General features: G+C 60.3%; 47 protein-coding genes and 10 pseudogenes (1 of these 57 only partly in view). 30 read left to right on the top strand and 27 right to left on the bottom strand.

Translation table 11 applies throughout. The features are described 5' to 3' along the window. Positions 1 to 967, top strand: partial view of a winged helix-turn-helix domain-containing tetratricopeptide repeat protein gene (locus NKJ26_RS20225; protein WP_352696676.1) — the 3' portion only. The gene continues 551 nt to the left of window position 1, outside the view; the window shows 967 of its 1,518 coding nt (coding positions 552-1,518); the start codon falls outside the window, past its left edge; the stop codon is at positions 965 to 967. 62 nt (positions 968 to 1,029) lie between these two features. Next, positions 1,030 to 1,362, top strand: a complete 333-nt coding sequence (locus tag NKJ26_RS20220) for a hypothetical protein (protein WP_352696675.1) — start codon at positions 1,030 to 1,032, stop codon at positions 1,360 to 1,362. Positions 1,363 to 1,624: 262 nt separating this feature from the next. On the opposite strand, the gene NKJ26_RS20215 is transcribed toward NKJ26_RS20220, so the two are convergent. Further along, complete coding sequence (locus tag NKJ26_RS20215) at positions 1,625 to 3,166, bottom strand: TPR end-of-group domain-containing protein (RefSeq protein WP_352696674.1); 1,542 nt, start codon at positions 3,164 to 3,166, stop codon at positions 1,625 to 1,627. A gap of 266 nt (positions 3,167 to 3,432) precedes the next feature. Between NKJ26_RS20215 and NKJ26_RS20210 the strand changes: the two genes are divergently transcribed. The 4 genes and pseudogenes from NKJ26_RS20210 to NKJ26_RS20195 all read left to right on the top strand — a co-directional run bounded on the left by NKJ26_RS20210 (position 3,433) and on the right by NKJ26_RS20195 (position 11,116). Next, positions 3,433 to 4,842 (top strand): pyridoxal phosphate-dependent decarboxylase family protein, encoded by a 1,410-nt coding sequence (locus NKJ26_RS20210; protein ID WP_352696673.1) that lies wholly within the window; start codon positions 3,433 to 3,435, stop codon positions 4,840 to 4,842. Between the two features lie 724 nt (positions 4,843 to 5,566). Next, positions 5,567 to 6,241, top strand: a pseudogene (locus NKJ26_RS20205) (protein-L-isoaspartate(D-aspartate) O-methyltransferase). 443 nt (positions 6,242 to 6,684) lie between these two features. Then, a complete protein-coding gene (locus tag NKJ26_RS20200) occupies positions 6,685 to 10,032 on the top strand; it encodes a cadherin-like domain-containing protein (protein WP_352696672.1) in 3,348 nt (1,115 codons plus the stop codon). Between the two features lie 604 nt (positions 10,033 to 10,636). Next, complete coding sequence (locus tag NKJ26_RS20195) at positions 10,637 to 11,116, top strand: hypothetical protein (protein WP_352696671.1); 480 nt, start codon at positions 10,637 to 10,639, stop codon at positions 11,114 to 11,116. A 30-nt stretch (positions 11,117 to 11,146) separates the two neighbouring features. Here the strand turns inward: NKJ26_RS20195 and NKJ26_RS33600 are convergent, their stop codons facing one another. From NKJ26_RS33600 to NKJ26_RS20185, 3 genes are all read right to left on the bottom strand, one after another. Further along, on the bottom strand, positions 11,147 to 11,335 hold the full coding sequence (locus NKJ26_RS33600) for a hypothetical protein (protein ID WP_502903155.1): 189 nt from the start codon (positions 11,333 to 11,335) through the stop codon (positions 11,147 to 11,149). Between the two features lie 253 nt (positions 11,336 to 11,588). Continuing rightward, positions 11,589 to 12,911: a polysaccharide biosynthesis/export family protein gene (locus NKJ26_RS20190; RefSeq protein ID WP_352696670.1), complete on the bottom strand. Its 1,323-nt coding sequence runs from the start codon at positions 12,909 to 12,911 to the stop codon at positions 11,589 to 11,591. 572 nt (positions 12,912 to 13,483) lie between these two features. Then, entirely contained in the window at positions 13,484 to 14,044 is a 561-nt protein-coding gene (locus NKJ26_RS20185; RefSeq protein WP_352696669.1) for a plasmid pRiA4b ORF-3 family protein, read from the bottom strand. A 15-nt stretch (positions 14,045 to 14,059) separates the two neighbouring features. Here NKJ26_RS20185 and NKJ26_RS20180 point away from each other — a divergent pair. Beyond that, positions 14,060 to 14,230: pseudogene (locus tag NKJ26_RS20180) on the top strand (IS66 family transposase); the annotation flags it as partial. A 198-nt stretch (positions 14,231 to 14,428) separates the two neighbouring features. Here the strand turns inward: NKJ26_RS20180 and NKJ26_RS20170 are convergent. The 3 genes from NKJ26_RS20170 to NKJ26_RS20160 form a co-directional block, all read right to left on the bottom strand. Beyond that, positions 14,429 to 15,457, bottom strand: a complete 1,029-nt coding sequence (locus NKJ26_RS20170; protein ID WP_352696719.1) for a hypothetical protein — start codon at positions 15,455 to 15,457, stop codon at positions 14,429 to 14,431. Between the two features lie 120 nt (positions 15,458 to 15,577). After that, on the bottom strand, positions 15,578 to 16,000 hold the full coding sequence (locus NKJ26_RS20165) for a serine integrase family protein (protein WP_352696668.1): 423 nt from the start codon (positions 15,998 to 16,000) through the stop codon (positions 15,578 to 15,580). A gap of 6 nt (positions 16,001 to 16,006) precedes the next feature. Next, on the bottom strand, positions 16,007 to 16,303 hold the full coding sequence (locus NKJ26_RS20160) for a recombinase family protein (protein ID WP_352696667.1): 297 nt from the start codon (positions 16,301 to 16,303) through the stop codon (positions 16,007 to 16,009). A gap of 471 nt (positions 16,304 to 16,774) precedes the next feature. Here NKJ26_RS20160 and NKJ26_RS20155 point away from each other — a divergent pair. After that, positions 16,775 to 16,959, top strand: a pseudogene (locus NKJ26_RS20155) (transposase domain-containing protein); the annotation flags it as partial. 80 nt (positions 16,960 to 17,039) lie between these two features. Here the strand turns inward: NKJ26_RS20155 and NKJ26_RS20150 are convergent. Further along, entirely contained in the window at positions 17,040 to 17,858 is an 819-nt protein-coding gene (locus NKJ26_RS20150) for a WecB/TagA/CpsF family glycosyltransferase (RefSeq protein ID WP_502903154.1), read from the bottom strand. 231 nt (positions 17,859 to 18,089) lie between these two features. Between NKJ26_RS20150 and NKJ26_RS20145 the strand changes: the two are divergent. From NKJ26_RS20145 to NKJ26_RS20110, 8 genes and pseudogenes are all read left to right on the top strand, one after another. Further along, positions 18,090 to 18,851: pseudogene (locus NKJ26_RS20145) on the top strand (transposase). Positions 18,852 to 18,936: 85 nt separating this feature from the next. Continuing rightward, positions 18,937 to 19,088 (top strand): annotated as a pseudogene (locus tag NKJ26_RS20140) (IS5/IS1182 family transposase); the annotation flags it as partial. Between the two features lie 403 nt (positions 19,089 to 19,491). Further along, on the top strand, positions 19,492 to 20,985 hold the full coding sequence (locus NKJ26_RS20135; RefSeq protein WP_352696665.1) for a nucleoside/nucleotide kinase family protein: 1,494 nt from the start codon (positions 19,492 to 19,494) through the stop codon (positions 20,983 to 20,985). A 126-nt stretch (positions 20,986 to 21,111) separates the two neighbouring features. Continuing rightward, positions 21,112 to 22,338: a hypothetical protein gene (locus tag NKJ26_RS20130; protein WP_352696664.1), complete on the top strand. Its 1,227-nt coding sequence runs from the start codon at positions 21,112 to 21,114 to the stop codon at positions 22,336 to 22,338. Further along, positions 22,335 to 24,488, top strand: coding sequence for a GumC family protein (locus NKJ26_RS20125; protein ID WP_352696663.1), 2,154 nt, complete (start codon positions 22,335 to 22,337; stop codon positions 24,486 to 24,488). Before NKJ26_RS20130 ends, NKJ26_RS20125 begins: the two co-directional genes overlap by 4 nt. Beyond that, on the top strand, positions 24,478 to 26,082 hold the full coding sequence (locus NKJ26_RS20120; protein ID WP_352696662.1) for a glycosyl hydrolase family 28-related protein: 1,605 nt from the start codon (positions 24,478 to 24,480) through the stop codon (positions 26,080 to 26,082). The genes NKJ26_RS20125 and NKJ26_RS20120 overlap by 11 nt, the downstream gene beginning before the upstream one ends. 2 nt (positions 26,083 to 26,084) lie before the next feature. After that, on the top strand, positions 26,085 to 27,470 hold the full coding sequence (locus tag NKJ26_RS20115) for a hypothetical protein (protein ID WP_352696661.1): 1,386 nt from the start codon (positions 26,085 to 26,087) through the stop codon (positions 27,468 to 27,470). Next, complete coding sequence (locus tag NKJ26_RS20110; protein ID WP_352696660.1) at positions 27,467 to 28,756, top strand: lipopolysaccharide biosynthesis protein; 1,290 nt, start codon at positions 27,467 to 27,469, stop codon at positions 28,754 to 28,756. Before NKJ26_RS20115 ends, NKJ26_RS20110 begins: the two co-directional genes overlap by 4 nt. An 862-nt stretch (positions 28,757 to 29,618) precedes the next feature. Here NKJ26_RS20110 and NKJ26_RS20105 read toward each other — a convergent pair. Continuing rightward, positions 29,619 to 30,269: a sugar transferase gene (locus NKJ26_RS20105; protein WP_352696659.1), complete on the bottom strand. Its 651-nt coding sequence runs from the start codon at positions 30,267 to 30,269 to the stop codon at positions 29,619 to 29,621. A 309-nt stretch (positions 30,270 to 30,578) separates the two neighbouring features. Beyond that, positions 30,579 to 31,145, bottom strand: a pseudogene (locus NKJ26_RS20100) (transposase family protein); the annotation flags it as partial. Between the two features lie 248 nt (positions 31,146 to 31,393). Here NKJ26_RS20100 and NKJ26_RS20095 point away from each other — a divergent pair. From NKJ26_RS20095 to NKJ26_RS20085, 3 genes and pseudogenes are all read left to right on the top strand, one after another. Continuing rightward, the gene (locus NKJ26_RS20095) at positions 31,394 to 32,413 is read left to right on the top strand and encodes an IS110 family RNA-guided transposase (RefSeq protein WP_352696658.1); all 1,020 of its coding nucleotides are present in this window, start codon (positions 31,394 to 31,396) and stop codon (positions 32,411 to 32,413) included. A gap of 189 nt (positions 32,414 to 32,602) precedes the next feature. Further along, a pseudogene (locus tag NKJ26_RS20090) lies at positions 32,603 to 33,793 on the top strand (IS3 family transposase). A 7-nt stretch (positions 33,794 to 33,800) separates the two neighbouring features. Next, a complete protein-coding gene (locus NKJ26_RS20085; RefSeq protein WP_352696657.1) occupies positions 33,801 to 34,112 on the top strand; it encodes a response regulator in 312 nt (103 codons plus the stop codon). Here NKJ26_RS20085 and NKJ26_RS20080 read toward each other — a convergent pair. Beyond that, a complete protein-coding gene (locus NKJ26_RS20080) occupies positions 34,054 to 34,506 on the bottom strand; it encodes an amidase family protein (protein WP_352696716.1) in 453 nt (150 codons plus the stop codon). The two genes, NKJ26_RS20085 and NKJ26_RS20080, sit on opposite strands and share 59 nt — an antisense overlap. Before the next feature lie 660 nt (positions 34,507 to 35,166). Here NKJ26_RS20080 and NKJ26_RS20075 point away from each other — a divergent pair. Further along, on the top strand, positions 35,167 to 35,739 hold the full coding sequence (locus NKJ26_RS20075) for an alcohol dehydrogenase catalytic domain-containing protein (protein WP_352696656.1): 573 nt from the start codon (positions 35,167 to 35,169) through the stop codon (positions 35,737 to 35,739). 163 nt (positions 35,740 to 35,902) lie between these two features. Here the strand turns inward: NKJ26_RS20075 and NKJ26_RS20070 are convergent, their stop codons facing one another. From NKJ26_RS20070 to NKJ26_RS20055, 4 genes are all read right to left on the bottom strand, one after another. After that, positions 35,903 to 36,361 carry a Ros/MucR family transcriptional regulator gene (locus tag NKJ26_RS20070; protein WP_352696655.1) on the bottom strand — a complete coding sequence of 153 codons (459 nt, stop codon included), beginning with the start codon at positions 36,359 to 36,361 and terminating at the stop codon, positions 35,903 to 35,905. Between the two features lie 551 nt (positions 36,362 to 36,912). Beyond that, positions 36,913 to 37,494, bottom strand: a complete 582-nt coding sequence (locus NKJ26_RS20065; protein ID WP_502903153.1) for an XRE family transcriptional regulator — start codon at positions 37,492 to 37,494, stop codon at positions 36,913 to 36,915. Between the two features lie 194 nt (positions 37,495 to 37,688). Further along, complete coding sequence (locus NKJ26_RS20060) at positions 37,689 to 38,816, bottom strand: RHE_PE00001 family protein (RefSeq protein WP_352696653.1); 1,128 nt, start codon at positions 38,814 to 38,816, stop codon at positions 37,689 to 37,691. 316 nt (positions 38,817 to 39,132) lie between these two features. Beyond that, positions 39,133 to 39,438: a type II toxin-antitoxin system Phd/YefM family antitoxin gene (locus NKJ26_RS20055; RefSeq protein WP_352696652.1), complete on the bottom strand. Its 306-nt coding sequence runs from the start codon at positions 39,436 to 39,438 to the stop codon at positions 39,133 to 39,135. A gap of 83 nt (positions 39,439 to 39,521) precedes the next feature. Between NKJ26_RS20055 and NKJ26_RS20050 the strand changes: the two genes are divergently transcribed. Then, positions 39,522 to 40,694, top strand: a complete 1,173-nt coding sequence (locus NKJ26_RS20050; protein ID WP_352696651.1) for a site-specific integrase — start codon at positions 39,522 to 39,524, stop codon at positions 40,692 to 40,694. Between the two features lie 298 nt (positions 40,695 to 40,992). Here NKJ26_RS20050 and NKJ26_RS20045 read toward each other — a convergent pair whose 3' ends face one another. From NKJ26_RS20045 to NKJ26_RS20020, 6 genes are all read right to left on the bottom strand, one after another. After that, positions 40,993 to 41,475, bottom strand: a complete 483-nt coding sequence (locus tag NKJ26_RS20045) for an RES family NAD+ phosphorylase (protein WP_352696650.1) — start codon at positions 41,473 to 41,475, stop codon at positions 40,993 to 40,995. Continuing rightward, entirely contained in the window at positions 41,472 to 41,903 is a 432-nt protein-coding gene (locus tag NKJ26_RS20040; RefSeq protein WP_352696649.1) for an antitoxin Xre-like helix-turn-helix domain-containing protein, read from the bottom strand. The genes NKJ26_RS20045 and NKJ26_RS20040 overlap by 4 nt, the downstream gene beginning before the upstream one ends. Before the next feature lie 91 nt (positions 41,904 to 41,994). Further along, positions 41,995 to 43,200: a plasmid replication protein RepC gene (gene repC / locus NKJ26_RS20035; protein WP_352696648.1), complete on the bottom strand. Its 1,206-nt coding sequence runs from the start codon at positions 43,198 to 43,200 to the stop codon at positions 41,995 to 41,997. Between the two features lie 155 nt (positions 43,201 to 43,355). Continuing rightward, positions 43,356 to 44,321 (bottom strand): plasmid partitioning protein RepB, encoded by a 966-nt coding sequence (gene repB, locus NKJ26_RS20030; protein ID WP_352696647.1) that lies wholly within the window; start codon positions 44,319 to 44,321, stop codon positions 43,356 to 43,358. An 80-nt stretch (positions 44,322 to 44,401) separates the two neighbouring features. Then, positions 44,402 to 45,604 (bottom strand): plasmid partitioning protein RepA, encoded by a 1,203-nt coding sequence (gene repA / locus NKJ26_RS20025; RefSeq protein ID WP_352696646.1) that lies wholly within the window; start codon positions 45,602 to 45,604, stop codon positions 44,402 to 44,404. 287 nt (positions 45,605 to 45,891) lie between these two features. Further along, entirely contained in the window at positions 45,892 to 46,215 is a 324-nt protein-coding gene (locus NKJ26_RS20020) for a winged helix-turn-helix domain-containing protein (protein WP_352696645.1), read from the bottom strand. Between the two features lie 245 nt (positions 46,216 to 46,460). On the opposite strand from NKJ26_RS20020, the gene NKJ26_RS20015 reads away from it, so the two are divergent. After that, positions 46,461 to 46,907 (top strand): hypothetical protein, encoded by a 447-nt coding sequence (locus NKJ26_RS20015; protein WP_352696644.1) that lies wholly within the window; start codon positions 46,461 to 46,463, stop codon positions 46,905 to 46,907. Positions 46,908 to 46,997: 90 nt separating this feature from the next. On the opposite strand, the gene NKJ26_RS20010 is transcribed toward NKJ26_RS20015, so the two are convergent. The 3 genes and pseudogenes from NKJ26_RS20010 to NKJ26_RS20000 form a co-directional block, all read right to left on the bottom strand. After that, complete coding sequence (locus NKJ26_RS20010; protein WP_352696643.1) at positions 46,998 to 47,615, bottom strand: class I SAM-dependent methyltransferase; 618 nt, start codon at positions 47,613 to 47,615, stop codon at positions 46,998 to 47,000. 195 nt (positions 47,616 to 47,810) lie between these two features. Next, positions 47,811 to 48,086 (bottom strand): annotated as a pseudogene (locus NKJ26_RS20005) (YMGG-like glycine zipper-containing protein); the annotation flags it as partial. Positions 48,087 to 48,149: 63 nt separating this feature from the next. Next, positions 48,150 to 48,437, bottom strand: a complete 288-nt coding sequence (locus NKJ26_RS20000; RefSeq protein ID WP_352696642.1) for a hypothetical protein — start codon at positions 48,435 to 48,437, stop codon at positions 48,150 to 48,152. A 451-nt stretch (positions 48,438 to 48,888) separates the two neighbouring features. On the opposite strand from NKJ26_RS20000, the gene NKJ26_RS19995 reads away from it, so the two are divergent. From NKJ26_RS19995 to NKJ26_RS33590, 5 genes and pseudogenes are all read left to right on the top strand, one after another. Further along, a complete protein-coding gene (locus NKJ26_RS19995) occupies positions 48,889 to 49,188 on the top strand; it encodes a hypothetical protein (RefSeq protein WP_352696641.1) in 300 nt (99 codons plus the stop codon). Between the two features lie 930 nt (positions 49,189 to 50,118). After that, a complete protein-coding gene (locus tag NKJ26_RS19990) occupies positions 50,119 to 50,490 on the top strand; it encodes a DUF982 domain-containing protein (RefSeq protein WP_352696640.1) in 372 nt (123 codons plus the stop codon). 137 nt (positions 50,491 to 50,627) lie between these two features. Then, positions 50,628 to 51,739: pseudogene (locus NKJ26_RS19985) on the top strand (glycosyltransferase family 4 protein). Between the two features lie 162 nt (positions 51,740 to 51,901). Then, positions 51,902 to 53,050 carry a glycogen debranching N-terminal domain-containing protein gene (locus tag NKJ26_RS33595; RefSeq protein WP_502903147.1) on the top strand — a complete coding sequence of 383 codons (1,149 nt, stop codon included), beginning with the start codon at positions 51,902 to 51,904 and terminating at the stop codon, positions 53,048 to 53,050. Next, on the top strand, positions 53,019 to 54,068 hold the full coding sequence (locus NKJ26_RS33590) for an amylo-alpha-1,6-glucosidase (protein ID WP_502903146.1): 1,050 nt from the start codon (positions 53,019 to 53,021) through the stop codon (positions 54,066 to 54,068). Before NKJ26_RS33595 ends, NKJ26_RS33590 begins: the two co-directional genes overlap by 32 nt. A 565-nt stretch (positions 54,069 to 54,633) precedes the next feature. Here NKJ26_RS33590 and NKJ26_RS19975 read toward each other — a convergent pair. Further along, positions 54,634 to 54,813, bottom strand: a complete 180-nt coding sequence (locus NKJ26_RS19975) for a hypothetical protein (protein ID WP_352696639.1) — start codon at positions 54,811 to 54,813, stop codon at positions 54,634 to 54,636. A 673-nt stretch (positions 54,814 to 55,486) separates the two neighbouring features. Next, positions 55,487 to 55,675: a DUF3606 domain-containing protein gene (locus NKJ26_RS19970; protein ID WP_352696638.1), complete on the bottom strand. Its 189-nt coding sequence runs from the start codon at positions 55,673 to 55,675 to the stop codon at positions 55,487 to 55,489. A gap of 54 nt (positions 55,676 to 55,729) precedes the next feature. Between NKJ26_RS19970 and NKJ26_RS19965 the strand changes: the two are divergent. After that, positions 55,730 to 55,939: pseudogene (locus NKJ26_RS19965) on the top strand (efflux RND transporter permease subunit); the annotation flags it as partial. Here the strand turns inward: NKJ26_RS19965 and NKJ26_RS19960 are convergent. Continuing rightward, a complete protein-coding gene (locus NKJ26_RS19960) occupies positions 55,902 to 56,204 on the bottom strand; it encodes a hypothetical protein (protein ID WP_352696637.1) in 303 nt (100 codons plus the stop codon). The pseudogene NKJ26_RS19965 and the gene NKJ26_RS19960 sit on opposite strands and share 38 nt — an antisense overlap. On the opposite strand from NKJ26_RS19960, the gene NKJ26_RS19955 reads away from it, so the two are divergent. Both NKJ26_RS19955 and NKJ26_RS19950 read left to right on the top strand, forming a co-directional pair. Then, positions 56,192 to 56,851, top strand: a complete 660-nt coding sequence (locus tag NKJ26_RS19955; RefSeq protein ID WP_352696636.1) for a L,D-transpeptidase — start codon at positions 56,192 to 56,194, stop codon at positions 56,849 to 56,851. The genes NKJ26_RS19960 and NKJ26_RS19955 overlap by 13 nt on opposite strands. 10 nt (positions 56,852 to 56,861) lie before the next feature. Then, positions 56,862 to 57,374, top strand: coding sequence for an OmpA family protein (locus tag NKJ26_RS19950; protein ID WP_352696635.1), 513 nt, complete (start codon positions 56,862 to 56,864; stop codon positions 57,372 to 57,374). The last annotated feature ends 157 nt before the right edge of the window (positions 57,375 to 57,531 follow it).

Raw genomic sequence — 57,531 nt, 5'->3', positions numbered from 1 at the left:
CTACGTCCTCAACGGAAAGCTGCAATACAGCGAAGGGATCGTGCGAGTGACCGTGACCCTGGTCGAGACTGCGACGTTCAAATCCGTCTGGGCAAATCGCTGGGATTGTCGGTTGACCGATATCTTCACGATCCAGAGCGAGATCGCCGAAGGCGTTGTCAATTCGCTCGCGGGCTTCGGCGTCATCCTCCATGCCGCGGCCGAACGCGCCGCGCGAAAGGCTCCTTCCGATCTGACAGCCTACGAACTCTATCTGATCGGCAGGGCGCACAATAATCGCTTCAACATCGAGGATAGCAAGCAGGCGCTGCATTGTTTCCAGTCGGCGGTCACAATCGACCCGCAACTGGCGCGGGCCTGGGTAGGTCTTGCTTGGTCCTATGATCAGCTGACCGCGTTCGGCGTGGACGTCACAGGCAATACTCAATCAATGCTCAGGGCCGCGCGGCGCGCTGTCGAACTCGATCCCATGGATGCCGAGGCGCATAGCGCTCTCGGTGAGGCCCTGGGATATACCGGCGAGCTTGGCGCCGCAGAGGAAGCCTTGGACAGGTCGATGCTGCTAGCGCCGGGGTCGGCCGACATTTGTGCGATGTTTTCGGGCTGGGCGCCTCGTTTCGGCAGGGCTGTCGAAGGCGCGCAGGCGGCGGATCGGGCGCAGCGGCTCAATCCGCATGGTCCCGTCTGGTACAGTTTCTACTTTCGCACGGCCTACTTCCTCTCAGGACGTTTTGAGGAAGCTTTGAGGACGGTGACACGCAAGCAGCCGCAGTCGCGAACGCTCACCGATTTCGTCTATGCAGCGGCTAGCGCCGTCGCTCTGGGACGGGATAGCCAAGCCCTCGGTCAGGCCAAGGAACATGCCTTCCCGGGCATCGCTGCCTTTCTCGACTATGCCGGGATTGCCATTCCGGATCAGAGAAACCTTTTTGCCACGCTGATGAAGCAAGCTGGCTTTGACGACTAATCAGCAATGTTTCAGCGCGTTTTCAGCGCTCTTTACGGACTTCGGATGCTTACGATGCGACCTTGGCGGCAGTGTTGATGGGGTCCAAGGAGAGAACGATGGCTATTTTCGAAACTAATGCGGCATCGCCGAAGCTCTGGATCGTCGAAACCGCCCGTCAAATCCTGCGGGAGGTCGGCGCGTGGCTTGATCGCTTTGTCGCCGAGCGGCAGCGCATAGCGGCGGAAGAAATGCTGCGCCACCACATATATCACCTGATTGACGCCCACCTCGATGATATCGGCGTGGAAAGGGTTATCCGGCGGTCATTGCGCCTCGACCTTGGCCGAGGCGTTCCTCCAGCCGAGATGCTTGAATTCGACTATCGCCGCCTAGACGAATCGACCGGAGATTAGGGCGTCACATAGTTCCTCAGGTTGGAACCACCCGCCACGGTCGTCTTTCACCCTGTTGTCGCCTTCAACGATTTGCGCACGGAGCTAGGAAGGCACGTCAAATGATTTCGGGCGCAGCGCGACTTCACCGGGCGCAACGCGCAGCAGACCGTTCTCTAGGTCGAGGGCGAACCCTCGAATGTGTATAGCTTCACCGTGGGTTCCATTGCCCGATTCTGTGTTGCTTTCATAACGCCTTGGGACCCTCCGAAGCAGCTGTACGTCACAAGCCGAGGGAACCAAGAAGCTGCACGAACCGCGCGTGATCGCGAATGGCATCGAAGTCGGCTTCGTGACGGATTCGTTCCAATACGTTCTGACTCACGCTTCCTCCGACTGCTCTTTCCAGGTACCGCACCGCTTCCTCCACATCCCCGAGCACGGAATACATGCAAGCGGCGTTGTACTGCGTCACGAAGTCGTCCGGATCGATCGCCAACGCTCTGGCCAGCCAGGAACGCGCCTTCTTCCGCTCACCGAGATACGCGAGCGCGAGGGCGCCGCCTGCCGCATTTTCAGGATGGAGGCCGGCCGCGCGCTCGGCGCGCTCGAAACAGATCCTTGCCCATCTTGGCCGTTCAGGGTCGTCCAGTGCCATAAAGCTCGCGACCTGCATCGGTGAAAAATAGTCATCCGGCCGCAGCCGCGTGGTCAGTTTGAATGTCGAGACCACTCTTTCCCGGTCTCCAAGCACACGCCCCAGGGTCTCGCCGGATAGGAAGTTGGCATCATACGAATTCGGATCGATGGAAAGGGCGCTCCGATAGGCCAGTTCGGCGTCCTCATATTTTCCGTCGCAAAAAAGGGCGAACCCCCGGGCCGCATGTGCCTCAGGAAGGGAGGCATCGAGACGAAGCGCCTCATCAGCGAGGCTCAGGATCGCGTCGGCGGCGCTATCTTCGCCGTGCCAGTCGCGCAGATAGCAGTCGCAGAGCACCATCCCGGCGTATGCACGGGCATAGCCTGGGTCGAGTTCTATCGCTTTGGTGAACATGCGCCGCGCCAGTATGAGGTACGGCTTCGTCAGATCGAGCGCCAACTGCCGCCCGCGAAGCTCGTAATGATAGGCTTCAATGCTGTCGGTACGAGTCTGCTGGATGGCGCGCCTTTCTTCGGGCAGCAGTTCCAGTTCCAGCTGCAAAACGACCGCTTCGGTGACCTCGTCCTGAATGGTGAAGATGTCAGCGATTTCCCGGTCGAACCGTTGCGCCCACAACAGCTGTCCAGTCCCGGCTTCAATCAGGCGTGTGGAGACGCGAACCCGTTCACCGGACAGGCGGATGCTGCCCTCAAGCAGGTATCTGACACCAAGCTCACGCGCGATCTCGTCGCCGCGCAGCGCGCGTCCCTTGAAGGCGAAACTGTAGCTCTTCGAGACAACGAGGAGGCTCCGGCTCTTCGCCAGGGCCGTGGTGATGTCTTCGGCGATCCCGCTTGAGAACCATTCCTGATCGGCATCCTCCGTCTCGAACGGCAACACGGCAATGGATGGCTTAGGGTTTGTGAAGCCTGGACCCCACGTCGCATCGAGCGCGCTCATCGGTGCGGATTCTGCCGAGAGCATGTAGCCACGGCGCGAAACTGTGCGTATCAGTTTCTGGTCGCCGTCGCCGAGCTTCCGCCTGATGTCGGAAATGCATTGGGTGAGTGAATCGTCAGTTACCGAGACGTTCTGCCAAGTCGCGTTTATCAATTCTTCTTTTGAGATCACCCGACCGGCATTGCGTGCCAGGTAGGCAAGGAGATCGAGGGACTTACGCCTCAATACAATCTCGCGATTGCTTGCGTCAAAGAGGCGGCCTCTACCGAGGTCGAGGGTGAAGCCTGAAAAGGTAATGCGATCCGGAGGCATAGTTCAAACGGACCCCAAACAGCCGATCATGTCGATCAGCAGAATATCAGCATTCTTTCGGACTGGCTTCACGACAAACTTCGCGAAGGCGGTATGCTCGGCAACAACATCGCATCAATTGGAACGACAAATCCCCGGCAACAGGAGCACCCGCTCTTGCCGGAGCGAGGGGCGGCGCCATGAACAAGGCACTGGAGCTGGCGTGGCATGGCGCGACCGAATGGATTGAGGGGCTCGAACATCGGTCCGTCGGCGCTACCGCAGGTCTCGCGGATTTGAGACTTTCCTTTACGGTCCCGCTTCCGGAGGAGGGAGCCAGTGCCGAATATGTCATCAGAAAGCTTATCGACGAAGCGAAAAGTGGGATGCATGGCAGCGCGAGCGGACGGTTCTATGCCTGGGTGATCGGCGGCGGACTGGAATCCGCGCTCGCGGCCGACTGGCTCGTTGCAACTTGGGATCAGAACGCGGCGCTCTATTCCGCCAGTCCTGCGTCCGCGGTGATCGAAGAAACGGCCGGCGAATGGATCAAGGAGTTGCTCGACCTGCCGCGCGATGCCTCCTTCGCCTTCACCAGCGGTTGCCAGATGGCGCACATGACGAGCCTTGCGGCTGCGCGCATGGCGCTGCTCAAGGGCGTCGGCTGGAATGTGGAAGAGGACGGGCTGTTTGGCGCGCCCGAAATCAGAGTGCTCACGAGCGACCAGCGGCACGTCACCATCGACCGCGCGGTGCGCTTTCTGGGAATCGGCCGCAACGCCATTGAACAGCTAAAAACCGACAAGGACGGGCGCGTCTCTCCTGCGGCGCTCGATAGCGCGCTTGCCGACAATTCCAGGCTGACCATGCTGGTGCTGAACGCCGCCGACTTGAACATCGGTGCTTGCGATCCCTTCAGGAAATTGATCCCGATGGCGCACGCCGCCGGCGCCTGGGTTCACATCGACGGCGCCTTCGGCCTGTTCGCCCGGGCCAGCCGAACACACCGTCACCTGCTCGATGGCGTGGAGCTCGCGGACAGCTGGGCGACTGACGGGCACAAATGGCTGAACGTGCCGTTTGATTGCGGCATCGCGATCGTCAGGAACCGCGAGGCGCATCGGGCGGCTATGACGTCAAGCGCGTCCTACGTCGCACCCGCAACTGCCGCGCGCGATCAGACCGACTGGAACCCCGAATACTCTCGCCGCGCGCGAGGCATTCCTGTTTACGCCGCGCTTAGGGAGCTTGGCCGAAGTGGTGTCGAGGCGCTGGTTGACCGCTGCTGCGCCTACTGCACTGAACTCGTCGAAGGGATCGGCGCACTACCGGGGGCCGAGATCGTGGCAAGGCCGACGCTCAATCAGGGGCTGCTTCGCTTTGGTAGATCCGGCGCGTCACCTGAACAAAACGATGCCTTCACGGATGCAACGATCCAAAGGATCAATGCCACCGGCGAAGCTTTCTTTTCGGGCACAACTTGGCGCGGTCGACGGGCCATGCGGGTCAGCGTGGTCAACTGGCGCACCACCGAACAGGATGTAAGGCGGGCCATTGCAGCCGCAGCTGCCGTGTTGGCGCAGGAATTTGCCGAAGACATCGCAATTTGATCGAAGGTGGCTTTGCTCCTACCGAAGTAGGACCCAGATGTCGCGACGTCGAATTCGGGACATCCGTTGTTGGCGCGACCAAAGCCGCTCCGGCAACCCGCGCCAGCAGCAAAGTTGCCTATCCGATGTCAGCAACCTGGGAGCGAGTCATGGATAGTCTCCAAGTTGGCGCGCGGGGGGCGGAAGCCTTTCGCGCACCTTGTTGCGCGCGCAATGTACATGTTGCCACCCGAACAAACAGCATGACCAACTGCAACGCCGCCCGTGATAGGCTCGGCTTTGTCAGGAACGATGACGTTGTATACCGTCCTACGAGTTCCAGGCTGCCATTTATGCGACTTTCGAAGCACAAATCATGAACTGTGATGACGGGTGTTTGGTTCGAATTCGCAGCCAGGTGTCAGCTTCGCGCCTCGTGTGTTTCCGTAGAGGTCGGCTTCACAACTTCCTGAAAGCCGACGACCTTACGACGATTCCGCGAGGGATCCCGGTTGCGCCGGTTGCAGACATTCCGCTCGGTGCCAGTTCTTGCCTCTGTGGGTCATGGCGACTTGGTGCCAAATGTCTAGGGTCGCGGCCGATAGCCTGCTAATATCCCGGCGGCCCCAACTCACCCGCGCTTGCCGCGGTGCCCCTCGCTGGAAATGATGGTGGGCCGTTACTGCGACAAGACGAACAGGATATAATGCTTGGGCCAGATTGGTCGGGTGAAAGTCCCACCGTCATGAAGCCGATGAACGAACAGCATCTCGCGGTTCTGCGCAGGCACATGGTCGAGATGATTGCGATCCATGCCGACCTTGCAAGCGAAGAACTCGGCAAGGCAACGCTCGATGAGCCGGTGATGGCAGAGATGCGGCGGGTCCCGCGGCATCTCTTCGTGCCAGCCGCTGTCGCGCCTTATGCCTACGAGGACATGCCGCTGCCGATCGGTTTCGACAAGACCGTCTCGCAGCCCTTCATTGTTGCTCTGATGACCGATCTCCTTGCTCCTCAACGCAACGAGGCAGTGCTCGAGATCGGCACCGGCCTGGGCTATCAAACCGCCATTCTCGCGGAACTCGCCGGACAAGTTTGGAGCGTCGAAATCATCGAGGAATTCGCAAGCCATGCCGAGTCGCTGCTGCAGGGCCTCGGCTTCTCCAATGTCGCCATTCGTGTCGGAGATGGGTCTCGCGGCTGGCCCGAGCACGCTCCATTCGACAAGATCTTGGTTAGCGTGGCGGCTGAGCGGACGCCGCCGGCTTTGCTGAAGCAGTTCAAACGAGCGGGACGTCTGGTTCTGCCTTGGTGTCTCAAGAAGTGCAGTTTCTGACTATCATCGACAAGGATGCGGCAGGGCAACTCAAGACGCGAAAACTCATCCCGGTTTCGGTTCAGCCGGCTCGAAACCGTCTAACGAGGTGCGCACAACTGGCGCGACCGCGCTTTTCCGACCGTCAACCGGATGCCAGCCTTCCGTGCTTCTTTGCCCATGGTGAAAAGGCCCGCCACCGTGAGGCAGCGGGCGCTAGTTCGGGAGGAGTCTGGGGCATCCCCTTTTGCCCCGTTGACGACGGTACGCCTCGCTTAGCGGATAATAAGCGCGCGCCAGTTGAAGCGCTGCATATTCGAGTTGCGTGACTTTTCTGCCACAGAGATAAGAATGCCCGGCCACCTGAGCAGCCGGGCCAAATTCCCTCAATTGCGGGATTTCAGCGACGTCACCAGAACGTAGCCAACGTCGTGCTCTATTTCGATGCTGCTATACCTCCTTTGGTGGATGTACGCCGCCTTTAAACCGGCTCGGATAAGGACTAAGCTTACCGACCGCGTGGCTTCAATCCCGAAGGCGAGGGTAAAATGACAATAAAAGCCAAGGCGGACACCGCAAATCTTCTCGAAGATATCACGGTCACTGGTAACTTGCTTGCCAACGACACGGAAACCTTCGCGTTAAAGTGGATCAAGTATGGCAACACCTCCAAGCTGGTGGGCTCGACGACTACCATTCAGGGCCTCTACGGGACCCTTGCGGTCTATGCCGATGGAAGCTACAGCTACACAGCCGACTTGGCGAAGGCTGAGGCCCTGGCCGCGGGAGCGGTCGTGACCGAGAAATTCGGCTATACGGCGAACGATCAACTCGGAAATACCAGCAGCAGCACGCTTACCTTTACCATCACTGGCGTTAACGATAATCCGGTGATCTCGATCGGCAGCGGCGACAGTGCAGGCGCCAACCTGACCGAAACCAATGCCACGCTTACGGCTGCCGGCAACTTTACGGTGACCGATGTCGATACCTCCGACACCGTCAGTTCAACTGTCACCAAGGCGGTTCTGACTGGCGCGACCGGCGGCCTCGTCGAAGCCGATGTCAAAGGACTGTTGAAGCTCACTCCGGCCACGGGGCTTGCTGCCGGCGACTCGCATAACCTCGGCTGGCAATTCGACTCCGGATCGCAAGCCTTTGACTTCCTGGAACAGGGCCAGGTCTTGACCATCGCCTACACGATTTCGGTGTCGGACGGTCATGGCGGGTCGGCCACCCAGCAAATCAATGTCGCCATCACCGGCACCAACGACGCGCCGGTTGCTAGCGCAGACGCCTATGCAGCCAAAGCCGGCGTGCAACTCAATGTGTCGGTGGCGCAAGGCGTCCTAGGCAATGATCACGACGCAGAGGGCAGCGCCCTCCATGCCGTGTTGATTTCAGGCCCGTCGCACGGGACGCTCCATCTGCTTGACGACGGGTCCTTCGACTACACTGCCGCCGCCGGTTACACTGGCCCGGACAGCTTTACTTATGAGGCTTTCGATGGGGCCGCGTACAGCGCCGCTACCGCCGTCACGCTCTCGGTTACCTCCGGCAACACGCCACCTGTTGCCGCCAATGACAGCTACAATGTCACGGCCGGGACGGATTTTAGCGTCGTCAGGGCGGGGGGCGTCCTCGCCAATGACAGCGACGCCGACAGCAACCCGCTCGAGGCCGTCCTGCAGACGGGGCCTGCCAATGGCAGCCTGACCCTCGATAGCGATGGTTCGTTCATCTACACGGCAGTTGCCGGCTTCACCGGAACCGACAGCTTTACTTACAAGGCCTTCGACGGGACAGCCTATAGCAACACGGCAACTGTCAGTCTGGTGGTCAGTTCGCCCAACGCCATTCCAGTAGCCACTGACGATGTCTACAGCTTGAATGCCGGCTCGACCCTGACGAAGAGCGCTGCCAATGGCGTCCTCGCCAATGACAGTGATGCCGATAACAACGTGCTGCAGGCGGTGCTGCTCATCGGCCCCAGCAAGGGTACGTTGGCGCTCAACGCGGACGGCTCATTCACCTACACGCCCATTGCCGGCTTCATCGGGACCGACAGCTTTACCTACCGGGCATTCGATGGCCACGACTACAGCGCAGCGGCATCGGCCGAACTGACGGTGAACGCCATTCCCGCCCCCACGACCGTAGCATTCCAGGATGGGTTGAACGGCTATGCGGCCACCCTGGACACCACCTTGGATCAGGCAAAGCCCACGACGTCGTTCGGCTCCGACGTCGCAGTGAGCGTCGACAAAGCCGATGCCGGCGTCGCCAATGCCAAGCAAGCGCTGCTCGGTTTCGACAATTTGTTTGGTTCGGGCCCGGGGCAGATCCCAGTGGGTGCCACCATCACCTCGGCAATCCTCACCTTACAGACGAACAACGAATCTGCGTCGGCGGCCAATGGTGCGTTCTATCGCATGCTGGTCGACTGGACCGAAAGCGCGACTTGGAACTCGATGGTTGGAGGCGTCCAGGCCAATGGCGTCGAGGCCCTGTCCGTGGCGGACGTGACTGTGGGGCAGACCGCTCTCGGACCAACCACGGTTGATGTCACCGCGAGCCTGCGCGCCTGGGCAACGGCGGGTACGACTGCTGCTGAACTCAATGCTGCAAACCAGGGCTGGCTGATCAGCACAGGTTCTACCGACGCCTGGAGGTTAGACTCCTCCGAGGGTTCAGTGCACCCGAAGCTCGCCGTAACCTACTTGATCGGCACCAGTTCCATGCCGGCCCTGGGCATTTCCGATGCCGCGCAAACCGAAGGCCCGGGCGCCAATATTACCTTCCACCTCAGCCTCGACCATGCTGCGCCTCAAGACATTCTGATCAGCTACTCGATCATTGACGGCACCGCCACCGCCGCCAATGACCTGCTCGGCCCGGCGACGGGTACAGTGACCATTTCTGCCGGCCAGAGTTCCTTGGACCTTGCGCTCACGCTCAAGGACGACACGTTCACCGAGAACACGGAATCCTTTAGCCTCAAGTTGAACTCCGCAAACGGTGCCTTCATCGCAGACAATACGGCGACTGGTACGATTTACGACAACGATCCAAACCCCGTCATTCAAGCCAGTGTCGTCGCCGTGACCGACCTCGCCACGGCCCCTTTCCGCGATGTCGATGCGGCAGGGGTTGGTATCGGCGATCCCTCCGGCCTGGCCTATGACCCGGTCTCTCACAAGCTGTTCATTGCCGACTCGGAACATGATGAGAGACCGTGGTTCAGCCAGACCAACCTGTTCTCGATCGGTCCCACCGGTGCTATTCAGGGATACAGCGTGGAGTCATTCACCTTCGAGCCCACCGGCCTCGGGATCAATCCGTCCAACGGCCATATGTATATCTCCGATGACGATCAGCTGGAGGTGTTCTGGGTCGACCCGGCCAATCCATCGGTCAAGCTTGGATCATTCGACACGGCATCCCTGGGGCAGGACGACAGCGAGGACTTGCGGTTCGATCCAACGACCGGCCACATCTTCGAGCTCGGTGGCCACCAGAAACTGATGTACGAACTGACTGGCGATGGGGCACTGGTGAGAACCATAAATCTCCCCTCGGTGATGCATGACGCGGAGGCGCTGGCCTACGATCCAACTCACGGCATCTTCTTCGTCGCCTCCGGATTGAGCCCGAATATCTGGGAGATGGATCACGACGGCGACATCATCTCGACAATCAGCGTCCTCAACTCGCCGGCCTACACAAACCCGATTACCGGGGTGGCGGTGAGGCCCAAGGGTCTGGAGCTGGCACCAAGTTCCGACCCGAACGACGGACAGCAAATGAGCCTCTACGTCGCCGACTACGGCGTCGACCAGGTCGCTGATGGCCGGTTGTTCGAAATCCATCTGGGCTCGGACTGGCTGCTGGCCTGACGGCTGGACTCAGGCACCCGAGAATGGTGGGGGTGAGTCGTGTACAAATGCAGCGCTCGATAGAGGGCGGTATGTCCTGGAGTTGGCACGCCGAGTTAGGGATCGGCACCGGCATCCTCATGAAGGCTCCCGGCGTTATTCTCATTCGATCGTGTCTTGCACCGGTACCCGCGACGCTTCTCAAGTACGAGTGCCATCCGCTCGATCTGAAGTAGTGCTCGTAGAAGTCTGTCCTCTCAGCAGCGAACCTGAAGACTCGGCGCGTGTAGATTAGGGAGATCGCGGAGGCGACGGCGAGGCACAATGAGTCATTGAAGGAGCTTGGCCTACCTTTACTGCCATCTAGCAGCCGTGCTGTGAACTGAGCGTGGTAGGGCGTGTTAGCATCTGCGCTGGCCCCCAAGAGATGGTCCGGTTTGAATGTCAGTGCATGATTAACCTGGGCGTCAGCGCTGCCATGGAGAGAAGATGAGACTAGGCTAGGGCACGAGCACAATTATTACCGGGAGAACCGGGACGACAATGGCGACGGCGTCTACCTTCCCTACACGACCACTGGCCTCGGCGGCGCCGGCAACTCCGTCCCAATGTCGGCGCCAACCTGGTGACGGTCACCGACCAGGGCCTGTTGATCGAGTTTTACAAGGTGAGCAGCTTCAACGGGACAACCGCAACTCCCGTTTTGGTGGATTCCTACTTTGTCCCGACGCCCGCCGGGCGCACGCCGACGATCGTCAACGGCGGTTATGTCCTGAACGGCACGACGGGCGCGGACTATCTGTGGGGCCTTGGCGGCAACGACACGCTGATCGGCGGCAAAGGCAACGATCTGCTCGTCCCCGGCAACCAGCAAAAGTTGTTCGTGTTCCACAAGGGAGACGGGCAGGACACCGTGATAAATTTCGTAGCGGGCACCGGCACCGGCAATGTCCTCGATCTCAGGATTTCGGCATCAACAACGCCAGCCAGTTCCAGCAGGTGGCCACGAACCAGGGCTCGAACGTCGTTGCTACGCTGGGCGGCGGCGACCAGATCACTTTCACCGGCGTCCAAGTCGATCAGTTCCAGGACGACAACTTCATGAGCAGTTTGCTGCTCGCCTAGGAGGGTTACTTCAGGCGTACCACGGCGACAGATCACCGCCGTCGACATGAAGGAGGCCAGTGGGCGTTGGCAAAAACGCCCGGACCGAGTTCAAGCTTGTGCCGAGCAGAAGTGTAATGGCTGGGGGCGTCACCGCCGCGAAGCGCCCTCCCTTCTTAAGAGAGTCTCGACGTGCCTGGGCTTGCGCCGTCCAGTCCAGACCGTCGCTTTCCGTGTCGCCGGGATTGGCAACGGCCACGGCCGCTCCGATCGTGCAATAGGGCGTCCCCTGGGCATCCGAGCAGTCGACCTGATTGTTGGCGTAAAGCGTAACACCCCTGGCAGCCTGTGCAGCCGCCGGAAATAGCCCGCCAGCAGGGGCAGGATACACACAGGCCTGCCAAGCTTCGGCTCTCGTGCTTTGATCATTCGAATGGCTCCAGTTCCCCAGTCGGTCACCTTGGTCTTCTCACTCATTGCACGCCAGCTGGGCTTTTCCCATCCGCCCGGACGATCCCGGTCTGTGCCGCCGACTGCGGGCCGCCGGCCGCCTGGCTGCCGGTCCGCTCGACTGTGACAATGTCACCCGGTTCGATTGGAGGATCGCGGCCGTCATCAAACGTGAGGATACTGTGCCTGCGTCTGATCGTGAATCGAATAGCGGTTGCCGCGTGCAATGGGTTAGCGGGTGAAAGAGTTCCAATAGTTGCCTGCGCTTGGCCCATAATGTCGCTGAGCGTCTGGATGCGGTTCACGGCGTCCTGCAGGCTTGCCTCTGTCGCCTGCATATCTGCGAGAACTTCCTGCTGCCGGGTGGATTGCAAGTCGAGCATGTCCTTCTCGGTTTTGGAGATCTGTTCGCGGACACTGAAGATGCGGCCATTGATATCAAGCTGCTGCGACTGCAAGTCAGAGTGTGCTTGCTGGAGAGTCAAGATCTGTGCCGTCGTGATCAGGCCGTTTTGGACCAAGCCCTTCGTGCGTTCGATTTGGGCCTCAATCCTTTGAGACTGATTTGCCTTCACGGCAATGCGCCCTTGAAGTGCCTCTACCTCCTCTTCGTTCAGCGCCTTCTGGTTGGCGAGTGAGTTCAGACCCTGGCGCAATGCGTTGCGCCGCACTTCAAAAAGCTGGCGCTCTCTTTCCACGAGAGATTTCGAGTTTGCACCAAGTTCGGGTGGAAAGGAGACTGCGGAGTCACCCGCAAGTTCAGCGCCAAGCCGCGCACGTTTTGCCTTGAGTTCGTCGATTCTTTGCGAAAGCGCACGCATATCGCCCGCCGCCGAAAGGAGGGCGTGCGCCGGCTGCCACGCCGTTGCCCCCTGTATCAACCGGAACCCGCCGGCGATAGTGTAGGCCTTCAATGCCGTGAGCCCCGGTTTGAACGCAAATTCACCGGGGTGATCGACATCGCCCATAACGTAATAGGGCCGGTACTCTGCAATATCGACGATGACACTGGGCTTGGCGATCAGGCCGACTTGGGCCTGCAGTCTGTTCGCAACGTCGTCGGCGATTTCCGGCGCACTGCGCGACGCCGCATCGACGAGCCCGATGAGCGGCAACTCCACCCGCCCATTGCTTCTGACAACGAACTGTCCATTGAATGCAGGCCACTCGCGCAATGTCCCATCCGCCTGCTGCCAGTCATAGACGCGAACGCTCAGCTTATCCTGCGGGCTTATCGTATAGTTGAGGCCATCCTCGGCCCGCGCCGTCGCCACAGTCAAAGCCACAGCAGCGGTCAGTGAAATATAAAGCGGAGCATTACGATGCATGAACTCATCCGTTTCCAACAGGGCAGCTCCAAACAATCAGAACGAACGACCAGCCACAGCGTCAATGCCTGATTGCGACGGCGAGATTACTTGAGGGTGAGTTTATCAACACCAGCTGCGGGTGAGGTAGTGCGCATCGGATTAAACGGGTCTACCTCTTTCGGAGTATTGTGAGGCACATAATCAGCCAATTGGACTAGGCCGAGCCGTGCGGCTCTAGGGCTGCACCGCTGTAGACGGCTTCAGTCTTTGCCGTCGTCCGGCTTAATCGGGATTTTTACGACTTGATCGGTCGCCTGATTGTGGGGGCGTATTACCTGAACCGTATTATCGCGGCTCAATATATGGAAATAGGCGTAAGCGATTCCCATCCATAATGGGATCGACAGCAAGAGCCCAATGGCTATCCCCTTGAATGCATGTGAGGAACTCATCTCTAACTCTCGTATCCCTGCCCCATGACGGAGTATACCAGATACCCATGACGGAGTATACCAGATACCATGACGGAGTAATGGCCCAAACGACTTTTACAAGAATTCACTGCCCGGAGTAATTACTCCCCTTCCGAGGTTTGGCGGCAGAGTGGCTTATCGGGCTGCGGCTATTTTCATCCTGAACCGGGAGGCAAGTGCGGCATTTGTGACGTCAAGGGCGAATTCGTCCGGATCGAACTCGTCGCCGAACTCTTCGACGCGTTCGGCGTATTGGGGATGGCTGGGATCGGCTAGGATGGCCAGCATTTCCTGATAACCCCAGACGCCGCCGCAATCTTCCGGCGGACAATTGCGCTTACCCGCGATACAGACCGGATAAGCTCCCCGCTCGACCGCCGGCTCGCTTTTTTCGAATGCGATCGCGTGCTGCCAGTTATCTCCGAAGTCATAAATGTAGGCGAAGCGAACGACAGGAGATCTCAGCAGGCCGTTCAGGCTCACTCGATTTTCGTCGGCGACGTCATCGACACTGTGCCGATCGCCAAATTGCTCGCCCTCGACGTCGAAGGCATGGAGGTGGCAATCGTGCCAGCCCATCGCCGCCTGGATTGCCTCGTGCAGGTCGCCGAGCGTCATCGTGCCGGGCATGACCAGCCGGCGCCAGACCGGCGGCTTCACGCCGCGCAGCGTCATCTTCAGAGTGATGATGTTCATGCTGGCGCCGGTCTACGGAAATCCAGAATCGCCGAGGCAATCCGCTATGCGCTCACCCGACGGGAGGCGCTAGAACGCTTTCTGACAGACGGTCGCATCGAGATCGACTCCAACATCGTCGAGCGCGCCATCAGGCCCCAGACAATTACTCGCAAAAACAGCTTATTTGCCGGCAGCGACGGCGGTGCGATATGCTGCTCATCTTCGATTGCCTTATAAACTAAGCGCATTTTGGGCCGGATCATAAGACGCCTGACGCTTGCCATGCTGTGATCGCAGCGCGTCGGCTTAACGCCGTACTGCGTTATCCTCAAGATCCCAAGAGGCGAATGATCCAAGGCGCCCCTGTGCATAGCTGATTCGCTGCCAACGTGCCGCGGTCGATCATGCGGCAGATAGTTGACGCGCTGACTTGGAGAATCGCGGCGGCTTCGTCGAGCGTAGCTTCGCCACGCTCCGCACGTTCGCCGTCGCGGTATGGCGCAATGCCATGGGTGTTGCGGAGAAACACCCTACTACGCGTCCAGCCATTGTCTTTCCCTGTCCTTTTACCGGCGCGATTGAGGATGGCGGCGATCGACAGATCTGACATCTGGCGGGCCAGTACTGCCTTCGGTCGTCCAGCGGGTTGGCCCGACCTTGTTCTTCTTCACGATGAGGGCGTGTGTGATCGCCGCCTTGCCAATGGATGATGGGCGCCAGACTGTCGTCCACGACATCGGCGATAATCTCCTTGACCAACAAGCGAATGATCTTCTTGCGCGTCTCGGTCGAAGCACCCGGGCTGTCCCATGCCTGGGCGAGATCCTTCCCGAGAGCCATCAGTCTTGCACGATCGCCGGCGGAGACTGTTGGCGCTTGCAGAGCGGCCACGCCGTCAAGCTCCTCCTCAAGCTCGCCCAGGTGGGTCAGCTTCTCGTTCCAGCGTCGCTCGAGTTCACCGGCGACAAGCCGGTTCTCGGGATCAACCGCATCGTATTGGCGGCGTGCACGCTCCACCTCGTACCGGGCCTGCCGGCAAGCATTCTCGACTTGCTGTCGCTTGTCACTATGCTCCTGGCCTTGCGCCTCCATGGCAGCCAGCGCCGCCTCGATGCCGAGCGGTTGCAGTTGACCGAGAACCTCTTGGGCAACGGCCCGGTCAACCCGCATACCGCTGAAGCGGATGCAGTTGTCGACGGCCTTGTCGCCTAAGGTCCCGCGACAGACGTAACGTTGGGTGTTTCCGCCTTTGCTGCTGTAAGCGACATGCAATCGACGTTCGCAGCGGAAAAGACCGGGCAGCAAGGCTTCGCCGCGGCGGATCGCCCCCCGCCCAAGGTAGCTCTTGCCGTTGGCATTGTCGGCAATCAGTTGCTGATTCCTCTCGAACTCCTCCCAGAAAATATATGCCTCATGGTGGCCGCGGATCAAAACCTCCCAGTCCTTTCAGTTGCGGCGCGTATGCTGTCGCGCATAACGCGCTTGCGGCCTTGGAATACAACGCGCGTTCCGCGCCGGCCAAAAGCATAGGCGCCGGCATAGACGGGTTGGTCAGCATGTGGTGCAGCGTGTGATAGACCGGCACCTTCCATTCAATCGCCTGCTTGCCGCGGCTCTGAACGACGGAACGAGAACTTGCTCCTGGCGGAACCAGAGCAGAACCTGCCGGATCGAATGCAACTCGGCGAACTTGCGGAACACCAGAGCAATGCCGTCCTGGACACGACGATCCGGATCCTTGTCGAGCTGCCCATCTTCCGCTTTGACATAGCCGATAGCTACAGTCAGCAGAAGTTCCCCGCGGCGTGCCTTCTGCCTCAGCGCCGCGATGGAGCGCTGCCGGAATACCGAAAGCTCCATCTCGCTCAACGTGCCCTTCATGCCAAGCAGCAGGCGATCGTTGATCAGACGCGGATCGTAGACACCATCTTCATCTACGATCAATGTTCCGACCAACCCGCAGAACTCAAGCAAGGTGTGTCAGTCACGGCCGTTGCGCGCCAGCCGCGATGCCTCCAACGAGACGACCGCTCCGACACGACCTTCGCAGATGGCCGCCAGCAGCTTCTCAAAGTCGGGCCGAGCCGTGCCGGCGCCGGATCGGCCGAGATCGTCATCGACGATTTGCACATCGTCCCAACACAACTGCCGAGCCCGCTCAGCTAGGCCATATTGGCGACGCTGGCTCTCAAGATTATTCACAACCTGGTAGGACGTTGATTGCCGGATGTAGATGATGGCGCTGCGGCAAAGATGCTCAACGGTGATCTTGCTCATCGCCCCTCCTTCCGGCTCCGACTCGACAGTCCGGCGCCCGGCGCGGACGCTACTTCGACGAGTAGAGACTGCAACAGCATCACTGCCTTTACCCGTTCCTCGCTCGACATCTTGGCCGGCGGTCCGGTGGGCGCGAACAAATCCAGTTAGGTGCGTAGCGGATTCTTCATCGGCATGTCCTCCTCCAAAGATCGAGTCCCTCGGAAGAGAGGCTACGAGATGATCGACAAGTGCGCGAAGTTCGAGGAGATGTGTGAGCGGAAGTCGGGCGCGGCAATGATCGCAACCGAACCGGCCTGTGGGGCGGCCATCCAGTCCGGAAGATGGAAGGCCCCGCCGTGCGGCTGCCGAATCAAACGTGGCGGATGCCGTCATGATCATGTTCACCGACCACGGCAACGGTCTGCCCGACCAACGGATGGAATTGATGGGTGACGACTAGGTCGAGGCCTGGATTCCCGGCATTATGACGCTGCTTCCGAGGCTGGTGGACGAACCTGGGCGACGTGGCCACCCTGCTGCAAGCGGTCAAAATGAATAGTGTCGATCCGCTCGCCTGGCTCTCCCAGACCTTGACCCGCATCGCGCAAGGCTGGCCCGCATCCGAAATCGACGCGCTCAAGCCTTGGAACTTCAAGCCAGACGCTATCGGCTAAGCGCTTACGTTGTACGGAAGCCTGCCAAAAGGTCCCGTTATCGCGAGCGCGCGCCGAGGGGCTCGAGACGGGAAGAGCGCCTACTGCGGGGTGTGCCTGGTCTTGCTGAGCAGAGCCCAAGTGGCGATCACGTTGGTCGTGGCGTAGCGGACCAACAGGCGCCTTGGTTCGAGATACAGCCGGTGCGCCCACTCGAGACCGGCCGACTGCATCCATTGCGGTGCCCGCCCGTGGGCGCCGGACAGAAAGTTGAACAACCCGCCGCTGGTCTTCATCACGCCAACATTGGTCAGCTCTTGTCGCCAGCGATGGCAGAACTCGAGCTCGCGCGGAAAACCCAACGCTACCCACAGTATATCTGGCCGCAAGACATTGATCTCCTGCACTGCCAGCAGCTCTTCATCCGTGGACGCAAAGTAGCCGTTCCTCCGTCCCACAATCCGAAGGCCGCGATAGCGGGCGCGGACATTGCCAACAGCGGATCGATTCTCATCTTCCGAAGCGCCGAGCATGTAAAAGCTCGCGCCTTCGGCGGCAGCGAGCTTCGCCACATCGTGGAACAGATCCGTGGTCGCGGAGCGATCTCGCAGGGCGCCGTTTCCCAGCAACCGGGAAGCGAAGACAAGCGGCTGGCCATCGGCGCTCAGAACATGCGTGCACGCAAGGAGCTGCTGTGTGCGATGACGGTTCCGGCCAACATAGAGGTCGGCCAACACCTGTCCGTTGACTGACGAACAGATACAGGGGGCGAGTCCGCTGCCTCTGGCCCTTAGGGCCATGTCAACCATGAGTCTTGCGGTCTCAACACGGCTGAGAGTGGCAATGCTCACGCCACCAATGATCTCCGTGGGTAGCGCCTGGGAGGCGGTGCGCCCACGCAGCTGCACTCCTGACGACATATTGACGTTGTCCGCACTCATCATCGAACCCCTTTGCCGGCTGGTGCGCGGCGCAGTTGGCCGAATTGTACCAGCGATTAGGGAGTGCGCGGAAACGCAGAAGGTCGATGGGTCTCAGTCAAAAGGGGGATCGTGCCCCGCCGAGTGGTGTAGCTCGGCGGTGACCAAGCCGCTCGCGAGCGCTCCCCTCAACGGCGCTGAAGCGAGCGAGCGGCGTAGCGGCGGTCATCGATGTTCTCCGGTAAGGGTCGGGTCGCTGACACGAACCTGATTCGAAGGAACCACCGATGGACCGACGACATGATGAACCTGCGCACTCTCGTGGAGAAGACCCCCGACGCCGATATCTTGCGCGAGATGACCCGCCTTGGCGAAGCTCGCTTCGGCGGGCGCAGGAAGCTCAGCTTTGCCGCTGAGCGGGTGATGGAGCTGGAGGTGGTCGCCGCCACCGGCGCCGGCTATGGCGAGAAGAGCGCGTTGCGGACCGCCCAGCGCAACGGTTATCGCGAGCGCGACTGGGAGACGCGGGCCGGAACGGTTGAGCTGCGCATCCCCAAGCTGAGGAAGGGCTCCTACTTCCCCAGCTTCCAGGAGCCGCGCCGCATGGCCGAGAAGGCGCTGAAGGCTGTCATCCAGGAGGCCTACGTCCAAGGTATTTCGACCCGCTCGGTCGACGACCTGGTTAAGGCGATGGGCATGAGCGGCGGCTGTGCGAAGAGATCGACGGCAAGGTGAAGGCCTTCCTCGAGCGGCCGATCGAAGGTGACTGGCCATATCTTTGGATCGATGCGACTTCTCAAGGTGCGCCGCGGCGGGCGCATCGTCTCAGTCGCCGTTATCATCGCCGTCGGCGTGAACACCGACGGCCGGCGCGAGGTGCTGGGCATGGAGATCGGCACCTCGGAGGCCGAGCCGATCTGGACGGAGTTCCTGCGCAAGCTTACCCGGCGTGGTCTGCGCGGCGTCAAGCTCGTCGTCTCCGATGGGGCATGAGGGCCTCAAGGCCGCGGTGACCAAGGTTCTCTCAGCCACTTGGCAGCGTTGCCGCGTGGGGCTGTTGAGAAAGTCCTTCCCCACAGGCTACCATGGCGAAGCGAAGAACTGGCATGGCCTTGCCCGGGTGGTTCGGCGGGGCCTAACCAACATGACGATCCAGGCCTACTCACGGCCGCGGCGGTGAACATCAAAGGGCTGGCGGCCGCTTTGTTGGCCCATTTGCTCGGGTTGGTGCTGCTGACGCTCAATATGGCGCCGATCGAGGAACCCTGAGACGGAATCCCCGAAGTTCTCACGGCAAGGACCTCGTTATCTCGCACCATGCATAGGGAAGTCGACTTTCTCAACAAGCGGGCGCGCTACATGACACTTGAGACCATCAGCCAGATGGGCTGATGATCCACTCATCAGCCTGCCAGCCGTGGCGCGCTGATCATTCCGGCCCTTGCCGGAGAGCACGGCGACCAATGCCGTCAGCTACACCACGTCAGTGGGCACGATCCAAAAGAAGTACGCACGACTAACCCGCATGGCCCAATAACGCTGCTGTCAGATCCATGCTAGCAGCGGGGCCACTGGTCTTAGACTCAGTTGTAGCGTGTGGTTGGCTATGAATCAGGTTCCCGTGCCAAGGGCCTTGAGGCTCGACAGCAAAGGTCAGAATGAGAAAGCCGTAATCCGCAAGCTTGTCACCGAACTGGATGCGGCAAGGATTTCATATTGCCATTGGAAGAGCAACTGCCGTCTTGAAGCGACCCTTGCCGGCGACGAAGACATTGACATTCTTGTGGACCGCCGACAGGCCGCGAATCTTCAAGGGGCGCTGAGCGTCTCGGGGTTCAAACTGGCGCAATCCGCTCTTGGAGCCGGCCACCCCAGCACATTTCACGCGATTGGCCTTGACGGTCACACGGGCGAGCTTGTCGACCTCCACGTCTGCCATGAAGTCTATAGCGGCGACAGCCTGGTGAAGAACTACCGCATGCCGATCGAGGGCGAGCTCCTTGCCAACACCCGTGAACTCTTGGGGGTGAAGGTGCCGGACGCGGCCTGCGAGTTGGTCTATTTTGTGCTGAGGGTCGCGCTGAAACATCTGAGTCCCATCGAATTACTCAAATCAAACCCTCATCGCAGCAAATACGCCGACGAACTTGCCTGGCTGCAACAGGCGGCCAGTCGAAGCATCGTGCAGCCCCCGGCCTTTTGCGACAGGCTGTTTCCCGTTATCGGTCCTGGCCTCTTTTCCGATCTCGTCAATGCTGTCGCCAGACAGGATGCAATTTTCCTCCGTATTCGGCTTGGCTGGAAGGTTGCATGGCGGCTGCGCGGTATGCGGCGGCTTTCAGCATTTGCCGCTGCTGCCTCGCGGCTCTGGCGCTTTGGCGATTTCGTCAGGGGCAGGCTGAGTGGCGCGAAGAGTTTGCACCTCGTGAGCGGCGGCGCCATTGTGGCATTGGTAGGCCCCAAGGCGACTGGCAAATCAACGACTGCGAATGAACTCGCCCGCTGCCTCGGCCGGCACCTAAACGTTTGCCGCATCCACGCTGGAAAACCGCCGCCAACGTTGATTTCCTGGATTCCGAGCTGGTTCGTTCCCCTGGCCCGTCGCCTCCTGCCGCATGAACGGATGGCGGTCTACGGAGACGCCGCGCGCCGCGAGCGTCGCGATTTCTCCCTCTTCCATGTCGCACGGATGGCATTGATCGCGCACGACCGCCGCCGTCTGCTGCAGCGCGCCCTGCGCAAAGCGGCAGCGGGCGCAATTGTCATATCTGACCGATATCCCTCGTTGCAGCCCGGCACCATCGACAGCAGCAGCTTCGACAGTCTGGCCCTTGCCGGTTGCAATTCATGGCTGAAGCGCAAGTTGATGCAATACGAACGCTACTGCTACTCCGCGATACCCCGTCCCAATCTCGTAATAAAACTCACAGCGCCGATCGCTATCGCCATCGCGCGCGATGCCACACGCGACAAGGCAGGAGGACCGGACGAGGCCGCGGTACGGCGGCATTGGGAACTCGAACGTAAGACGGATTTCGGATCGACGCCTGTCGTCACCATCGACACAACCGCACCTCTGGAAGAGACGGCCAGACAGGCGGTCAATGCGGTTTGGGCGGTCTTGTGAAAAAGGGGGGTTGGATCCTTGGTGCACGATCTGCGGTATAGCAACACACAGGACCCAATGCTCTGTCTGCGGCACCTCGATTCCGCCTTGCACGTGCTCTCTGGCGGCCAGTTTGGCATGCTCCAAATGAGCCCCAAAGGCATGGAGAACGGCCACAAAATCCTTGAGCGTTATGCGGTATTCCCCGGGTTCGATGATCCCCGTGTGCTTATCCCGCTCACCGGTGGTACTAAGGCCCGCACTGCGGTCCTTGCGCAGTATGGGACGGGAGCGGGTTCGCGCGTTTCGCGCCTGGCCGCCCAGCTGTTGTCATTCGAAAGCCGTCTCGGTCTGCCGCTGTTGTCCTGGGGCAATCGCGTCTCCGTCGTCACAGATTCGCTTGGAGCCAAAGACACGCCGGTCCACGGCTTTCTTGCGGATGTGCTCGGAACGGGGGACTTCGTGATGAGTCTTAGGCTTGCCCCGGGCCGGCCCAATAGCAAGCCCGTCATTCAAGCTGTATCACCGCGAGGCCAGGTTCTGGCCTATGCGAAATTCGGCTGGGATGAGTTGACTCGCCGCCTGGTGCGCCATGAAGCGCAATTTCTCAGAGAACTCGCTCCGCTCTGCCGCCAGAGCGCCGTGGCCATTCCGACGGTGCTCGGTAGCGGACCCTGGCGCGGTTTTGAGGCGCTGATCGTCCACCAGCTTCCCGGCCCCGGGCGGTCCCCCATTGTGCACACGATGTTGCCGGCCGCTGCCGCCATCGCCAGCCTCGCGCCGTCACCACCCAAAGCCCTGGCTGAGACCCGCTTCTGGCAGGAGATTCGCACATTGGCCAGCCAATCAAGTCCTCTGCTGTGTGCCAGTGTCGCCGCCGCTGTCGAACACGGTTGGAAGACAGTGGAAGCGCGCTGGGGCGGGATCGTCTTCCCGCTTGGTGTAAGCCATGGTGACTGGATCCCGCCGAATATCCAGGTTCTTAGAGGTGGCCGTTTCAACGTGTGGGACTGGGAGGATGGCAAAATCGGAGTTCCACTCGGCCTCGACATCATGCAGTTCGTGGTGTTCATTGAAATGCGCCGTTTGACCAAGCTGCCGCTGATGCCGCGCGTCGTCCACGTGGGCCGCGATGCCTTGCAAAGCACGGGCTTCGATCCGGACAATGCGCAGCCGCTCGCAGCGATCAGTCTGCTGCGCTCACTTTTGTGGTTTGTTGAGTCCAGGCTTGCCGGCCGTGAAGAGAGCAACTGCAATGATTTCGCGACCGCCCTCGCGGCCTGCCTTCATTTTGGCATGGCCGGAGGCGCCTTTGAAACGAGATCTTCAGACAACGATCACGACAGGGAAGAACGAAAGATTCAAGCATCATGATCGATGAGAACTCGATCGCCGAAACAAGTCGCGAAGCCTCATTCAGCGATCTCTTGGCCATTTTGCGCAAGCGCACTCGGACCATCATCACTACCATGCTCGTCGTCACCATGGCATCTACCGCCTTTGCCATCTGGCGCGGGCCCAGCTACACGGCGACGGTGCTGGTCGTCGTCGACCCAAATAAGAGCCTCACCGGCGCCCCTGTTGAGACACAGAGTCCCACCACGGATCCCTCACTCATGCAGACCCAGGTCAACACTCTGCTAGGTAATCCTCTTGCCAACCAGACGATCGATGCACTGGATCTCCTCAATGATCCAGAATTCCAGATCAGCGCACGTGGCCGGTTCCTTGCGCGGTTCTCAAGCAAAGGCCAGGATGCAAACGCCACCGAAGAGTTGCGCGGATATGCACTTTACATATTTGGGCGGAACCTCGCCGTCACCAATCCCCCGGACTCACGCGTAATTCAAATTTCGTTCACTTCCATCGATTCCGGCAAGGCGGCAGCAATTGCAAATCGGCTGGCCAACTTCTACGTGGCCAATCTTCTCGACCGCAAAAATGCCAACGTCAATGCTTGGCGCGCACGCGCCCTCAAGTCGCTCGATGCCCAGAAGCGCCAAGTGATAGAAGCCGAAGGCAGGGTCGCTGACCTGCGTGCGAAGGGCCAGATATTGACAAGCAGCAATGTCACGCTTGCAAATTCCGATATGCAAGAAATAAACAAGCTGCTGATCGAGTCGATGGCTGATGAAGCCAATCTCCGATCGAAACTATCCGCCATCGATCAGATCAAGCTGTCCGGCGGTCCTACCAATGCGATCAATGAGGTTCTCGCCTCCCAAGCCGTGTCGCAATTGCGCACGCTGGAACTGGATCTGATGCGCCAGATTGCCGAGAATTCAGCGATCTACAACGACCACAATCCGCGTACCGCAATCCTGAACGGCCACCTTGCCGACGTCAGGCAGCGCATTTCCCAAGAGATTGACCGCATCGTCACCGGCGTTCGCAACGAACTCGCCGCGGTCACAGCGCGGTCGGCAGCGTTCGAACAGCAGTTAAAGGGAGCCGCAGACCAAAACGGACGCGCCGAGGTCTACTCCGTGCAATTGCAGGTGGCTGAGCGCGAGGCCGTAGCAAGGCGCTCAGTCTATGAGGATCTGCTGCGTTCCGAACAACAAGCCGACGCTGCGCTCGGTTCTGCGGACGCCGGCGCTTGGGTCATGTCGCCGGCCGAGATTCCTATCAAGCCATCGAGCCTCAGTGTCTTCATCATCGCCGCAGTTGCTGCGGTGCTATCAACCCTGCTCGGGGCCGCGATCGCACTTGCGCGCGAATCCTTGGACAAGCGGCTCGTCGGTTCACGCGAGGTCGAGGAAGCGCTAGGGGTGCCCTGCCTGGCTCTGTTGCCCAAGCCTGATCCCGTCGCCGGTCAGATCCGCCACCGCTCGGCCGTCGGCCGGAAGGCGAACTCCCTCTATGCCCACGCGGTTGGCGCTCTGGAGGCGCGACTGGCCGCTGCCTCACCGCGGGCCAGGACCATTGTGATCACCTCACCCCTGCCGAGCCGCGAAAAGGCGCAGCTCGCTGTCGATCTCGCAGTTTATTCCGCCCAGGCCGGCAAGCGCACGGTACTGGTGAATTTCGACAAGTACCAACCGATACTGATGCGAGATTTTGGCCTGCAAGTGCCGGCCGAAGCAACCAAGCTGTTGACCTCAAATCTGAGTTCCGACACCTCGATCGACCGGGCGCTGATCCTCGATCAGACAACGGGACTCGACATCTTGCCCCTCGACGGCGAGCCCCAAAGTGACGCCCATGTTTCTGCCCCCCAAAACAACATCGTGATACTGATCAAGATGCTGGCCAAGCGCTACAAGTATATCATCGTCAATGCGCCGCCGTTGCTGGGGGTATGCGACTGCCACGCCCTCGCAAGCCATGGCGATTGCGTCCTCATCGCCCTGGAATGGGGCAGGACCGAGCGCTCCGACGCCGAGGCTGGTGCCAGAGTGTTGCGGCGGCTGACCACCCGTTTCGTCTTTGCCGTCATGACCGGCGTCGAAATGCGGGGGCAACTACTCCAGTCGTCAGGCCTGCTCACGCCAAAGCGTTTCCGGAGACTCTATGAGGGATGAAGACCAAGGTGCCCCGCCATCCAACCGGCGGCGCCTCCTCCTTGCCGGTCTTGCTGGAGCAGGTGCTGCGCTGCCGGCGGGGGTGAGTGCCAATGCGTCCGACGCCGTCGCGGAATTCAGTCTTGCGGCACCGGGAAGTGTTAAGCGCCGCATTGAAGATAAACTGCGGGAATTGCCGTCGCTTGACGATTTCGGTGCACGCGGCGATGGCGTCACCGACGACTCTGAGGCTCTGCAGACAGCACTTGACTGGGCAGGGCAAAGGCCCGGCACGCGGCTGCGTGTACCGCCTCGCGTGTTCGGCCTCGCCCGCCCAATCGCCGTTCCGCAGTCGATCGAGCTTGCTGGCGAAGTGCCGGGTGACGGCAATTCTCCGCTGAGCGGTTTTCGGGCCCTGAAGGGATTTGAGACGCCATATGTCCTACACTATTCAAGCGTTGAAGGTGTGGCTCCGCTGCCGCTTGCCGCATTGCTGGTCAGCCGTGAATGGGTGGAGGGGAAAGATTTTGCAAGGCGCCTTCACATGCGCGACTTGTACTTCGACGTCGATGCCATAACAGCGCGCGGCGGTGTTCCAGTCCACGGGCTTATGCTCGCCAATCAACAGCTCGACATTCATAACGTTTGGATCCGGAGCGCCACCGGCTTTGGCTTGTGGATCAATACCCAGCGCCCCGACGGTACCTTCATGGCTGCGCTCGTCGACAACCTACTCCGTCGCGTATGGGTCAGGGGCGCGGGGGTAGGCGGAGCCAGTTTCAAAGGGCCACGTGGCGAGATGAATTTCGGCGGCATCCTAGTCGGCGCTTTGCCGGGAGCCCGAGACCCCAGAGGCGCAGCTGAGCCCCCATTGGCGACGGACGGCATTTTGGACTATTGCACCGTCGCCGTCGGCCCCGAAGCACTTCTGGGTTGCCGTGGCAACGGCATTCACATCACCCAATCCGCAGGATGGCGCGCCACCGGTTGCCACCTAAACGGCGCGGGGCGTAATGGCATGGTCTTCGAGCGTGCCTTCCAGACGGAAATTTCCGGTTGCTACATTGATGGTTGGGGCGTCGGCGCGGGAGAGCGCGAAGGGGTTCTCTCAGCTATATCGTGCAACTCCGTCGTCGCGCTCGGCGACGGCGCCGATGGCTCGCTCATTATCTCATCCAATCGTATCGCCTGCCGCTCTGTGGCGGCCACTGCCGGAAATGATTATGTGGCATTCAGCCTGCGGGCCGGATCTGTGCCCACTGCGCGCGCCGTCGTCATCGGCAACACGATCGTCAGGCGGGGCGATGCCACCCATGCCTTTTCCACATTCGATTTCGGAAAGGCGGGGGGCGGCGAAATTGAAGCGCTAGTCATTGGAAACTCCGCCACGGGAACCGCTACTCACTTCTTGCGGCCTTGGGACGAAACAGCGGTCCGGCCCCGCTTCACCGGCAACAGTTTTCAGTTTGCAAACGCTCCACCGTCCCAGGGTTGGCACCCTGTGGGCCTGCGCATCGACAACGATGCACCTACTCCTGGTGCCGCGGCGGCGTGGTTCTGTGTAATGCGCGGAAGCCCAGGCAACTGGCGGAGTTGCGGAAGGATCGACTCCTGAACATGTCGATGAGTGCTGCTCCATCGCGCCTTGTTGCCGCCAGCCGCAGGCGGGAGAAGGGCTATGCTCAGTTTACCGAAGCAGCTTTTTCGATTCTTCTGCTTGGGCTACCCATTTGGTGGGCCTTGGGGATCGGCTTCGTGATGCCGATGTTACTCGCCCTCGTCTTGTTGATCATGCGCCCTTCGGCAAACCTGCATTTCACTTTGGGGGACTGTCTGCTCGCCTTCATCATCGTTGCGCTCACCGGATCCGCATTCGTCAACGGCCTCATCATCGCGCAGAAACCGCTGAGATTCGCCGCGGCCATCTACAATGTGGCAATCTGGGCGAGCGCCCTCATCATCGTCCAGCAGTTTCGCGCCCTCCTCCAAGATGCCGGCGATAGGCGCCGCCGAATTCTTCATTATGCCTCCTGGAGCTTTGTAGTTCTCATCTCCCTGACCTGGGGCGCCTTCGTGTTCGCCTATGCAGTCGGGCAATTCGACTTACAATTCCCAAGTCTCTTTGGCGCCATCGCCGGTAACAGGATTCCAGATTCGGCCCCTCTCATCCGCCAGTCCACAACAATCACCCTCACTATTGCCGACTGGGGCTTGCATGAAACTCCGATGCCACGCATCGGCGTCTATGGCCCCTATCCAAACGCCACTGCCATCATCATCGCCATCCTCGGTGTCCTGGCGCTTCTGCACCTGCATAACCGTGGAGGCCGGCGAGCCCTGTTCGCGCCATTGCTTGAGGGCCTCATCACGGCAACACTCGCCATTTCGTTAAGCCGTTCAGTTCTTGCAGGCTGGTTGGCGGGGCTCGTGGTGGCGGGAATAGCTTTCGGTTCGCCATGTCAACGCTTGGCAAGTTTTGCGGCGGTTGCCGCGGTCCTTCTCCTGCCGCTACTCGCGGACTTATCGTCGCTTACGACATACCGGCAATACAGCACCGACAGCCGCACTGATAACTACCTCCGAGCCGTCGTCGAAACGCTCGACAACAACCCCGTCTTCGGCCTCGGCATCAAGCCGCGCGAAGAAATCAGCCATATTGCGGTGGGTTCGCACTCGACTTTCATCTCCGCCTTTACAAAGGGAGGCGTTCTCGGTCTGTCGCTGGTGGCGGCCTACCTGCTGGTTCTTCCGGCCATACGCTGGCTCGGTCTCGCGGCGGCCGCCAAGCGGCTGCCAGTCGCTGCCAGAACGCAGCTCCGACTGTTGTTGACGCTTCAGATCACTTTGTGGGCGTGGCTCGTGTTCGAGGATATTGACGCGCCCGCGATCGCCTCCACACTGATCTTCCTCTTCATCGCCTACAGCGAGTTTCTCGCAGCCAGCTTGCAATCCGCCCGGAGGGTGGCGCTGCAGTGCCCGATTCGGCAGAGTCTCCGGTCATGACCTTCTTGCCGTCGGCGTGGCTAGAGACCGCCGATGCCGGCGCCGCTTCGCGCCGCAAGCTGAGTGGGCGCATTCTGCGGGTATTTTTCGTGCGCAGCGCCGGCGTTGCTGCCCTGTTCGCGCTCGAAATCGTTTTGGCCAGGTCACTTGGCGCAGCGGATTATGGAGCGTTCAATGTCTCCTTGGCGACCGCCACAGTCGCGGCGCGGTTTGCTTCGATGGGCTGGCTCAACGCTTCGACGCGGTTGCTGAGCGCTTACACCAACGCGCAACAATTCGGCCTCATCAAGGGGGTGCTGCTGCAGGCTTATGCGACGACTATCGCCGGGCTCGTCGTATTCCTCGGAGCGCTGGGGTTCGCACGCTTCATATGGCCAGGTATCGCGGGCAACATAGTTCCGGCCTATATGGCATTACTTGCCACAGCAGTGACACTGCTTGAACTGCATCGTTACTTATTGCGCGGCTTCCACGCGGGCGACCTCGGTGAAGCTTTGCCTACCTTGATGTTGCCAGTGGGCGTCATTGGCTTGGTGTTGGCACTGGGGCTCCACGATCCAGATCGTGCGGTGGTCTATTACGGCGCCAGCTGCGTTCCGCTCCTTGCGATTTCAGCGGTTGCAGTCGCGAAATTTACGCCGCCCGCTACCTGGAAGACAGCAGCTGAGTGGCGCGTGGGCGAATGGGCTTTTGCAGCCGCCGCCATGCTGGTCGGCAGTCTTAGTGACGAGCTCATATCACGCACCGCCGTGCTGATCTTGGGCTTTACCGGCGACAACCATGGTGCGGGACTTTATCAAGCTGCGTCGCGGCTCGCGCTGATGAACGTCTTCATCCTGCGGATCATTACGCCGGTTGCCGCGCCGTGGATTAGCGTGATGTACAACAATGGCCGCCTCGAGGAACTGAGGAAGTCATATCTGCGCCTTTGCCTGTTGTCGCTGGCTGGTGCACTGCCGCTTGCCGTAGCGTTCTGGGCGGCGCCAAGTCTTGTGCTCGGCTGGTTCGGCAACGAGTTTGTTGGAGCGGCCGCTATCCTCCGTCTCCTTGGCCTCGGCTATCTGATCTCTGCCGCCGCAGGCCCTTGCGCCACGGCACTGATGATGGTTGACAAGGAGCGGACCTACAGCAAGCTGGCGCTGGGCTTCGCGGCATTCAATTTCGTAGCAACCTTCATCCTTTCGGCACTTTACGGTGCCGATGGCGCCGCCATTGCGACCGCAGCTACGCTAATCGCTGCCAACATCACGTATTTCATATGTTTCTGGCGAACGATCAAACCGTGAGCACTTGGTCGCGTCCCGTACGGCGCCGTCCTCGTTTGATCGTGAAGGAAAACAACACCAGCAAGTCGGAATTGGTGCAGCCGCGCATTGCAATCGCTCTTGACGATCAGTCCGGTGTACGCCAGAGGCAGCGCCCCGCAGGAACTCTTGCTGGGCCAAAGCTTCTCGCAGCCTCTACAATCGTGACGCCAGCAATCCCGTTGCGAAAATCCGCATCGCTCAGGACGACCGAATGGGTCACCCCGTCACCCGCATGCCTTATCTGAGCGCCAAAGGATGGTACACAGGTGCAGGCTATTGCGAAGCGAGCCTACGCCAGCCGGTGCCGGACTCCCTACGACGTCATCCTGCGGTTTTCCATTATTGATGTAATTTGGAAATTGAGAGAGGAAATCATGCGAGCATCCGGCTCGTCCATATAGGCGGGGTAGCGGAGTAGCGGATCTACAAGAGGCCGGAATTCCCGAACCAGCTCAACGGCACCTGCCAGCGCAGCCAAGCGTGGCAGGTGCGCCGAACGTCCGCGAAGTGAATGACGTGCGCGACACGCTTTCGCCGTTGTCACCGTCTCGTGGTAGCAATACATCACCAAGGAGGGCGCAAGCCGCCGCCAATCCTGCTGCAACAACTCATGCCAGTTGAAAAAGGTCCTGATGGTCGTAATCGCCGAAACGAGACAGTCGCGGGCGAGCGCACGGCGATCAATGATGATGATTCCTCTCCGAACGTCGCGCCGTCACCCGCACCCTTGTTCGGCGGGTTGTCCACTGGCGATAACAGAATATGTCGTCGTGGTCAGACTCCAAACAACTTCCGAATCACTCAATCGTATGCACGATTGGGGGACGGGCCGCGGACCGGCTCAGTAGGCGGAATCTGATTCGAACACCTCACGGACGGTCTGAAGGAAGATCAGGCAATCGACTGGCAAACTGGCGTTCTCGATATACTCCAAATCAATGTCCACACGCCGCTGCATGTCCTGTATTCGCGGGGTGCCTCCGCGCGCGCCGCTGATTTGCGCAAGCCCAGTTAGGCCTGGGCGAACTTCAAATCTCCGCACATAATGTGGGATGCGCACCATGTAGAATCGGTCATGCTCAATGGCATGTGGCCGCGGGCCGATGAGTGACATCTCACCACGCACCACGTTGAAGAGCTGTGGAAGCTCATCGAGGCTCGTCGCCCGGAGGAACCGGCCCAATGGGGTGACTCGTGCATCCTCCCGGATCGCTTGCTCGACCGTTCCCGCTCGCGGCTCCGCCCAATACATCGTACGGAACTTGAGGAGCATGAATGGCTTCATGCCTATTCCGCCCCGCCGTTGCCGGAAAAGGATCGGTCCAGGAGATGTTATTGAAATACCGACGGCTATGAGCCCTATCAACGGGATCAGGGCAACCAACAAGAGTACAGCTACTAACGTATCCAGCGAGCGTCTGAACCGGCTGTTCAGATAACTGCGGGATAGATCGCTAATAACCCGACCAGTAGAATGCTCTAGCGCACCCATGTCGACCCCTACGAACGACATGCTTCCCTAAACACACCGTCTGGTGATTATCACTGCGCCGTAGGCTTTTTTTTTACTCAGCATCGCCGAGATAACTAGCGCACCACCGTGCGTCCAGATACTGCGCCTCCGGAAAGAGTGCAAATAATTTTACAAAATTTGGATTAAAGAGTCTAGCGAAATTAACGCTCGCAACGCGACTGACGTTAGCCTGCCGATGCGAAAAATGAGCCGGACGATATTGTAGTCGCGGCGCCGTTCTTCAAGTCGACGCGCGCCTGGGCGAGCGAGGTGAATAGGGTCTCGTTCAGGAACTCGTTTTGCGTGCAGGGCGAACTGGCCACCTTCGAGCGTTCGAGCGTGGTGGCGAGCGAGACCTTGACGCCAAACTCGTAAGGGGCATGCGCCTTGCCCTTGCCGATGCACTCGACCTCGGGCGCATGCAGGCTCCAGATCTTGCGGCCGCGGTGGCGTGGCCGTTGCTCCAGCATCGCCGAAGCCTGGTAGAGGGGCCATTTGAAGATCGCGGCCAACTCCGCGTCGCCGGCGACGTGGCGAGCGATGTCGCGAATGGTCCGGCCGAGATAGGTCTTGAGCTTGCGCAGCGCCCTATTGGCCCGCTTAAACTGCTTGGCGTGCGCATAACGCTGGTGCTTGATCAGCGCCAGCTTGCCGACCCGCACATAGGTCTGGCGCAAATCCACACCCACCTGCTTGGCCAGCCGCACCAGCCGCTCGCGCGCCCGATGAATGAGCTTGGCGTCGGTCGAACATCACGTTCTTCGGCTGCACTGTCGTGTCGACGATCACCCGGCGCGTGTCGGCCGGCTGCATCGCCCCGCTCTTGATCGCAACCGCGAGACTTTCCTGCAGCTGACCTGCCACTGAACTGTCATCCAGCTGCGATTAGAGCCTCGACCGTTTTTGTTACGCCTTTGACCTGCCGCTGAGAATTTCCTCCATCTGAGATTAGAGTCCGGCCCTTGATCGAAGGACGGACTGATGAAGAGAAAGCGGTTCACGGAAGAGATGGGGTATTCGGTTCGGCTCCCTGGACGTCTGGCCCCTTTCGGATCATGACGTTTGTCTGATGCTCAGAGCCGACCTGGCAAGAGGAGATTGGCATGAGCGTTTATGCAGGACTGGATACTTCACTCGACGCGGTAGCTATTTGCGTTATCGCCGAGACCGGCGAGATGCTGTGGCAGGGGAAGGTGCTCGGTGACCCGGATGCTGTGACGGCTGCACTTCAGCGATGGCGGGACGATCTAGTTCGCGTTGGCTTAGAAGCCGGTGCGACATCGGAGTGGATCGGCGGACACCTGGTCGACGAGGGCTTCGCTGTCGTGTGTCTCGAGAGTCGACATGTCAAAGCGGCTCTGGGCGCGATGACGGTGAAGACGGACCGGAATGACGCGCAGGGAATTGCACAGATTGTGCGCACAGGTTGGTTCAAGGCAGTTCATCTGAAGTCCGCTGCCGGCCAGAGGCTGCGCACGCTCACCGCCGCGCGCAAGGCTGCCGTCAGGGCTGTCACTGCCAACGAGCAGGTCATCCGAGGCTTGTTGCGTCCCCTTGGGCTAAAGATTGGCGCCGTCACGCGCGTTCGTTTCGAGGCAAGGGTTCGACAGCTGGTCGGAGCGGATCGGCTGTTGCTGGGTATCTTTGAACCGCTCTTGCGGATGCACAGGTGTCTGCGCGAGAATCTGGCGGATCTGCACCGGTTCATCCTGAGAGCGGTTCGAGTGGATCCCATCTGCCGTCGCCTCATGACCATGCCTGGCATAGGACCCGTCACCGCGCTCACCTACAAGGCAACGATCGATGATCCCAAGCGCTTCCGCCGATCCAGGTCGGTCGGTGCGTATCTCGGCCTCACACCACGAAGATACCAGTCAGGAGAAGTCGACAGGGTCGGTCGCATCACAAAAGTGGGTGACAGTGAGACGCGAACGGCCTTGTTCGAGGCGGCCAACGTCATCCTGCGCCCGAAGACCCGATGGTCGAGCATGAAGGCTTGGGCAATGAAGATTGCCAATCGACAGGGTGTTCGACGTGCGAAGGTCGCCCTGGCCAGACGAATGGCAGTCACCCTTCACCGCATGTGGGTTGACGAACAGGATTTCCGTTGGTCAGCAGCTTAGGCTGAACTGTCCACGGAATAGCGAGCGCTCGATGCAGGGCGCGGTCCGGACGAGTTCGCATGATCTGTCGTTGCCGGTTCCCGAGCACGCTGAAGAGCTTTGAACCGATCGGACCCACGGACACCATCATGCCGGCGGCTGCGTGCCGACCGCGAACAGAAGCAAAGAACCTGCATCGAACGTCACATCTTGACTGGGGGACACCGAATACAGAAGCAGATCATTGCGGTTCTGCGCGAGCACGAGGCGGGAGCGAAGGCGGGCGATTTGGCTCGCAAGCACGGGGTCTCGGAGGCGACGCTGTATAATTGGAAGGCAAAGTATGGCGGGATGGACGTTGTCCGACGCCAAGCGCCTGAAGGCCTTGGAAGATGAGAATGCCAAGCTGAAGAAGCTGCTCGCAGACCAGATGCTCGAAGCCTCGGCGCTGCGTGAGCTTCTGTCAAAAAAATGGTAGGGCCCGCCGCCAAGCGCGAAGCCGTTGCGCATCTGCAGGCCGTCATGGGCCTGTCGGAGCGTCGGGCCTGTTCCTTTGTGGGCGCTGATCGCAAGATGATCCGCTACCAATCCCGGCGTCCGCCCGAGACGGAGCTGCGTGGTCGGCTGCGTGACCTCGCCAACGAGCGCCGACGCTTCGGCTACCGGCGGCTGTTCATCCTGCTCAGGCGCGAGGGCGAGGCATCTGGGGTCAACCGCATCTATCGGCTCTACCGCGAGGAGGGCCTGACGGTGCGCAAGCGCCGGGCAAGGCGGCGAGCGGTCGGCACGCGGTCGCCGATCCTGGTCGAGGCAAAGCCGAACGCGCGCTGGTCGCTGGATTTCGTCCATGACCAGTTCGCCTGCGGCCGGCGGTTCCGGGTGCTCAACATCGTCGACGACGTGACGCGCGAATGCCTGGCGGCGATCCCGGACACGTCGATTTCCGGCCGCCGGGTGGCGCGTGAACTGACGGAACTGATCGCCCACCGCGGCAAGCCCGGCATGATCGTATCCGACCACGGCACCGAGTTCACCTCGAACGCCATTCTCGCCTGGGCGAAGGATCATCGGGTGGAATGGCACTACATCGCGCCGGGCAAGCCGATGCAGAACGGCTATGTCGAGTCATTCAATGGACGGATGCGCGATGAGCTCCTGAACGAGAGCCTTTTCTTCGGCCTGGATCACGCCCGCAGTGCCATCGCCGAATGGAGGGAGGACTTCAACACCGCCAGGCCACATTCCTCGCTCGGATACCAGACCCCGGCAGCCTATGCCGAGGTCATCACCGCAACCGGCTCCGACGCTGCGCTAGTCGAAGGCTCCGCGCCTCCGCCGGTTGCTCAACCCGCGCCACAAGGCGTAACAAAAACGGTCGAGGCTCTAATCGCAGCTGGATGACAGTTCAGTGGCAGGTCAGACCCCTCATGAATTGAAGGACATCGGTCATCCCGGGGTCCCCATACCCAAGCGGAAGAATCGTAACACCGTGCCGATTCTTCTGCTCACCGCCCGTGACACGTCCCTGCAAAACGTCGAAGGGCTCGATAAGCCGACCGACTATCTGGTGAAACCGTTCGACCTCGACGAATTGCTGGCACGTTTGCGCGCCCTCAAGCGCCGGCGGGAGGGCCGCACCGAGATCATCCTGAAAAGCGGCGCTATCGAAATGGATCCGGCGGCAATGGTAGGCGCGGCGCCGAGGGCCAGATCGCGATGACCGCCAAGGAATTCCGGCTGCTCGTCCTGCCGGGGCCTTCGAAGAGATGCGGCCGTGGGTCGAGAGCGATGATGGAGCTCTCCCGCATCCATGGCGCGATCATCTGCAGGCCGATCGGCAGGCCCGAGGAATCGCGCCCGCAAGGGACCGTCGCGGCCGCCAGGCCGCACAGATTGACCGGCCAGGTGAAGGGCGACCAGCCCAGATGCGCGTCGACGGGAAAGAGGGCGTCAAATGGCTTGTCCCCGTTAGCCCGCAGCTGTCTTTTTCGTCTGGCCTTGTTGAAACATCCCCGCCGCTTGCCAATGATACGGATCGAAGGAGCGGCGCCCTTCGCGTCGTCGCCTGGCCGGTGGGCTGTAATGTCCTGAGTTCGATCGTTGAGGAACAGCATTAGCAACTGCGATCGCTGACACGTCGCGGCAGATCTCAAAGCCCGCGCCGCGACAGACCACAAAGATTGACGACGATGTCGTCGGGCTTCAGCATGGTCCTGCTGGCACCGGCTTTTTGGCGCGCTGACGAGCGTCACGTACCGTCGACGCCAACGGATCGGGACGTTTCCGTTGCTGCCAAGAGACGTGCCTTCGGCCAGTCGAAACACCGTCCGTTCATCGCGCACCCCCCTGCTGGGCCAACTTTCATGCCAGGAACCATTCCGTCCCGGGTGAGTTCGGCGTGTAGGCACATGTTCCGAAAGCCCTGAACATGACAGAACTTGATCGATCAAGGCAGAAGGTTACTGCCGAAATCGTGCGGCGTTGGATGGGCACGGAAGTCCTGCGCCGGCACTTGCGCCAGCTCCTAAACTGGCGGTTAGAACCTGATCTGCCGCCCAACGTTGCCACATTGGTTGATGAACTTGACCGCACGGGACCCGATGCCAAGCGGGACGGCACACAATCACAGCGCTAAACACTCTGCCCCCCGATGACGCAGCGATACGACATGGAAAAAACGCCTGAAGGGACGTGGGACGTCATCGACATTTTCACCGGCATGCCCGTTGTCGAGGTGGGTGTTCCCTTGATCGACATGCCTATCCATGAGGCCGATGATCTGGTTGATCTTCTCAACTTTCGCGACAGGGAGCGGCGGGGAGACAGGTAAGGGCCACCGAAGTCTGCCGTATTGGCCCCAGCGGCCACCCTTTTCCTTTAAACGGCGTGCGCCTCGCGCGAACGATGTTGTCATCGAAATCCTATACTGCGGCGTTTGGCATTCCGACCTCTACGACTGGGGCTGGACCAACTATCCCATTGTCGTTGGACACGAGATTGTTGGCCGCGTCGTCAAGGTCGGCCCTGACGTGACCCGCCACAAAATTGGCGATCACGTTGCCGTCGGCACCATGGTCGACAGCTGCCAACATTGCGACCAGTGCCGAAAAGGCGAGGAGCAGCTCTGTCGTGAGGGAAACACCCAAACCTTCGCCGGAAGCGACCGGATCACCGGCGAGCCGACTTGGGGCGGCTATTCGAAGCACATCGTCGTGCGTGAGGAGTTCGTGCTTCAGGTTCCCGATGGCCTCGACTTGGCCAAGGCCGGGCCCCTTCTCTGGCGGGTGCCACGACCTATTCGCCGCTGCGGACCTGGAATATCGGCCCAGGTAGCCGCGTCGGCGTGAAAGCCAGCCGGGTCAGAGTAATCGTCTATTGCCGCCCCGCTAGGAAAAAAGACCGGCGCCCTCGCTGGGAGGTTGCCCGAATGGCGCCGGCCAGACGGTCCTTTTCAGGTCCGCCGCTCTCCAAACATAGCTGAGTCTTTCCGTGGCGTCAGGTGGTGGCGGATTACGCTTTGGCTTTCCGCTTCGCAAGTGCCTTCTTGGCTGGTGCGACGGGTTCAGCCTTGCGGCCAAGCCCGATGGACTTCGCAAGTTGCGAGCGCTGAGCGGCGTAATTGGGAGCTGTCATAGGGTAGTCGTGCGGCAAGTTCCATTTGGCGCGATAGGCGTCCGGTGTCAGCCCGAAGTCCGTGCTAAGATGCCGCTTCAGTGATTTGAACTTCTTGCCGTCTTCGAGGCAGATAATGAAGTCCGGCGTCACCGACCTCTTAGGGTTGACCGCGGGAGTTTGCGGTTCAGCGACAGGCGCGATCGGCGTGCCAAGTCCGGACAACGAAGCGTGAACCGATGCTATCACCTCCGGCAAGCCAGACACCGGCAACGGGTTATTGCTGACATATGCTGAGACAATGTCGGCGGTTAACTCAGCAAGTTCGGCAGCGCGGGTATCGGCGTGGTTGGTCACGGGTTGATCCTTTTGTCTGATTTATCGCTTCTCTATTGGCTGATGATCAACGACGCAACCGAGTCCACGGGATTTAACCGCTAAAACAACAACTGGGCGAAACGTCTATTGATACCAACCAGATGCAACCTGGCATATGGAGTTTACTGAAACCCTCCAGGCAAACTGGCCAGGCTGAACCGAAGGGAAGACCTTACCCATCTTCTCGGCACACGCATGGTCCACTTTTCCTCCATTTCTCTTTTACTCGACAAGCTGCTAAAGGCTTCATTCGATGGGCCTTCAGATCCGCTAGCTGGGTCGATTTGAGCCGAGCGTAGCCGCGATCATTTTATGCCCATCCGAAGCTCGGTGATCCGCGGCCTGTTGGCCGAGTTCGGCATCGATATTCCCGAAGTTTTGAGCGGGGCGCTTAAGCTGGCGCGCCGGAGATAGCCGAGAGGATCGGGATAGGTGCTCCAGTAAATCCGTCCGAATGTCTCGCCCGGCGGTATGGTCTCGATTTAGAGCTTTGCACGCCCGAAATCGGGTGGAGGTGGAACGCCGGGCATTCAGTCGAAATCGCCCCTGGCCATGCCTTCCGCGGCGGCCAAAACCGAGGCGTCATCGCCTTGTTGAAGGGCTCGAAGGCCGGGCCGCCCATCGAGGGCGCCATGGCGCGACACCAGAAACCGATGGACCGCCCAGGCACTGTTGCCCAACATTGCATGCAGCGCCGGCAATGGCCCGAACGGTCGGCCGTCCTTGTCGAGTTGCCAGACGGGAAAGCGGAAACCGCGTTTGGCGCCATCGATCCCGAGCACCTGTCCGCTTTGCCGCCTGGCGTTGACCGTCACCCGCGACGTGCCGAGCAGTTCGGCGAAGGCATCCGCGCTCAGCATGTCCTCGCCGGCGACAATTTCGGCGACGCGCTTGCCGCCACGCGCGCGCGCTCCGGCAAGCGCCGCCTCGAGTTCGGCATCCGGCTTGCCCGTGTCCTCGACGGGAAAGGTATCGTCTGAAGCGATCGGTTGCTCTTCGACCGGCGTGATCGTCTGCGCACCAGCCGTTGGATCGACCTCTACCCGGAACGAGACGCGGTGGCCGATCTTGCGGCTGCGGGCGATCGCTTCCTGATAGCGTTCGAGCAGCATCTTCTTGAAGTCTGCCTGTGCCGGCAGCTTCGTGGTGAAGCTCAGGGCGGTGACTCCCGCGTGCGACGCGGTCCCGCTATGATTGCTGCGTTTTGGAGCGGCCATGATTAGAACCTCCTGCTGTCACCAATATGGCTGATAGCAAGTTCGTCAAGTTCGACAATTTCGTAAAGTTCGCAGCGAATGGCTGCGGCCTACACAATTCCCCACGCGCGAAACCTTCCCCTGCCCGTCATCTCGCGCAAGCCAAGCTCGCCGATCAGGTTGAGCGCCCCCTGTTTTGTCACCTTTAGCCGCTCCTGGATCATGCCCGTCGAGACGAGCGGCCGCGAGAGCACCAGCTCGACCAGGTCGGGCAATTTTGAGCTGGCGCGGCGTTCGCGCAGCCGTCGCTCCATCTGGCTTTTTGCCAGCACGAGACGGTCATGCTCCTTCAGGCCAGCCACTGCTGCGTCGTGAATGGCATCGAGCAAGGCGAGCAGCCGATCGCCGCGATTGCGCGCCCGCCGCCGCTCGCGCGGAATGTTTTTCGCGCCGAGATGAATGCAAGCGAGATGGTTGGCGGCGAGTCCTTCCTGTCGCAGCAGTGCAGCCACGAGCAGCGGCCCGAGCCATGTGGCATGCTGCAGCACCTCGATGTCCGACCACGCTTCGAGCAGGACCGCAGCGCGCAGGACGACTGGTTGCCCCCGCGTTTCCGCGAGCACAGCGTGCCATTCGGCCAGCCGTTCTTCCTCATTCCAGTCGAGATCGTAAATCAGGTCCGGCCGGACGTCCGGGCGCGCCGCTTTCGCCGGCACGTCGGCGCCGCTGAGAAGCTTTGATGAACGTGCCAGGACGGCATCGATCTCGGCAAATTCTTCGGCCAGCAGATCGGCCTCAGCGTCATCGCGATCGTCGGCTTCCACAGAGGCAGTTCCAGCCCCCTCCCCGTCCCGGCTTTTTTGGCCCGCCGCCGGCATGGCGCCGCCGCGACCGGTCAGCGCCAAAAAACCGTCGCGGCTGAGCGCCCAGTCCGGCTTTTGCGCAAAAATGCGCCGGCGGGTTCGCAGCACCGCGTGGGCGCGGGTGAGTTCGTGGGTCGGGGTGCGGATGTCCATGTGGGCGTCGTGCAGGACGAGATCCTCGAGGTGGACGAGCTCGCCCTCAAGCCAGAGCGCGGCAGCCGCGTCAGCAAAATGCTGGCGCTCGACAAAACCGTCGCGGACGGGAGAGCGGGCGACCCGCTCGTCGAGGCGGACCAAAGCCGCGGTCGCGCGGGCAACCGGCCCGATCAGGGTTTCCAGCGGCAGTTTGCCGAGCGTGTAAGCCATTGTTTTCATGATGGCTGATTCGCATTGGTCAAGCTAGTGAGGGTCTCACTGGACTTGCGTCGTATTTCTTCAGGGAGAAACCTCACGATCGATAATGACCTCTTATCGATAGTGATGGATTTAGACGCTCAAAGGCGCTAGATTCGGCGCAAGGCACGGTCGCCAAGGCCGCAGAAACACCTGGAAGACGCCTTGATAGAGACTGCCCCTGCGCCGATGCCGGCCGGCATGCCACAGCGCCAGCACCAGGCAGGGCCGGTCCTTGTCGAGGAGATTCCACTGAAGTCAGGGACAAAAAAAGCGGAAGACGTGGCCGACCTTGATTTCAGCCGGCAGCATTTCTTGCCGTCGCTTTTGACCCAGCGGGTTTTGACTCGGAGAGCTCGTCGTTGAGATGGTCAAGACTTGGCTCCATTTCGCAGGCTTCGACCGCGGCGATTTCGTCCGCGCTGAGCTCCGCTGTCGGCTCGACCAGCCGGTCGCGCTTCGACAGCCGGACAAAATCCTCGTAGGCCAGCAGCACGGTGCGCGGACGGCCGTTCTTGGTGATGATGACCGGGGCGCGGACCGCGGCATCCTGATAGGCGCCAAAATTTTTCGAGACGGTGGCGGCGCTGACGGTGGTGGTCATCGGCCAAACTCCTTTGTTCCGGAATACATGGGGTTTCCGGGCTTTCCGAAAGGTTGGGGAGCCAATCAGATGGAAACGAGCCCGTGAAAGAGCAGCTTGCCAAGATCAAGAATGCCGAAATCATCGCGCGACGTTCGGAGGGGCTCGATGCGCTGGAGGCGGTGCTGCCGTTCGATCGGCGCGAGTTTTTGGCCGGTCTGCTGACCGATGACGACGTCGAGACGTTACGCCACCTGGCGAAGGAAGGGATGGGCGAGAATTCCTTGCGGGCGCTTGCCTCTGACCTCGGCTATCTCGAGGCCTGGTGCCAGGCGGCGACAGGATCGCCCTTGCCCTGGCCGGCGCCGGAGGCACTGCTGATCAAGTTCGTCGCGCACCATTTGTGGGACTTCGCGAAACGCGAGACGGATCCGGCGCACGGCATGCCGGCCGACGTCGCGGCGACGCTAAAATCCCAAGGACTTTTGCGCAGCGACAGACCGCACGCGCCCGCCACCGTGCGCCGGCGGCTGTCGAGCTGGTCGACGTTGACCAAATGGCGCGGGCTTGTCGGAAAATTCAATGCGCCGGGGCTGCAGAGCGCAATAAAGCTGGCGGTGCGTGCCAGCGCCCGCCCGCGCGGCCGCAAGAGCAGGAAAGCGGTGACCGCCGATATTCTGTCCGCCCTGCTCAAGGCTTGCGCCGGCGACCGTCTCGTCGACGTCAGGGATCGCGCGATCCTCATCACCGCCTTCGCCTCCGGCGGCCGGCGTCGCAGCGAAATCTCTGCTCTGCGCGTCGAACAGCTGGTTGAGGAGGACCCTGTGCCGGCCGATCCGAAGGAATCGGACGGCGACACACTGCCGTGCCTTACGATCCGGCTCGGCCGCACCAAGACGACCCAGGCCGATTCCGACGCTTTCGTGCTGCTTGTCGGCCGGCCGGTGCTGGTCCTGCAAGACTGGCTCGAGCGGGCCGGTATCGCCGAGGGGGCCGTGTTTCGCGGTATCGACCGCTGGGGCAATCTCCAAAAACGCGCGCTGACGCCGCAGGCGATCAACCTGATCCTGAAGCGCCGAGTCGCCGAGGCTGGGCTCGACCCGGCAGCGTTTTCCGCCCACGGCCTTCGCTCCGGCTATCTCACCGAAACCGCTCGCCGCGGCATTCCGCTGACCGAAGCCATGCAACAGTCACAGCATCGTTCTGTGCAGCAGGCCTCGAACTACTACAACGATGCCGAACGCACGCTCGGGCGGGCGGCGCGGGTGATCGTCTGAGGCGCAGATCGATCCGGCACATCACGGTTTGCAACGTCGCCCAGCACCGTTGGCGAGGCAGACACGCTTGTCGCCGGCGTGCACAGCAACCCTGTGGGAAACGGGCTAAAAACTTGCCTAGCTCTTCCTGCGCGCAGGGCTTGCCTCGTCGGCCGCTATCGATGAGAAGCTATGTGCAATTGTACGTCGGCCACGTCTCGGCCGAGATGACGCGAAAACCAGCACCGAGGCGACCGGTTCCGCGTCAATCTCACCAGGGCCTCGGGGTTGTGGGCGACAGAAAGCCCCTCCCCTTGGGCTACGCGCCAAACAGCCGCCGGTCCCAGTAGACGGGCTGGTGCAGACTTGCCTCGATCCTTGAAAACTCCAGATGCGCCGGGTTGATCAGCACATTGCAATCGAGACGCGCCACGACGCTCGGCACCAGCAGGATGACGCTGCGCCGTTCTAAACACCATGTTTCGCCAAATCCCTTGCTCACGGTTGCCGGCATCGCGTCCCACCCGGGCAGTGCCGGCTGGGAAAGGACCTCGTAGCTCAGCCCGCGTGGGATCGTGATTTCAATGTAGTGCTGGTTGGGCGGCAGCCGGCCGCTGCCATGCACAAGCTTTTCCAACAGAGCTGTCGAGTAGTGCTCGCTGGTGTAGATGATTGGGGTTCCGGGCGTGTTCCATCGCCCTGGCGCGATTGTCGAGCCGGTCGCGTCGAAGATCGGGTAGGTTCCTGCCGGATCGCCGATGCGAAAGGACGACAGCGTGCGATCGAGAGTCTGCGCCGTCACGCAGCACTGCCGTATTTCAGACCTCCGAGGATATCGACCACCATTTCGGCACCGAATTCGCTCAAGATAACGACGTCGATTGGTCTCTTGTCCTCGATCATCGGGTGCGGCCGAAACAAGAAGTCACGCGCTTCTTCTTCGTTCTGCCAGACATCGACAGCAAGACCCCAGACGCGCGCCACGCGGGCCAATCGCGTGCCCTCGTCCGACGAGAGGCGATGGACCGTCTTGCGCCGCTCGTAGGTCGCCTTGGGGATCAGCCGGTATTTGAACTGAGCATCGCCGGGCGCCAGAAGACGCGCGACGCGCTCAAGCGCCCCAATGGGAAGTCCATTCTCGATCCGGGAGATCAGCCCGAAAGGCGACCGCGCCGCCACCTCTTTCACGGGCAGCCCCAACACGTCGGCGACATTGCCGAAAGCTAGCATATCACTCTCCATTTCATGTGAGGCAAAATATAGCCTCACATGATGCGTCATGCAAGCATTTGCCTCGACACGAACTCCGATTCGCCATCCGTTACGCTGTCATCTTTGCCGTCACGCCGTTCGCTCGCAAGGCCGCCATCAGCATCGGCCCGACCGAAAACTGCCCCGCTCGTGCCTTTTCGGTCAGCACCCGCAGATAACCGCCTGCTGAGTTGATGTGCTGTGCCCTTTGCAGAATGCAGGCAATCACCATTGCGGCGACCTCCTGGCCCATCACATGGCAGGCCTCCTCATACGCCGAGGGAGAAATGCCAAGGTAGCCCCGCACCTGGGCTGCGGTGATCATCAATTCGCGCCAGTTCCCGATCCCGCTGCCGGCATATTCCGCGATTTCGGGGCAGGCTTTCAGCACCAGCCCGATCGGATACGTTTTCGGCTTCTCGGCCGGGGCATATGTTGGCTCGACCGCGACCCCGCTTTTCTCGGAAGCAGGTTCAAATACAAAAGTAGAGTCTGTGTTTGAATCTGATTGCTGCCGCTCATTTTGGGACTCATTGCCGCTAGGAATCTTGGAATAGGTAAGGTTTTCCAGCATCCTATCCACATCATGATGAAGCGCGGCCAGTCTGGCGACGATCCCTTCCAGCTCCGGCAGTCCAGCACGGCGCGGGATTGCATCGACGATAGCCCGAAAACGCCTCCACATGCCGCCCCAGTCGCCGGCGACCCCCTCTTCAATCGCCGCCTCCACAAGTTTATGAATGTCGCGACGATGCAGAGTGATCCGCTCTCGCATCAATTTGAGCGCTCGGCTCTCGGAACGGACCTGCTCGGCGGCGCGCTGAAACTCCGCCGCCCGTGTCAGCAGCGGAGCCAGCGAAAACCCGAATGCTTCCTCGACAGCCCCACCCTGCCCTTTGCGAGCGAACCTTTTGCCGTTCGGACTGTCGCGGCGAATGATAAGACCGCACTGCACCAGTTCGGCCAGGTTCCGCCGCAGTGTCGAATCGGCCATGCCGTGTGCCCGCAGCGACAGCTGTGCATTCGAGGGAAAGACCATCAGGCCATTTTCCTCGCTGATCTGGTCGTCGGGATAGAACGACAACAGACCGCTCAGCACAGCCAGGGCACGATCGCCCACACCCAGGATCGATTTCCCTTCACAGAGCCAACGATAGACTTGCCACTTTTCCACGAGAGATCCTTGTGGAATCTCCCGCGCTGCCGTGTTCGCCTGCACCAGGGCAAGCGTCATCGGCCGCCGCCCAAAGGGCGTCGTTGCGTACCCACTCTCCATTTCCCTCACCTTTCAATCAGGCAAAAGAAATCTGCTCGCCCAAACGGCGCCACGACTCTTGACAGTGATTCGGGGAAATGCGATTCTCGGCTTGCTACAGACCTGAGAAGGGCTTCCGCGACGGTGACGTTCGGGGGCCTTTTTCTTTTGCGGTTTCAGTCTCCTGCTTTCTTTGCCAGTTCCGATTCCCGGAAAGCCTCGAAAAGTTCGTCGAGTCGGTCGGCGATGAACGCGCCGAAAGGCGATGCTTCCTTGGACTTCAAGGCAAGCGTAAACATCTTTCCGGTGTCGGTGATCTTGACGCGCACGGACTTATCCTGCGGGGCCCAAGCCCTTTCTTGAGGCTTTGCCGACGCACGGGCCCGCTTGGGAACGCTGCTTAGAACCTCAAACAGACGCGTGAAGCGACCATCGCTCTCAAACGATGCAAACTCTTTGCTTTTCACAAGCTCGGCAGCTCTTTTGCCATTTTCAGGATGCTCCATCAGCTTGGCAACCTGCCACCAGCGATCGCGGCCGATGCCCTTGGCCGCTCCGATGGCCAAAACGATCGCCTCCGGAACGTGAGCGCTGACCGTACGCATCTTCGAAAATGTCGTGTCGTCCAGCGCTAGCGCCGATTTGACCGTCTCGGGCGAATAGCCCCGCCTGAGAATGCGATCCGCAAAAAGCGTCCGTTCGATGAACGACAGGTCGGCTCTAGCGGCGTTCTCTTGGCCTTGGGCGAGGAGATGCTCCTCATCGCCTATCTTCTTCACGACGGCGCGAACCGGAATGCCTAGCTGGCGTGCGGCCCTGACACGCCTGTGACCAAACACCGTTTGGAAACGGCCTGAGATCTCGGGATGCGGCCTGACCAGCACGGGAGAATCCTGCCCGCGTTCACGGACCGCCGCCAGCAGCGCCTGAAATGGTTCATCGTCGTCGTCAATACGATCTGAAACGAATGAACTGTCGACCAGCGTGGGATCTAGGTCGACCACCGAACTCTTGGAAAGCTCCTCGAAGGACTGCATGATCGAGCGCGAGGCGCCTCGCACGGCATAGCCGGAGACGTCTCTCACCTCCGCAGCTGGAGCCCCCGCCCCCATCACGCTCCCGAATACATCCTTTCGCGCCATTCACTCGCTCCGATTTGCCGCTAGGGCACTGATTTCGCGGGAAAAATCACCGGGTTTTACTGCCGTAAAGTGCTTCATTGTCACGACCTGCCCCATGCGCGATGGATGAGTTCGGCAATCTCCGCATTCACCGCATCAAGCGACTCGAGCGCTCGATCGTAGGTCGAGCGTGTAAAGGCCGATTTCTCGACCTCATAGAGGGTCTGCTTGGTCAATCCAGCATCCGAGATGGCCGTTGACTTGAGCATTGGGTTCTCAAGGATTTGACCGGCCAGCATGGACTGCATGAAGCCGACCATCTGCGCCTGCGGAATGTCCGTCGGCTCGTAGCGCGTAATCAAATAGCGAAACCAGTCCAACTCGATCCGCGCTCCGGCAGCTTTGACCGTCTTCAAAATGCCGCCAAGCATCAGCAGAAACTGACTCATGGACATCAGGTCGAGCATTTGCGGGTGAACGGTAATCAGGACGGACGTCGCTGCCGACATTGCAGTCAAGGTCAGGTAGCCAAGTTGCGGCGGACAGTCGACGACGACGACGTCGTAACGGCTATCCACCTCTGACAACGCCTTTGCGATTCGCGTGAAGAATTGCCTGCCTGCATTGGTGGATTTGTCCTGCATGGCGAGCGGGGTGTCGTACTCGTACTCCTGGAGTTCCAAGTTGGCCGGAATGATATCCAGGCCCGGGAAATTGGTCGGCGTGATCACCTCCGAAATGGGCCTTTGGTGCTCGTCATAGCGGATGGCCTCGTAAAGAGAGAGATTGCGGTCCAGTTCCGGCTGGAAACCGTGAAGCGCTGACAGCGACGCTTGTGGATCAAGGTCGATTGCCAGCACACGATGGCCTGTCAGGGCCAGGTGCTGGGCCAGGTGAGCCGCCGTCGTGGTTTTGCCGCTGCCTCCCTTGAAGTTCACGACCGCCACGATCTGGAGCTTATCTCCGGGCTTGCGATGCGGGACGTATTTTTTGACCTCGGTCCGGCCGTGGCGGTCAAGGAAATGGCGCAGCTCAAGCATCTGCTCGGCCGTGTAGGAGCGCCGGCCCGAGGGTTTTTGATCGGGCAGGGGACCCTTGCCCTCAAGATGAAGGCGCTTCAAATTGTTCTGCGATACACCGAGATAGTGGGCCACCTCAGCCATCGAAAACGGGCGCAGCGTCTTGGTCGCGTTGGGTGGAAATTTCTCCATGCGAAGCTGGTTTAGGCGTCGCGATATCTCAGCCCCCTGCTCGAGGATTTTGTCATCGAACTCGAAGCGTGGTAACCGCATGGCGATGTTCATTCTCGTCCGAACCTGAATTGGCGCTTTTAGCGATGAAACCATTCAACAACCGCTATTAAGCTCCGATTCGGCCAACCCCGGCAAGAAGTTTTCGGTTAACAGAAGGTTAACGGCCCGGGTCGGGGTCTTTACTGCCGGCTGATCTGCTGGCTTCTCACAGGTGCGGGTTCGACTGTGGCATCCGGAGTTTTGCCGCAACGGCATGTTTTTTCAGCCAAAGGTACCCGATTTTTACGGCAGTAAATCGCGGCTCCCAGCAGCCAAAACATGGCCGCATTGGTCCTGCCCTAAGCCGTTTGAGATTCCAGCGCGTATCCGCCGAGCCAGACGGTGCGGATAACATCGCCATGGGCCGAATGCCTGATCGACTTTCTCAGCCGGCTGATGTGAACGTCGACCGTACGTGCACCGACATAGACATTGCCGGGCCAGACTGCCCCAATCAGTTCGTTGCCGCTGAGCGCCCCGCCTGGGTTCTCCAGCAAACGGCGCAGCAATCTGAACTCGATCGGCCCGAGCGATATCTCGGTTCCGTTGCAGCGCACGTGATGCGTGTCGAGCTGCATTTCGATATCGGCGTAGCTGAGCGACGTCGCACCTTGCGGTGACATTCCCGATCGACGGCCGCTTCCCAGTCTTGCGCGCAGTAGTCGAGCAGCTTCGCCGGCGCCAGGGGGCGGACAAAACTCTCATCAATCCCTGACTTCAGCAGCGCGATGTGCTGATCCTCGGCGCCGGGCGCGATTAGCGCGACGACGGGGAGGGGGCTTGTTCGAGCATCCTCCCTGAGACGACTGCAAATGTCTGCCATGGGATTGTCCTGCCGGCAGTCTAGCACCCAGGCCTCAAAGGGCATATGGGCGGCCTGTTCAAGCATTTCTTTGGCATCGCTGGCAAGCATATGGCCGGGCTCGTCGAGGAACGGCCGCGCATTCATGCGGTCGAGCCGTTCGGGCGAATATCGAAGGCGCTTGCCGGGGAGGACTATCGCGGCAGTTTCGCCGGCGACTCTGCTTTGACATCAATCGGCGGCTCGGCCGTAACCTACCAGGCGCTGGATGCGATCGGATCATGTAAGGAATCGGCGGCAGTCACAGAGGACGGGGGTGCTCGCGACGACCTGAAGCGGTTGGCACGGTGCGGATTCTATCTCGATCTGTCAAGCGCGGCGACATTGACTGGCCTGCGAAACCTGGTCTCCAGCGGCGTGATCGCATCGGATGCCGCGGTCGTGCTTGTCGGCACGTCAGGCGGTTTTTGTGAATACCAGAGCTTCTCGGACCCGATTGCGCTGATCGACTAGGAGCCACCGAGCGCTGGCTTGGGCGAGGGAATGCGACCGGGGTCCTAGGCTGAACTGCACCAACCGGGGGAGGGGGCTAGATCGCGCCACTCACTCCTTCTGGGCGAATGCCCAGACCATCAGGGGGTATTCCTCGTCATTGCTCAAGTCGCGCCATAGGCCGTAGGCGCGGACCGGGCCGCCGATATGGGCCCTGGCGCAGGCCTTGTTGCCCCAGCCATGGACCTTGACGTTGGCTTCGCGGAAGCCGCCCTCGACCATCAGCTGCTTCAGGCCGGCCGGCGTCCACCTGCTGTAGTCGTGCGGCCTGGCGTGCACGCGAAACAGGAAGGGCGTCGCCACCATCGCCCAGCCGCCGGGCCTGGTCATGGCGTGGATGTTTTGCACCGCCGCATGCGGCCGCTGGACATGTTCCAGCACCTGGTCGGCGATGACGATGGAATATTGCTCGTCGGTGCGATCCTTGCAGATGTCGAAGTCGGGGAAATCGACCGACCGGTAATTGGGGCACATCGCCCGCCAATAGCGGTTCCAGCCGGGCGAGATCTCGATCACGTCTGAGGCTTTGCGGTTTCCCGCTTGGAGAAAAAGGCTGAACGCCTCGATCTGGCGTATGCGCAGCCAGTTGCGGGAATCGTAGCCAAGCAGGCGCTTGGCCGCCTGTTTGCCGCGGTTTTTCAGGGTGCCGGCAAGGCTTGTCGTGGTCATGTCCGACCCTCCTAAACCCGCCGCATCACCCCCGTAACACCGTCATATGCCCAAACAATGACGTCGTTGTGCCTGACCCCGGCAGCGCCTGCTGGGAAGCGATGCCGGGTTCCGCGATGCCAACCCTAACCGTTCTGTCCGGCTTGGGCCCTCCCTTCCCCAAGAGGGAAGGAGGAAGATAAACGCTCTCGCTGCTCAATAATCGGCGTTGTAATACCGATGGTCGCAGGGCGCGGTGTAGATGCGACCGTAGCGGTCCTGATAGCGGCAGCGCTGTTCGCCGCGACGCTGCGGCGTCGTGGCTGGACCGACGACCGCTCCGAGCAGCGCGCCGCTGGCCGCGCCGATGACCGTGCTCTTGGTGTTGCCGCCAATCGCCTGGCCGACGAGGGCGCCGCCGGCGCCGCCGATCAGCGCGCCGGTTCCGGCCCGCTGCTGACCCTCTGTCTGCGCGCAGCCTGCAAGTGCGGCGGCTCAACCGAAAGGCGGACACGAGGTCCGCCTTCAAGGTTCGCCACAAGCTGCAGACTAGTTTCAGCCACCGACCTTCTTGGCCATCGTGCAGAAATCTGCGTGCGACTTGTTAAGGTTGGTATCACCGCAGTCTTTCAGCACCGCCGTACGCTCATCAGGTTTCATGGCCATCCACGCGGTCTTGAAATCGCTTTCCGACCTCAATGTCTTCATGCCGGCATCGGTGAAGAACGGCGACATTTTGGCCGGATCGTCGAGTGCGGACGTGCCGGTGGTAGACCCAGCCATTGCGGCGCTACTTACCATCGCGAGCGCGATCGCGCCCATAGCGAAAGTCTTGATGTTCATTTCAATATTCCTCCCTTGCGGCAGCCAAGGACATCACCAAAAACGTACCGTGCCAAACTCGGTTCCAGCGCCTGGAAAAATCCAGACTGATACTTTCCATCAGGCCACGCGGGACAAACGATCAAGAGTGCAATGGACTGATCAGTCGCCTGAGTTGGTCGACGACCTTTCGGTAGAGCCGACGCGGTTCAATGGCCTGGATCGGCATATCAGCCCAATCCTCTCTTCAGATATCGCTATGCCAACGGGCATATTGGTCTGATCTATTGACCACAGCCGTGCCCCCGCCGGTCATCGGGATTTCTGTGTGAAAAGATTTGGAAGCATTGCTGATTGCGGCTGCGCGCCCATAGTCGCTACATGAAGGCGGAGTACGTTGAGCTGGTCTTGCTGGAGCAGTCGCTCACCAATAAGGACGGTATGAATCGGCCGTTTTCGAATCGCGTGGGCGATGTCGCGGAAAAAAACTGGCGGCTCTGTTCTGTTCGATGTTCGCGTCGACGGCGACCCGCTTATCAGTCGGATGGCGGCGATTGGATATGGTGCATACGGAACCGTGGTGATCACGATGGCTAAGAACGGGCAGCTTGCTTCGGCGCCGATAAACGGGGATAGCGATCATCTGGTTGCGGAGCTAACCGCATGGTGTTCGCTGCCGATGGCCGAGCAGATTTGTGTTAGTTTCAGCAGCACAGCCTCGATATTGCTCGCTGAATGTCGTAAATCGGGCCGTTTCGACCGTTCAAGCTGATCTTTCGGTCCGGCAGTGGTCGGAACGAGGGCAGATGAAAGGTAGCTCTTCGTCTGCCCTTAGGTGCTTTCGTTCCCCACGGTTTCAACGGCCAGAACCAGGAAGTTGTGAACTCCAACGCGACAAGTCGTGGCGTCGAGCATAAGAGGCCGTTAGCACCCGCTGACGCATCGTCTTGCCGTTTGCACTTACGTTAGCTTTGGCGCACATTGAGGCAGCCGGCGAAGTACCCGTACCGGTTAGGCTCGGCGCCAGTCCCCCCGCCCCCCCTCGACGCCGGGCCGCTCGGGGCTGGCTCCATTTTGGCCCAAGCAGCCCTCGGTGTTCCGTGTAAACTGAGCGCCGACTTAGGACTCGCTGTGTCCTGTCGGCGGTGTGGAGGAAACCGACCAAATCGTATGAAACCGAAAGAGCTCGAACCGAGCCACAATGTTCGATAATTCTAATTCCTCCCTTTTCGGGTTCGTTTTACTCGAATCCCTCACCCAATTTGCGGAGTTCCGCGGCGGACAGCTCGGGTCTTTCCCACCAATTTATATGCAGGCCAGGCAAGGAAATAGTCGCACAAATCCAATGGGCTACCGCTCTCTGCGCCGGAGTGCCAAATTTTTTTGCAGCTGCCCTTGAAAGGTCAAATACCTGGACTAGCTCGACTCGAGATGTGCGCGAGGTTCGTAGAGGATCGAACAGATCCTCAGGTGTTGATAGTGGGGTCCGATACAGACGGGCGATTCACTCGGGGCCTCGGGTACTGGTGCACCCAGGCTCAGCCCCTAGCTGCACTGGGTGAGGATTTTGAACAGCCTTGGGCAGGACAAAATGATCACGTCATCAGCATCGCTATCATCGCCCAGGCCGGCCGCAACGTCGATACCGGCTCCCGCGGTCTCATGCTGCGATGACACACCTGAGCCGGGATGGCGTGTTGCATTGAGGCCGCATGAGGATCGCCGTTCAGCACTGGACGTCGCCAATGCGCCGGGTCTCAAGCAAAGTTGCGGGCTCCGTATTGAAGAGGTCGAAGAGCAGGGCAACGAAATCGGGGGTAAGCGTTTTAGCAAGCCCGTCAGAGTTCTGCAGGAGCTTGGGTACACAGCCGAGATCAGTAGTGTGATGCAGGCCTACGCGCTTCTTAGCGATTGGCCGCCATCAACACGCGACGCCGCACACGCGATTGCGCTTGATACCTGCAAAACAGCCTTGGCTGCCGCGGGCAGTTCCGAGGCGGCCCGTCGCATGTTTGTCGCCTTTGCTCGAGAACGACCTGCTCGCGCCCGAGTCGCCGCCGTGGTCGCCAGATGACGCAATTTGGAACATCCGCTTAGAACAGACGAAAGATTCGTTGACTCAGCTTAATGCATAGCGAAGGAGGTAACGCGGCCGGTTCGTTCGAGGATGAGTTTGTTTTCCAAGATGTCTCTCAGTCAAGATGTCCGAAAATGAAAATAGCCCAGATCGCTCCACTCATGGAATCCGTACCCCCCAAGCTCTATGGCGGGACCGAACGAATTGTTTCATATCTGACAGAAGAACTGGTTCGGCAAGGCCATGACGTGACCTTGTTCGCCAGCGGCGATTCACGTACGTCGGCCGAATTGGTGCCGTGTTGCGACGCTGCATTGCGCCTTAACCCCAACGTTCAGAGCGATATTCCATACCTTGTGATGATGCTGGAACGCGTGCGCAGAAGGGCTAGCGAATTCGATGTGCTGCATTTTCACGTCGACGTCCTCCACTTCCCGATAATCCGGGAGTTTGTCCAGCAAACCCTGACAACGCTTCACGGCCGCCTTGATCTCCCGGACTTGGCGCAGCTCTACGCGATGTTCAACGACATTCCGCTGGTCTCGATATCCTTTGACCAACGACGACCCATGTTGCCAGTCAAGTGGGTCGGAACCGTGTATCACGGCCTTCCACGGGACTCCCGTACTGCCCGAAAGCCTCCGGCTATCTTGCCTTTCTTGGTCGCATCTCACCGGAAAAGGGGCCCGAAACCGCCATCGAGATCGCCGCGCGCGCTCGAATGCCGCTGAAGATCGCGGCCAAAATCGACAAAGTGGATCAATCATTTTGGGCCGAGCGAGTTGAACCGATGGTGCGTCGCAATCCTAACGTCGAGTTCGTTGGCGAAATCGATGAAAGGCAAAAGGCGGACTTTTTGGGCAATGCGACAGCGCTTCTGTTCCCCGTAAATTGGCCGGAACCCTTCGGGCTCGTTTCCATAGAGGCGATGGCCTGTGGGACGCCCGTGATAGCCTTTAACCGCGGTGCCGTTCCAGAAGTGGTCGATGACGGTGTATCCGGCTTAGTCGTGGACAGTCTCGACGAAGCTGTGGACGCGGTGCGGCGGGTAGGCGCCCTGGATCGTGTCAAGGTGCGGCGGACTTTTGAAGAGCGGTTTTCGGCCGAGCGCATGTGCCATGACTATGTGGCGATCTATCGGACGCTTATGGGCAGCGAGAGAGAGCATTTGGCTCGCGAAAAGCTGCCGCTGAAAGACATTGAGCTGACGCGGGCTCTAAGTCCTCTGCGGTCGCATGCTCACTGATGCAGCTCTCGTCAATTGTTGGCCAACAAGCGAACGATGGTTGTCATCGCATGACCACAGGATTTGGTGAGGAGTACAGACGCTGCTGATGCTCCGTGCCAGCGTCGGGCGAAATGGACATATGTCTCACCGGCTTGGTCTGTTCTCAACAGGAGGGCTGATATGAGTACTGAAGCCGAACAACGCAAACTTGATCCCGCCTTGGCGCTCCCGGCACTCGATGAATCCGCACCGCGCGAGCCACATCGGCAATTTGCGCTCAAGCACGAGGACTGCTTCATCGTCGCCGATAGCTACGGCGACATACGGGGCACCGGCGACGGGCTTTTTCGCGATGACACGCGTGTGCTGTCGCGCTTCCGCATGTTGATTGGTGGCCACATGCCTTCGTTGCTTGGCGCTTCCTTGTCGCAAGACAACATCTTGTTCACAGCCAATCTCACCAACCTGGTTGCGGTAGGGCCGAGCGGCAGCGAGGCCCCCGCGAGCGCCATCCATATCGATCGGACTCGGTTCATCTGGCAAGACCGCATGTTCGAGCGCATCACTTTCACGAACTACTCCGCGCGCGAGTTAGCGTTGCCGGTCCGGCTCGACTTCGATGCCGATTTCCGAGACATGTTCAAGGTGCGAGGGACCACGCGCAGCCGTCGCGGTCGTGCCCATGAGGCGCTGGTCGGGGAGGCAAGCGTCACATTTCGATATGAGGGGCTCGATAATGTGGCACGCCAGTCGGTCATTGCATTTTCCAAGAAGCCCGATCGGGTGCATCCCAATTACGCCGAGTTCCTCATTGTCGTGCCGAGCCGTGACCGCAGGGTGCTATACTTGGAGGTTGGCCATGGCGAAGAGCTTCCATCCAGTGACCGGTTTCGTGCCGCCGCCGCGCGAGCGCGATTCGCCATGCGCTCAAAGCGACGGCAGGGCGCCACCGTTTTCAGTTCCGGACGCGTCTTCAACGACTGGCTGACCCGCACAAGAGCCGACATCGCGCTGCTGACGACGGACCTCGAGACAGGACCGTACCCGTATGCCGGCATTCCGTGGTTCTCAACGGCTTTCGGCCGTGACGGAGTCATTTCTGCCTTGCAGATGCTCTGGCTCAATCCCGAGCTTGCTCGTGGGGTGCTGGCGTTTCTCGCCCGGTATCAATCCACGGAGACCTCGATCTTCGGAGACGCAGAGCCAGGTAAGATCATGCACGAAACGCGCAAGGGCGAGATGGCCGTGCTTCGCGAGCTGCCGTTCGGCCGCTATTATGGTGGCGTCGACACCCCCATTGTATGTCTATCTGGCTGCGTCCTACGCTGACAGAACCGGAGACGAGGACTTCGTCGACCGCATTTGGGGTTCACTGGGTGCTGCCACGGCGTGGATGGAACAGGTCGGAGCTCGCAACGGGGAGGGGTTCGTAACCTACAGCAGGGCAGCGGATACAGGCCTCTTCAACCAGGGCTGGAAGGACAGCGCTGATGCGATCTTCCACGTCGATGGCACTATTCCTAAGGGGCCAATAGCTTTGGTCGAGGTGCAAGGTTACGTCTTCGCGGCATACCAGGGCATGGCTGCATTGGCAGCCAAACGTGGCGACGAAGCCAAGGCGGCGCATTGGACGGAGCTGGCGGAGAGAATCCGCGAGGCGGTGGAGACGCATTTCTGGATGCCGGACCGCGATTTTTATGCCTTGGCAATAGACGGAGAGGGCAGACAATGCGCGGTTCGCGCGTCCAATGCCGGTCATCTGCTTTATGTCGGGCTGCCATCAGCGGAAAGAGCGCAGGCGATAGCGACGCAGCTGCTGTCGGGCCATTTTCACAGCGGTTGGGGCGTTCGCACGCTGGCCGACGACGAGATCCCATTCAACCCGATGTCATATCACAACGGCTCGATATGGCCGCACGACACAGCGATTTGCGCCTCGGGCCTTGCCCGCTACCAGGAGCGGAACAGCGTGGTGAAGCTGATGAGCGGCATGTTCGAGGCGGCGGTCCGCTTCAACATGCGGCTGCCAGAGCTATTTTGCGGCTTCACCCGTGCCGCCAGCGATGCGCCAGTGGCCTATCCTGTCGCCTGCCTGCCTCAGGCGTGGTCCGCTGGCGCTGCATTTATGATGCTGCAGGCCTGTCTGGGCATCCGTATCGACGGCTGGAAGCGCGAAATCAGCGTCGAATCCCCGCGGCTGCCCATAGGCATCGACAACATCGTGATCAGACATTTGGCTGTCGGCGAAGCGAGAGTCGACCTGACTTTCCAGCGCATCGGCGGCCGCATTGTCTGCTATCTCGACCAGCACCATGAGGGTCTCGTGCCGCTGGTCGTGCGCTCTTAACCGGCGTTGCTGACAATTCCGCCTAGGCGCTCGCTGGGATGGCCAACTGCAGCTGGCGCGGCCGCAATCCCGCGTGCGCCGCAATGTCGGACGAACTTCGCGGGCGGGATGGAGGAAATTCACTCGGCCGCGGCAGTGAAGAGGCAGCCGTACGAGCGCCGACAGCGTCACGGCAGGGGGGTCGATCAGCGCCCGTCTCATCCGGGTGCGCGGCGGTGACGGCACTATGCCGACCGAACGGCGCTAATTGAGAGGCGCCGAGATTCTGGCCGGCTGGCTGGTGACGGATCGACACCGCGGCGATCACGGCGGTACGAATGCTGACGGCCGGCTTCCGCGCTCATTTGCTTTGTCGTTGGTCCCTGGCGTTTTCAATGCCCATCACGAGGGCCGCTAGAGTAGCGGCCACTGACGTTCCGTCTTGCTATTTGCACTTACATTAGCTTTCGGCGCATATTAACATAGCCGGAGAAGTGACCCGTACCGGTTAGGCTCGGCGCCAGCCCCCGGACCGCACGGTTCGGTTTCATCTAGCTTCGCGCAGCCTTCGTTCCATGATCGCCGACTAGGAGCTTCTCCGCTGTCTCCAGTCGCGATAGTTCAGAAGCTCAAGAAGGTCGTCGGCTTCTTCGATTGGCATGTCGATCAATGGAACGCCTACCTCGACAACGGGCATGCCGGTGAAAACGTCGATGACGTCCCACGATCCTTCTGGCGTTTTCTCTAAGTCGTATCGCTGCGTCATCGGGGGCCTTCATGGTATGAGTGTGTATCGTTTGCCCCGAGCATCGGATCTTCTATGAAGCTCGCTTGGTAATGGGCCAACGTCGGGCGGCAGCTTTCGCACCGGCTGCGGATTTCAGGAACTTGCTCAGGCGCCTGCGGCCGGTTTGATGCCGATCAATCGACGTTGATTTCGGCAATAGGCCTTTGCGTTGATCGATCAAGTTCTGTCATCTTCGCGGGTCGGCTGCCCAAACCTCGAACACATCCCGGCCAGAATGGTTCCAAGATGCGGAAATGGGCTGCTGAAGGTGCGACAGGCCATGAAAGCTGGCTCGTAAGAGTATGCGCATGGATGGCTCCAATTTCGTCGGGCGAAAAAGGAATGTCCCGGTCCTTCATGAATTTCCCGGACATGTTCCAGAAGGTTCGGGCATTCGCCTTTGGTATGCCGCGAGTCATTGCGTAGAGACCAAGCAAAGTAACGTCATATTGTGAGGTGCTGGAGCTCGATTCCTACGCAATCCTTCAAGCGGAGGAGAGCACCCGAGTTGCTCGTACCGGAGACCTGCCGCAGATCGCGGCGATCAACTGACTGGCCGCAAACTGGACAGGCGTAAAAATGCTCCGCATAGGCACTGGCTTGCCGCATGCCGACGCGCTCGTGATCGGCGGCGCCATATCTGAAAGCTTTGTCACCTGTTGCCGAGCGCCTTGGCTTCGCGCTCCAGCGTCTCGCGGTTGTTGCCGTGTCTTGCAATGAGATCGCGGGCCTGCGGTATCGAGAGGCCAAACTTGCTGGCGAGATATCCGACCTCATATTCCTCGTCCCCAGACACGCGGTCGCGATCGCGAAAGTCGCGCTTGGTCTTGTCGTCGGTCATGATGGTTCCTCCTGTCTAAGACAACAACAATCCAGACGGAAGGTTCCGGGAGGCTACCGGCCGAAGATGATGACTATCGTTGCCATCATGGCCGGCCTGATGCCAATCCTCTGGAGCACCGGCACCGGCTCGGAAGTGATGCAGCGCATCGCCGTGCCGATGATCGGCGGCATGATTTCGTCTACCCTCCTGACCTTGGTGGTGATCCCAGCCATATATGGATTGGTCAAGGATGAAGATTGCCATGGGCGTTGCCGCGACTGACGACGAGGTTGCGCTCGCGGAACCAGCAATGTTCGACCTCGCTGCCGAATGAGACGGCAATGATGAAGGAGGCCATGAGGAGCGGGATGATGCCGGCAAGCGCTGCCGACTTGCTGGTTAATCGGTCCGCAATCGTTCTTCCCTGCACCACAGGCGGACCTACTGCTTCCGGCCCCACTGCAGCATTTTCCACTTTGAGGCGAAATAATTCTCGACTATGGTCCGTCAGGCTTACGGCATGGGGGATTGCCGATGGTTTTATCACGCAGGGGTGTCGTGCTCGGCGGCCTGGCGCTGGTCGCGGTGGGTGCAACCGGCAATATTGTTCAAGCCGCGACGGCAAAATCCTTTTTCGCCGGTCCCGCCAGCGACAACAATTTTGTCTATCGCAAGACCAACTTCGCCAAGATCGACAAGAGATGGCATCGCCAGATCGTCAAGTATTTCAGCAGCGAGCCGGTCGGCACCGTCGTGGTCGATACCCGCCACCACTTCCTCTACCTCATCATGGAAAACAAGACCGCCATCCGCTACGGCGTCGGCGTCGGCAAGGACGGCTTCAAATGGTACGGCCGCGCGACGATCGACCGCCGCGCGCTGTGGCCGCAATGGGTCCCGCCCCCCGAAATGCGTAAGCGCAAGCCGGACCTACCGCCCATGGTCGCAGGCGGCGCGTCCAACAATCCGCTCGGGCCGCGCGCGCTCTATCTGTACCGCGACGGCGCCGACATCGGCTACCGCCTGCATGGCACGCTGGAGCCATGGACCATCGGCACCGACGCTTCCAGCGGTTGCATCCGCATGTTCCCGGAAGATATCATCGACCTCTATCAGCGGTGCCCGATCGGCACCGCAGTGGAGGTCCTACCGCACATCGCCGACCAGGCGCCCGCTTCCACCACTGTCGAATGATTGGCGCATCATGAACCGCATGATTGAAACCACGCGCCGGCTGCTCGCCGCCGGCCTGCTGGTGCTGGCCGCATCCTGCTCGACCAGCAACACGCTGGCCCCTCCCACCCCCGACGTCACCAACACCGAGATTGCCGGTTTCCAGAACGTGCAGCCGGGCAGCGAGGAGGATTTTATCCTCAATGTCGGCCGCCGCACCTATTTCACGCAAGGTTCGGCCGCGCTCGATTCTGTCGCCAAGGCCACCCTTGACACCCAGATCGCCTGGTTAGCAAAGCATCCGCGCTGGCTGCTCAAGCTGCAGGGTTTCGCCGACGATCCAGGCGCAAGTGAAACGGCGCTGTCGAGGCAGCGTGCCGATGCGGTGATGGACTACCTCGCCGCCGGCGGCATAGACCGCAACCGCATGTGGACCAAGGGCTATGGCAAGGACAGGCTCGTCCGCGACTGCCCCGACGCCGCCTGCAGGTCGCAGAACCGCCGCGTTGTGTCTAATTTGCGCGATGAGAGGGACGAGTCGTAGGGGCTGCGGTTTTGCTTGTCACCAAATCAGAGTCTCACAACGCGACGGCGGCATGGCTGCTTTGCGCCCAACGCACGAACCCGCTGCGCGGGAGGGCCGCCTCCTTCTGAGATGGCGTGCATGTCATAGACCTTGAGCGGGTAGAGGCGTCGATCTG

Source organism: Mesorhizobium sp. M0152, from assembly GCF_040322415.1.
GTDB lineage: Bacteria > Pseudomonadota > Alphaproteobacteria > Rhizobiales > Rhizobiaceae > Mesorhizobium.
Note: the sequence above shows the minus strand (reverse complement) of the source record. Positions and strands in the feature narration are given on the sequence as shown.

Coding starts and splice junctions, on each gene's coding strand:
- NKJ26_RS20210 (WP_352696673.1), top strand. CDS start 3,433: ATGAACAAGGCACTGGAGCTGGCGTGGCATGGCGCGACCGAATGGATT.
- NKJ26_RS20200 (WP_352696672.1), top strand. CDS start 6,685: ATGACAATAAAAGCCAAGGCGGACACCGCAAATCTTCTCGAAGATATC.
- NKJ26_RS20185 (WP_352696669.1), bottom strand. CDS start 14,044: ATGAACATCATCACTCTGAAGATGACGCTGCGCGGCGTGAAGCCGCCG.
- NKJ26_RS20160 (WP_352696667.1), bottom strand. CDS start 16,303: ATGAGCAAGATCACCGTTGAGCATCTTTGCCGCAGCGCCATCATCTAC.
- NKJ26_RS20150 (WP_502903154.1), bottom strand. CDS start 17,858: ATGTCGTCAGGAGTGCAGCTGCGTGGGCGCACCGCCTCCCAGGCGCTA.
- NKJ26_RS20130 (WP_352696664.1), top strand. CDS start 21,112: ATGAGCCCCAAAGGCATGGAGAACGGCCACAAAATCCTTGAGCGTTAT.
- NKJ26_RS20125 (WP_352696663.1), top strand. CDS start 22,335: ATGATCGATGAGAACTCGATCGCCGAAACAAGTCGCGAAGCCTCATTC.
- NKJ26_RS20120 (WP_352696662.1), top strand. CDS start 24,478: ATGAGGGATGAAGACCAAGGTGCCCCGCCATCCAACCGGCGGCGCCTC.
- NKJ26_RS20115 (WP_352696661.1), top strand. CDS start 26,085: ATGTCGATGAGTGCTGCTCCATCGCGCCTTGTTGCCGCCAGCCGCAGG.
- NKJ26_RS20110 (WP_352696660.1), top strand. CDS start 27,467: ATGACCTTCTTGCCGTCGGCGTGGCTAGAGACCGCCGATGCCGGCGCC.
- NKJ26_RS20105 (WP_352696659.1), bottom strand. CDS start 30,269: ATGGGTGCGCTAGAGCATTCTACTGGTCGGGTTATTAGCGATCTATCC.
- NKJ26_RS20095 (WP_352696658.1), top strand. CDS start 31,394: ATGAGCGTTTATGCAGGACTGGATACTTCACTCGACGCGGTAGCTATT.
- NKJ26_RS20080 (WP_352696716.1), bottom strand. CDS start 34,506: ATGCTGTTCCTCAACGATCGAACTCAGGACATTACAGCCCACCGGCCA.
- NKJ26_RS20075 (WP_352696656.1), top strand. CDS start 35,167: ATGATCTGGTTGATCTTCTCAACTTTCGCGACAGGGAGCGGCGGGGAG.
- NKJ26_RS20065 (WP_502903153.1), bottom strand. CDS start 37,494: ATGCTGCTCGAACGCTATCAGGAAGCGATCGCCCGCAGCCGCAAGATC.
- NKJ26_RS20060 (WP_352696653.1), bottom strand. CDS start 38,816: ATGAAAACAATGGCTTACACGCTCGGCAAACTGCCGCTGGAAACCCTG.
- NKJ26_RS20055 (WP_352696652.1), bottom strand. CDS start 39,438: ATGACCACCACCGTCAGCGCCGCCACCGTCTCGAAAAATTTTGGCGCC.
- NKJ26_RS20040 (WP_352696649.1), bottom strand. CDS start 41,903: ATGCTAGCTTTCGGCAATGTCGCCGACGTGTTGGGGCTGCCCGTGAAA.
- repC (WP_352696648.1), bottom strand. CDS start 43,200: ATGGAGAGTGGGTACGCAACGACGCCCTTTGGGCGGCGGCCGATGACG.
- repB (WP_352696647.1), bottom strand. CDS start 44,321: ATGGCGCGAAAGGATGTATTCGGGAGCGTGATGGGGGCGGGGGCTCCA.
- repA (WP_352696646.1), bottom strand. CDS start 45,604: ATGAACATCGCCATGCGGTTACCACGCTTCGAGTTCGATGACAAAATC.
- NKJ26_RS20020 (WP_352696645.1), bottom strand. CDS start 46,215: ATGTCACCGCAAGGTGCGACGTCGCTCAGCTACGCCGATATCGAAATG.
- NKJ26_RS20015 (WP_352696644.1), top strand. CDS start 46,461: ATGGGCGGCCTGTTCAAGCATTTCTTTGGCATCGCTGGCAAGCATATG.
- NKJ26_RS20010 (WP_352696643.1), bottom strand. CDS start 47,615: ATGACCACGACAAGCCTTGCCGGCACCCTGAAAAACCGCGGCAAACAG.
- NKJ26_RS20000 (WP_352696642.1), bottom strand. CDS start 48,437: ATGAACATCAAGACTTTCGCTATGGGCGCGATCGCGCTCGCGATGGTA.
- NKJ26_RS19995 (WP_352696641.1), top strand. CDS start 48,889: ATGTCGCGGAAAAAAACTGGCGGCTCTGTTCTGTTCGATGTTCGCGTC.
- NKJ26_RS33595 (WP_502903147.1), top strand. CDS start 51,902: ATGAGTACTGAAGCCGAACAACGCAAACTTGATCCCGCCTTGGCGCTC.
- NKJ26_RS19975 (WP_352696639.1), bottom strand. CDS start 54,813: ATGACGCAGCGATACGACTTAGAGAAAACGCCAGAAGGATCGTGGGAC.
- NKJ26_RS19970 (WP_352696638.1), bottom strand. CDS start 55,675: ATGACCGACGACAAGACCAAGCGCGACTTTCGCGATCGCGACCGCGTG.
- NKJ26_RS19955 (WP_352696636.1), top strand. CDS start 56,192: ATGGTTTTATCACGCAGGGGTGTCGTGCTCGGCGGCCTGGCGCTGGTC.
- NKJ26_RS19950 (WP_352696635.1), top strand. CDS start 56,862: ATGAACCGCATGATTGAAACCACGCGCCGGCTGCTCGCCGCCGGCCTG.